This is a genomic window from Streptococcus sp. CF8_St5-11, assembly GCF_024295625.1.
Taxonomy (GTDB): domain Bacteria; phylum Bacillota; class Bacilli; order Lactobacillales; family Streptococcaceae; genus Streptococcus.
Map to the genome: position 1 here is coordinate 57,672 of NZ_JANCOJ010000001.1, position 57,671 is coordinate 115,342.

The window sequence follows — 57,671 nt, forward strand, 5'->3', positions numbered from 1 at the left end:
TTATTCTGAAATGCACCATCCTATCTCTGAACTTTCTGGTGGCCAGCAAGGCAAACTCTTTCTCCTTCAATTAGTGCTTACAAGTCCCCAGTTTCTGCTCTTGGACGAGCCTACTCGCAATTTTTCCCCCACTTCCCAACCAGAAATTCGTCGCCTATTCGCAGACTACCCAGGCGGGCTGGTTACAGTATCCCACGATCGGACCTTCCTCAAAGAAGTCTGCCAAAAAATCTATCGTCTGACTGAAAATGGCTTCGTAGAGATAGAGTCGCTCTAACGTAAAAAAAGATCGGCCAAGAAACCAATCTTAGAGAACGTTGATAAACTGTTCATTTATACAAATCTAACAAATCCAGAGTAATCCAATCCTCTACTGAAACATTCCGCCGTAAGAAAAGTGCCTGAAACTTAATGGTTTCAGGCACTCGGAATTATTGAGAGTAAAACAGTTTGGGAAACTGTTTTAGCCTGAGCCCAGAAATTAAAGAGCGAAGGGGCTCAATAATTAGTCATGGAACTTCGAAGAAGTTCGCTGACGTCCGTTCTCACCTAAGGAAAGTTTCTAAGAGGACTTTGTCTTCAATTTGAAAGATTTGCAAAAACCAATCTTTTTTCTAATTCTTCCCTGCCTCTTTTCCCATTTCTTGGGTGCGTTTATAGGCTACTTCTACTCCTGCAATAATGTCGCCCCGTAGGCCGACTTGTTCTAAGCGGTTGACTCCTGCGATGGTAGAGCCACCTGGACTACAAACCGCATCCTTCAAGCTTCCAGGATGTTGCCCCGTCTCTAAGACCATACTGGCGGCCCCTTTGAAAGTCTGAGCCGCCCCTGATGAGACCAAGATCAACTCATGCCCCGATTCGTGTAAGAGAGCCAACTGCTGGGTAATGACCTTGACCTTCTGTCTGGAGAGACTCCCATCGGGATTGGTCAAAGACGAGGTCCCTACTTTAAAGACGATTCGTTTTGCTTTCATCTCTATGTTTCTTTCTAATACTATTTATTTCGTATGTAATGAAAGTGACTGAATCTCCATTCAGCCATTCTTCATTATCCTTTTCGAAGGTCTTCCAGCGTTTTCTCAAAGATCGCTGGCACTTCTGCTGTAAATTCCAAAGTCTCTCCTGTGCGAGGGTGGGTGAAACCAAGTGTCCGCGCATGAAGAAACTGTCCTTGTCCTTTGAGTGTTTTCTTAGGTCCATAAGCAGGATCTCCAGCTACTGGATGGCCAATATAGGCCATGTGCACCCGAATTTGGTGGGTCCGACCAGTCTCCAGTTGCAACTCTACCAGCGTGTAATCCCCAAAGCGTTCCAAGACTTGAAAACGGGTCACTGCAGGTTTTCCTTTAGCCGTAACCGCTTGTTTTTTCCGGTCCTTTTCACTGCGACCAATTGGTGCTTCGATCATGCCCCGATCGTTAGGAAGATTGCCATGGACAATGGCCCAATACTTTCGGAGAGATTTTTTGTCTTTTAGTTCCTCTGCTAAGGCGACGTGGGCTTGGTCATTTTTTGCGACCATCAAGAGGCCTGACGTGTCTTTATCAATCCGGTGGACGATTCCTGGACGCAATTCTCCATTGATCCCTGAAAGGTCTTTGACATGGTATAAAAGGGCATTGACCAAGGTTCCACTGGTGTGGCCGGCACTCGGGTGAACAACCATGCCTTGGGGTTTATTGACGACGACGACATCCTGGTCCTCATAGACGATGTCTAAGGGCAGATCTTCTGCTTCATAGCTGACCTCTTCCACTTCTGGGACTTCATACTGGATGATGTCTCCTTCTTTGACCGTATACTTAGCTTTTTTCACAGTTCCATTGACCAGAACTTTTCCTTCTTTGATCTGCTCATTGGCTACAGCTCGTGACAAGGGAGTCAAATCCGCCAAAGCCTTATCCAGTCGCGCACCGGCTACTTCGATTTTAATTTCCATGCGTTTCCTCTTTCAACATCAGGATCAGGAGCAAGAAAACTCCAACTGTCAAATAACTATCTGCTACATTAAAAATGGCAAAATTCATAAAATCCAGGTGGAACATATCGACCACAAAGCCCTGACGCAGGCGATCGATAAAATTCCCCAAGCCACCTGCAATCACCAAGGTCAAGCCCATCACCATCCAAAGCGACCCCTTAAGGTGCTTATAAAGATAGTAAAAGGCCCCTACCATCACGACTAGAGTGATGAGGGTAAAGAACCATTGCTGATTTTCAAGAAGTGAAAAAGCTGCACCTGTGTTTTGAAGATAGGTCAGGCTGACCACATGGGGAATAAAAGACTTAACGACACCCAGTGGAATGTTCTTGACTACATACCATTTGACCAACTGATCCAGTAGGACCAATAGCACAATTGCTACTGGAACCATTATTTTTCTCTTCATTTCTTACCTCTTTTGATCAAAATACTCTACCATGACCTCGACAAACTTCTCTGCTACAGGGGAGAGATCCATCTCTTCGCGTTTGACATAGACCATTTTATTGTCCAAGTTGTCTTCTAAAGGAATCACGGTAATACCATTCACTGACTGGCTATCTAAAAAGCCTGATCCTGTCGCATAAGCATCTGTCCGCTCCAAGATCCCATTCAAGGTGGCCCGGTCGGTTACATTGAACATTTGGGAGCTCGAACTGGTATCGACAAAGTTCTCTGAATAATAGAGGTACTCATCTTTTTCTTGGGTAAAGCGAACAGTTGGCAATTGAGCTAGATCTTCCATGACTAGTTTTTTCTTCTTAGCCAGAGGGTGTCCCTTGCGAAGGTAAATATGAGTCTGAAAAGGAATCAAATCCACCACTTCAAGTCCTAATTTATCAACCCGTTGCATAATTCCCTTGGTATTTTGACGGTTGAGATAAATAATCCCCAACTCACTATGCCCTTGAGCCACTTCATCCAAAATTTGGACCGTCGTTGACTCAAAGATGCGGAAGTTTTTATTTTCCGGATAGCGGATCGAGAATTCCGTCATCAATGGTGGCAAGAAGTCATAGTGTTGACTAGAAATAGAGAATTCTTTCTTCTCTTCTTCAGGACTGGCATATTGATTTTGAAAAATATCAAACCCCTTAACCACGTCCTGCGCTTTTTCATAAAATTCCATTCCCCGACGGGTCAAAAATGTCCCCGAACTAGTTCGACGAAAAATTTTAAAGCCCAGTTCCTTTTCCAGATCGCGTACTGAAATAGACAAGCTCGGCTGACTCACATACATTTTTTCAGCAGCCTCACGAAAAGTACCACTATTGGCAATCGCCACTACATATCGTAATTGTTGTATATTCATTCTATTTTCCTTATTACAGTATCGATCTATTATACCATAAATTAGGGGCTGAAAGAAGAGATGCGTTTAAGAGACCTTCATCAAGTGAAAATAAAAAAACTGGAACTAAAACAGTTCCAGTTGATACTTATTCAATCACTTGAGTTTCAGCTACTTTCTTGTACCAATGAGCCGATTTCTTCGGATAGCGCTCTTGGGTTTCAAAGTCTACATAGAAGAGACCATAGCGTTTTTCGTAACCATTAGACCAAGAGAAGACGTCCATAAGAGACCAGATGAAGTATCCTTTGACGTTTGCACCATCAGCAATCGCATCCGACAAGACTTCCAAGTGTTGTTTCACATAATCAATCCGGCCATCGTCATAAACCGTATTGTCCACAAACTCATCTTTGTATCCAAGTCCGTTTTCAGTGATGTAGATCTTCTTGTAATTTGGATAATCTTTCTTGACACGCATGATTTGATCATACAAACCTTGAGGGTAGATGATCCAGTCCCAGTCAGTACGAGGTACATAGTCAGGAGCTACACGACGTCCAACACCTTTGATTTGGTATTTAGAGCTTCCTTTTTCCCCTTTACCATTATGAATGATTTCTGTTTCGCCATCAAAGGCTTCCATCCAATCACTCATGTAGTAGTTAATTCCAAGGAAGTCGTTCAAATCTTTAGCTGCTTCAAGTGCTGCAAAGTCTTCGTCCCGAAGATCCAGACTACCACCATTAACTGAAAGAATGTGGTTTACCCCTTCCATGGTTGCATCTGAATAGTGTCCGAGGTAAGTCGCATCCAAGATAAACTTGTTGTGGATGATATCTTCCAACTCAGCAGCACGTACGTCTGCAGGATTTTTAGGATCCAATGGATACTTAGTTGGAAGTGCGTGAACAACCCCGATTTCACCTTTATAACCTTTGTCTTTGTACAATTTCACAGCACGTGCATGAGAAACCATCATATTGTGGTGAGATTGGAAGACTTTGGCAAGGTCATATTGAATACCTGGTGGGAATTTACCAACCAAGTATTGACCATCACCGATTGGGCCAATTTCATTGAAGGTTGTCCAGTAGTTGACTTCTGGGAATTCTTCAAAACAGAAAGCAGCATAATCTACAAAGTGTTCGATATTTTCACGATTCAAGAAGTCTCCATTTGAGTGAAGAGCTTCAGGAGTATCAAAGTGGTGAAGAGTTACGAATGGTTCTACATGACGTTTATGGCATTCTGCAAATAACTTATGATAGAATTCTACCCCTTTTGGATTGACTTCACCATAGCCAGTTGGGAAAATACGTGACCAAGCAATAGAAATACGAATTCCGTTTACGCCATATTCTTCCGCCAACTGTAAGTCTACTGGATATTTATGGTAGAAATCACTCGCTGGTTCAGCAGTATACCAATAGTTGTCTGCTAAATATTTATCCCATGCAACAGGTCCTTTACCGTCTGTATGAGTCGCACCTTCTGCCTGATAAGCTGCAGTTGCGCCACCAAAAATAAAATCTTTAGGAAGTGTTTTTGTCATATTTTCACCTATTTCTTGATTGGATAAAATGAAAAGCGAGGGGAGAGGAGTTAGTGAGCCATCCATCTCCATCTCACTTTTTAGTTCTTATTCTTCAAATTGAGCTTGAACAAAGGCTAGAGCACCTTTTCCATCACGGGTTAACTTGATGTACTGAGCACCTTCTGTCTTCGCCAATTTGATGCCTAGTTTATCTGTTTCAGCCTTCATATCTTCGAAGTTGGAAGCAACCTGAGGCGCCAAGATAACAAGGTCAAATTCTGGCAACATTTCACGGTGGGCTCCATAGCCACCTGCTGCAGCTTTAACTGGAACTTTATACTCTTCTGCGGCTTTATTCAAAGCATTGGCAAGAAGACCACTTGTTCCTCCACCAGCACAAAGAACGAGGACGTTTGTTTCTTCAGTAATTGTATTTTGTGCTGAATCTACTCCAGCTTTTTCAAGAATAGCATCTGCTTTTGCAGTGTTAAAGTTTGCAGCTACCTTTTCTTTTAATTCATCATTAGTTTTACCTGAACGTTCTTCTTCAAGAATTTGTTCATCATAAACCTTGAGGAATGGATAGTAGATAACAATATCTACTACAATTAACAATGCTGCAAGAGCGAATGATAAGAACTGGAAGTTTGTACCAAGAACAATACCAAGAGGTCCTGGTGTAGTCCATGGAAGGTTGGCAGTAAATGAGTTCATGCCAAGTGTTTCAATAAAGAACTTAAAGATCCATACGTTTGCAATTGGTGCAAAGATGAATGGGATAAAGAAGATTGGGTTCAAAACAAGTGGTGCACCAAACAAGATTGGTTCGTTTACACCAAAGAATGTAGGAACTACTGAAGCGCGTCCAATAGCACGATTTCGTTTCGATTTACATAACCACATAAACATGAACGGAACAACAAGAGTTGCACCAGTACCACCCATAGTGACGATGAACATTTGTGTACCAGATGTAAGGATCTTATCAGCGTGCATACCTTGTTGAAGGAGGTTCAAGTTGACTTCGGCATTTGCATAAGTGATCGCTGCAATCGCAGGCTCAACGATAGATGGGCCGTGAATACCAATAAACCAGAAGAATGCAAAGGCACCGAAAATAATCGTAATACCAACATAACCGTCTGCTGCTGAGAATAGTGGAGCAAGAAGGGTACCGATTGATTCAGCAACCGTTACATGAAGGCTTGCTTTCACAACTAATTCAAGTGCATACAAGAGTACAACTGACAATGTAAATGGAATCAGGTCTTTAAATACTTGTGAAATATTTGGTGGAACCTCGTCTGGCATGCGAATCGTCACATTATTTTTCACACAGACCTTATAAACATTAACGGTAACAAAGGCTGCAATGAAGGCTGTCAACAGACCTTTTGTACCCATGAAGGCTGTTAAGAATCCACCTTCTTTAGCAGGTTCGGCAGCCATGAGCAAGAAGCCAACCATAGAAGCCAACATTGTAGAAATGAAGTTGATTTGGTTAGTTGCTGGAAGGTCGCGGTTCATTGAATCAGTCAAAGCCTTAGCCGTTGTACCACCAACGAAGAAGGCCAAGATGCCCATAGAATAGCTATATGGAGTCATCAAGAAAGTTTCAATATCTTTAGACCAATGGAATCCCCAAGCGTTTGGTACATACGCAATTAGGATGAAGATAGATGAGAAAAGGATAACAGGCATCCCTGCAATAAAGCCATCCCGAATCGCTCGCAAATATTTGTTTCGAGAAATCTTTTCAAAGAAAGGTTTCCCTTTTTCAATCAGTTCAATCAGTTTATTCATTATTTCGCTCCTCTTTTATATAGTTCAATCAGATGGTGAATCACGTCTTTTAATAGGATTGTTGTCATGAGATGGTCTTGACCATGCATCATGGTAATGCTATAGGGGATTTCTTCTCCTGCTGCTTCATGCGCTAGCATGGTCGTTTGAGATTTGTGAGCCTCAGCGATACAAGACCCCGCTTCTTCTACTAAGGATTCTGCTTTAGCAAAATCACCATTTTCAGCAGCTTTTAAGGCTTCCACTAATTTTGATCGAGCGTCACCGGCATAAGCGACAATTTCAAAGCCAAGTAATTGGACTTCTTCTTTATTCATGTTGGTTCCTCCTTATGATACCTTTTGAAAATTTTTATAATAGACGTTGAATATGAAGGGCTAAATAGACTTTTTCATTAGGAGATATCTTGGCTCCTGTCTGTTCAGCGATGGTTTGGTAGATTTGATGACTAATCTCATAAGCCTTTGGATAACTTAGCTGAATCAGTTGTTCCATCTCGCTCAAACCTTCTGGATCTTCTCTTCCCTTATCTAGCGAATCTAGGAAATAATTGAGATGGATCATAAAGCGATCATAGAAATGACTGTTTTCTTCTTTCCGTTTCAATCCATTTTGAGCTAGTTTTTCTTCTACAGCTTTCAAAATAACTTGTCGGTCCTGAACATCTGGATCTTGCTCATGAATCATTTCCCCTTGTGCATTAATGAAATGATAAGCGATGCGATTCACTTCATCGTCAGGAAATTGATCCAAGAGCCGCTTTCGAAAGATCTCAATCGCTTCTTTTGCGATTTTATAGGGAATCGGATGCATAGCAGACACATCAGGAAGGTCACTGTATTTATATCTTCCCTGTTGAACTGCCTGGTAAGAACAAAAGATGTGATCTGTTAATGTCACATAGATATATTCTTGAACAGGATAGGCATATTTCTTAGACAAGGTATCAATCACTTCATAAGTGGTTGTAATGAAATCAAGAGGAACATTCTTTAGAAGGGCCATAAAGTTTTCTCTTGACTCATCCGTGTTTAAACGAAATACTTTTTCGACCTTATCATCAGCTACTAGATCATTTTTCTTTTTCCCAAATGCAATCCCACTCCCAATAACAATCAACTCTTGTTGTAGTTCATTTTGAACCAAAGCAACATTATTGTTCATTGGATGGATAATACGATACATGAGGCTCTCCTTTGTAAAATTTGTTAAAAGCAAATAAAAATGACCACGAAGCAACTGAAAAAACTAGCATACACTAATTGTTCAGTCTACTTGTGGTCACGCCTAATCTAACTTAGTAACGCTCACTGCTATTCAACTTATAAACTTATTCTATCATAAACTTTTTGTTTTGTAAACCCTTACAGCGAAAATTTTTAAACATTTTTTTATAAAAAATAAACAAGACCTTGAAATAATGAAGAGGCTGGGATAAAAGTCCTAGCCTCTCAATCATCTTTGGATTGTCGAGCAAGACGCAGTGGTTGAGTGGGCTCTACTACGCTGATTTCATCAGCTTTTACAGCCCTACTCAACTGTGCGGAGGTGGGACGACGAAATCGAATTCTACCGAATGACCGATTACTGTCCCACTCTCTAACTGTTGCTTTAGGAGGCAATCATCATTGAATCTTATACGCGTTCTGTCCAAGGTGTTGCTACTTTATCCAAGACTGCGTTCAATTCTTCAATATTTTGACGCCCTTCTGTACGAAGCCATTCACGAGCAGCTGCTTCTCCATCTTTGATGTAAGCTTCTACTGAACCTGCCCATGTCGCACGTCCACAAAGAACGCCGTTGAAGTTTGCACCAGATGCATGAGCAAATTCCAAGGTTTCTTGGAAGAGTTTTGCAGATACACCTGCACTGAGGTAGATGTATGGAAGGTTGGTTGCTTCTTCTTGTTCTTTGAAGAAAGCAGCTGCTTCTTCACGACTATAGACAACTTCTCCTTCTCCAAATCCTTCCACGAAGTTCACATTAACTGGAACCTCCACTTTCAAGACATCGATATTGAAACGAGGATCTGAGAAGACTTTCATAGCCTCAATCACCTTACGAGGTTTCAATTTCGCATATTCAGCAGAGGTTGCATCTGCAATTCCTTCATCATAAGCCAAGATTTCAAGGAAGAATGGAATGTCTTCTGCCACACATTCTGAACCGATGCGTTCGATATAAGCTTGTTTTTCTTGGTTGAGTTCATCTGCACTGTCTACATCATAGTAGAGCAAGAACTTCACAGCATCTGCGCCTTGTTCTTTGATGCGTTTTGCTGACCAAAGGTTCAAGCAGTCTGGCAAGCGCTTGGTGCTTGATGTATCGTAACCTGTTTTTTCATAGGCAAGTAAGAGACCAGCATCTTTGTCCAAGGCTTTTGTAGCAGGTAGACCATATTCTGGGTCCAATAACATAGATGAAGCATATTTTGTCAATTCATCAGCTACAAGGACTTTTAATTCTTCCATTTGTGCTACTGTTGGTTCTGTGTCTTGATATTTGGCCATCAAGCGTTTCAAAGCTCCACGTTGGTCGAAGGCCAAAGCTGAAATGACACCGTCTTTTGTGCTGAGACGTTCCAAATAGTTGCGTTTTTGTTCTGTTAATACCATTTTATACCTCTTTTACGATTAATTGTTGATACAAGGCATCATAGTGCCCCATGTTGACATGTCCTGTTTGTGCTTCTTGTGCATTTAACATTCCAAGAACATTTGCTTTCTTGAGCAAGTCTGCGTCACTCTCATGATGATAGAGACCAGATGCAATCCCTGCAACAGTCGAATCACCAGATCCAACTGGATTGACGACATCAATCTTAGGAATATCTACCTTATAGAAGACATCCCCATGTTTAGCGAAAGCGCCATTTGCACCAAGGGAGACAATCACCCATTCGATGCCATCAAAGAGAGAATCCTGAAGAACTTCTTTTAAGTCTTCCACATTCTTACTCACTTCTTTTCCTAACAACTGTGATAATTCTTCATTGTTTGGTTTAATGACCGTAGGCTTGACAGCTGCTTGAATGGCAGCTTCTAAAGAAGCTCCCGAGCAATCAAGTACGACTGGTTTCCCAGCTTCCCTTGCAATCTTGACAAGGATAGCATAGTAGTCCACTGGTAAACCAGCAGGAAGACTTCCAGAGATGGCAACAACCTCTACTTGTTCAACCAAGTGACGATAATGGTCGAGAAAGTCTTGGCCTTCTTTCTCAGAAATGGTTGGACCTTTTTCTAAGATTTCTGTTTGCTTGCCTTCGTGAAGGATGGCGATACAATTACGTGTATCTCCAGCAATTTCAAAGAAACGTTCCTCTATCCCTTCTCCTAAATGATCGAGAATGAATTGCCCCGTCCGACCACCAAGTAGGCCAGTCGTTGCCACTGGATCCTTTATCTCAGAAAGTACACGAGTAACGTTAAGACCTTTCCCACCAGCTGTCTTACTCACCTCAGCTACACGATTGACTGTATCCAACTGGAGTACATCCAAAGGATAAGAAATATCAATCGAAGGGTTCATCGTGACCGTTAATATCATACGTCACCTCTTAGTCGTGGTATTCACCACGGTCCCATTTTTCAAGGAATTCTGTAAAGAAATCAGCATCCGCTTGATGAGCATTATGGGTTTCCACATGTTGGATCTTAGCGATCAATTTTTTATTTTCTTCAGTTGGTTTGTATTCAGCGTGGATGAATGCTTCAATGATATCGCACATGAGCAATTCACCAGTAATTTTACCACCAAACCCGATGACATTCGCGTTCAATTCTTCTTTTGCATAAAGAGCAGTTGTCATATCGCGTACTAAGGCAGAACGGATACCAGGTACTTTGTTAACAGCATTGTTGATCCCAACACCAGTACCACAGATACAAACACCAAGATCTGCTTGGCCACTTGCTACGGCTTCACCGACTTTCTTACCAAAGATTGGATAGTGGGTACGTGTATGGTCATAAGTCCCAAAGTCGAGCACTTCGTATCCTTTTGATTTCAAAAAATCAGAAACAGCCATTTTTTCATTTGTCACAATGTGATCACAACCAATTGCAATTCTCATTTGAATTCTCCTCTCATTAGCACATCTTATTCAACATATCAACACGGATTTGGTGACGGCCGCCGTCGTATTTACCATTGACGAAGCCTTTGGCAATGTTTTTCGCCAATTCATCCCCAACAATTTCAGCTCCCATGGTAATCATTCGAGAATTGTTGTGTCCACGTGTCATATAAGCAGAACGTTCATCTGAAACTTCTGCTGCCACCATTCCTTTGATTTTAGTCGCAACCATAAATGGACCAGCTCCATAAGCATCAATCACGATTCCAAGATTTTGATCGTTTTTGTTCACTTCGCTCGCAACTGCAAGTGTCACATCTACAAAATCTTGACCTTCAGCAGTTACATCTACAACATCGAAGTTTTCCTTTACAAGAAACTCTTTCACGAGATCTTTTAATCTTAATCCTGCAGCATCTGCACCAATTACAATAGACATGTCCTGTCCTCCTTTTGTTTGTTTCAGCAAATATTCCTGTTGTTAATTTTTCACAAAGAAACATTTTCTTACTTTTGATATTATATTACACCTATTTCGAACGAAAGTCAACATTAAATTGTTTATTTTCGAACATTTTTTAAAATAAAAACACCATATCTAGAAAAGATATGGTGTCAGTTTTCAAACTACATGTGATGATTATTTAGCATTTGCTACATATTCTTCATTACGTTTGATCATTTGTTTTCTGTACCAAGCGAAGATTCCGATATAGAATGCCAAGAAGGCAACTACACCAAAGATAAATTTGATATCACCTGTTGTTGCGTTACCGATTGTCCAACCGAGCAATTTTTCAACTGGCCCTTCAAGAGTTGAGTGAGTGATTAATTGAGTAGATGCTACTCCTTTAGGGAAGGCATCAACACTCTTAGCCAATTGAGTTGCAAATGGTGCAATCAATGTACCTGAAAGAAGGAAGAGTGGCAAGAGAAGGCTTCCGAAGATGATCATACGGATCAATTTACCGCGTGTAACAACCAACAAGGCTGGAGTTACACCCATTGCGATGATACCAGCAAGTGGCAAGATACCATTTCCGACTTTAGAAAGAAGCACTGCTTCGATCAACATGATTGGTGCAAGTACGTTGGCACAAGCCCAGATTTCAGCACGACCAGCGATAAATGGCCAGTCCAAACCGATGTTGAATTTACGTCCTTGAAGACGTTTCGTAGCAACGTTTGTAATACCTTGTGACAATGGTTCTACCGCTGCGATGAACCAAGAACCGATCAATGAGAACAATTCCAAGCAGACACCGGCAGTCAAACCAAGGCTCAACCAACCTTTAATAACCAATTCCCATTTGTCAGCATCAGCAACATTAGCAACTGGATGTGGAGTACCCATGATACCGATGACGATACCAAGAAGGAAACCGATAAAGAATTTAGATCCCCAGAAACCGATCTTCTTGTTCAATTTAGCAGCATCGAAGTCGTATTTATCAAGACCTGGGAAGAATTTGTCAAAGATTTTATCCAAGACCATGATGATTGGGTTCATCATGTAGTTCATGTGAGTAGATGTCATAGGTGATGAACTTGGTGCATTCAACAAATCATCAAATGTTGGTTTCATCAAGTCTGAATTGATGATTTTCATAACCCCTACAAGGACAACGGCAAGAGTTGCAACAAAGAGGGATACCCCTGCACTAACACCATTCTTATCAGCATACCATTTGATCAAAAGACCAGTGATTGACAAGTGCCAAATATCGAAGATGTCGACATCAAGTGTGTCAGTTTTCTTAATTAGCAACATCACGATGTTGACAATCAGCATCACCAACAAGAAGTAGAGCGTCCAGGCAGAACCCCATGTGATGGTTGCAAGTGGAGCCCAACCAACGTCAGTAATAGTCAATTGGATACCTGTATTCTCAACAAATTTTGCAAGAGAAGCTGAGAAGGCTCCATTCAACATACCGATGATTGCACCGATACCAGTAAGGGCGATGGCAAGTTTAATACCACCTTCAAGGGCTTTAGAGAATTTCACTCCAAACAAGAGGGCCAAAACCGTCAAAATGATTAACATGATGATCGGACCACCCATGTCTAGGATGGGTTTGAAAAATTTATTGGCAAAATCTATAATTCCATTCATAATAAATCCTCCCGATTTATGAATTTTTTGTAATTTACAGCTTAAAGTGTTCCCAATTTTATAATTGGATAACGCTTACAATCGTGTTTAAAAAAATATTAACTTAATCCATGTTCTTTAATAGCAGCTTCGATGTTATCAAAGACTGGCGCACTCATCGCTGGAATACGGAACAAGATTGGTCCTGCTTCTACCACTGGAATACCAGGATCGAATCCCAAATCAGTTGCAGCAATTGGAGTAAAGATGTCATAACCAGAAATCAAATCTTCATTGACGTCTTTGACCATGACAGCGTCACAACGCACATCATAACCACGGTTTGACAACTCTTCTTCCAACGCATTCTTAATTTGGTGGCTAGAGTTAACGCCTGCACCACAGGCAGCTAAAATTTTAATCATTTGGATGTCCTCCATTATAAATATTTACGAATGTTTTAGGAAATAGTTTCCGTAATGTATTGATAAAGCTTATCTTCACTATCTAATTTTGATAGAGCTTCGAGATTTCCATTGGATGTAAAGAAATCCATCAGCTGGGCCAAAATATTGGTTTGGCTTGAGCTCGTATTATTGATAATGAAGAATAAGAGTGAAACTTGAACTTCCTTATCTGGAGCAATCATATTATGGAAGGTTACAGGTTGATCCAAACGAACCACAACCACATTCTCAGTGAGATTATGGACAATGTCTGTGTGCGGGATCGCCACATTTGGTAAGTCCTTACCAAGAAATTCCATGTCTAATCCAGTCGGGAAAGACTTTTCACGCTCAATCAAAGCGGAACGATAGGTTGGTGTCACAATCTGTCGCTCTTCCAATAAGCTTGCTACCTGCTTAAAGAGATCTGTTTGATCCTTGGCATGTAGGCAAAACACAAGATCTTTGTTAAAGAGTTGATTTAACCCCATTGTTGCCACCTCCTTATCTAACTATTTATTTATAGCTTCAGTATATCACTATATTGATTGATTGTCAATCTTTTTTGTCTAAATTTGTTCATTTTTGTTTATATAACACTCTAAAGCGCTTTCTATCCGTCATTTTCCAACATCATTAAATCGGTAAAAAGAGAGTGGGACAGAAATCGGTCATTCGTTAGAATTCGATTTCGTCGTCCCACCTCCGCACAGCTTCAACAGTCTGGGAGACTGTTGAAGGTTGCAGATAAAGGAAACATAGTTTCCGTCAACATAGGGCATCTTTGAAGCTTTAAAAGCGAACAAAGACTTAGGATACTTGCTTCGCAAGTTCTATCCGCCACCTCAAAGCAGTGCTTTGAGCACTCAACCACTGCGTCTTGCTCGACAATCCAAAGACAATTGAGAGGCTAGGACTTTTGTCCCAGCCTCTGGTTTTATATGATTTTCGTATACAAGCCGTATTTGTCTTTGATCTTCTTTGGAATACTACCATCAGTAATAATGGCATTCAGGTCTTCCACTCGATAGAAACTATAGAAAGAATAGCTATCAAACTTACTGTTATCGGCAACCACATATTTCTCAATTGCATTGTTTAGAATAATAGCATTACCATTTCCTTCTTCTTCATTGGCTGTGGAAACATGATGCCCATCGATGCCATTGACCCCGATGAAAGCTTTAGAAACCTTTATTTCTTTCAAGAGTTTATTGGCAAATTGCCCGACAAAAGTTTGTGTCTTCACCCGGTAGCGACCACCAACTAAGATCAGGTCATAATTTGGAAAATCCTTTAGCTTTTCAAAAATGGGGAGGGAATTGGTGACAATACTGATTTCCTTTCCTTCTAAATAGTCGCCGATAAAATCTGTTGTCGTACCAGACCCAATAAAGACGGTATCCCCATTTTCGATCAACTCTGCACATTTTTTTGCAATGGTTCGTTTCTCATCAATATTGATGAGATTTTTCTCACTGTGAGAAGCCTCTAACAAGCTATCTTTTACCTTTTTGTGGGCTCCACCATGTACACGAACTAAAAGACCTTGTTTTTCAAGATCGATCAGATCGCGACGAATGGTCATGTCTGTCACCCCAAAGAGTTCCTTGAGTTCTTTGACTGATACCACACTTTTTCGATCTAGTTCCTGAAGAATTTCAACATGTCTGCTATCTTTCATGGTACTACTTCCATTCCTACTATATTTGTCTCTATTATACTACTTTTTTCAAAAAACACAAATTCAAACATTATATTAACAATGGTAAACATGATATTTTTAAATAAATAAAAGAAAAAAGCCTTCTGATAAATCAGAAAGCTTTAATTTTGCTATTTCTAGCTTCCTCACCTTTGGATCAGGCTCGGGACAAAAAGGTTTAAAAACCTTTTTATTTTGCGATTGGGTAAACAGAAACTTGTTTTTTATCGCGACCTTTACGTTCGAAGCGTACTACGCCTTCAACTTTTGCGAACAAAGTATCGTCTCCACCACGTCCAACGTTCACACCTGGGTAGATGTGTGTACCGCGTTGACGGTAAAGGATAGATCCACCTGTTACAGTTTGTCCATCAGCTGCTTTAGCTCCAAGACGTTTTGCTTGTGAATCACGTCCGTTTGATGTAGAACCTCCACCTTTTTTGTGGGCGAAAAGTTGCAAGTTAGCAAGATTCAATTTCAACATAATTGTTTTCCTCCATGTTAGTTTTCTGTGATAACTCTTGTTTGGACGAACTCTGAAGAGTTCTCCGATAAGTTTGCCATCCCTAAGAAAAATGATTCAAAGAATAGTTGGGTCATTTCTCTTTGATGTGGTGGAATATCTGTCGGGATAGTGACCCGAAGGAAGCCACCTTCTTCTTCGTTTAATTCTAGATCCGGTTCGTAGCCTGCAAATTTCTCAACAGAGTTGATAAAGTTAATGGCTAGAGTCGAAACCGATGCACACACGACATCAAAGCCGTATTCACCGCTTCCAGCGTGCCCAGTGATTTCTGCACTCCTCAGCTCGCCATCTTCGGCTCGTTCAAAGACTGCTTGTATCATGTGTTCTCCTAAAAATTAAGCGTTGATTGCGTTGATGACAACTTTAGTGTAAGGTTGACGGTGACCTTGTTTACGGTGGCTACCTTTTTTAGGTTTGTACTTGTAAGTAACAACTTTCTTTTGTTTTCCTTGTTTTTCAACAGTTCCAACAACAGTAGCTCCTGAAACAAGTGGAGTTCCGACAACAGTGTTTTCACCACCAACAAGAACAACTTCGTTAAATGTAACTTCTTGACCAGCTTCAACGTTCAATTTTTCAACGTAGACTGCTTGACCAACTTCAACTTTAACTTGTTTTCCGCCAGTTTTAATGATTGCGTATGTGCTCATTATGCACCTCCTATGTATTTTTGGGTTTCCCCGTATTTTTGTGAAGACTCGCCTAGCATCGTGGGACGAACCACTTACTCTCATGGAAATGAGCGACGATGTTCGAGCGGTTGCACAGGCATGTGCATAGTCAACTCTCTAAGTATATCACTTCTATCAGACAAAGACAAGTATTTTTGCGCTTTGAAAGCGAATTTTCTTTGAAAAATCTATTTTTTGTATCTTGTAGTTTAAGATCGCATTCAAAACCGGCTTTCATCTACTTATCCTTAAATTTAAAGTCATTAAAGCTCATTTTGGCTTTAGACGAATCGTTCATCCCCTTCATTTTTTCTTCTTGTTCCTTAGTAATTTTTATCGGAATTGCTGCAGCAGTATTTGGTTTTAACACACCCGATTCGCTCACTTCATAGTCAACTGTAACATCTTTAAAAAGTGGCTCTCCATCATATTCCAAATTCAGGACAAAGGATCCATCACGATCGATAGTTGTGGTGGTACGATTCACAATAAAGAATAAGGCGAAGCGATTTTCCTCATTTCCAAAGGTATATCCTGGGAAAAAGACAAATAATTTTCCAGGTTCTCCAAGCGTTGGATGTTCCTTGATAAATTTCTCAGACGCTTCCAAGACTTCGTTGTCCTGGTCTTTATACTGCTCGGCCCTGACAAATGTGAGGGGTTCTTTTTTTCTATTGCTTGATTGGCTAGTCTTCTCTTCTTTTTTCGGGCCAGTAAACGATACTTTGACACAGCCTGTCAACAGAAGCAAACTTGTCATTAATACGATAATTTTTTTCATCTTGTCTCCTTTAAGTTGGTTAGAAAAAGAGGCTGGATACGCCCAGTCTCTCCTATAGCAAATCCTCAATCAGGTCATCAACCTCGTCTTTTTCTACTTTTGGTGTGATCTCTGTTACGATGATGCCTGCTACAGCTCGCTCAACTAAGGCTTCCACATCCATACGTTGCTCATACTGCTCTGCATTTTTGAGTTTCGGATTAGTCTTTGGACGATCTGGTGCAAAGATGGTACAACAGTCTTCAAACGGTTGGATAGAGATTTCAAAGGTATCAATCTCTTGGGCAATATCGATGATTTCCAACTTGTCCATGGTCACCACCGGACGGATAACTGGTGTATTGGTTACTGCATTGATGGCTTGCATACTCTCTAAGGTTTGGCTAGCCACTTGTCCTAAGCTTTCACCGTTGATAATCACCAAACCACCGCGAACCTCGCGAATACGATCTGTGATGCGCATCATAAAGCGGCGGGTCAAGGTCATGAGATAAGCTTCCGGTGCTTTTGCCTTGATTTCCTCTTGGATCTCTGTGAAGGGCACTTCGATAAATTGGATATTGCCCCCAAACTTGGTCAACTTCCGTGTTAAGTCATGAGCTTTTTTCAAGGCACCTGGACTGGTATAAGGGGGGCTCGCAAAGTGGACCGCTTCGATATCTACTCCACGCTTCAAGGCTAAGTAGCCAGCTACTGGAGAGTCGATCCCACCAGAAAGCATGAGCATCCCTTTTCCAGAAGTCCCAACTGGAAGACCTCCTGCCCCCTTGATGGTTTCATAAGAGATGTAGGCTGCTTCTTCTCGAATTTCAACTTGCAAGTTGATATCTGGCTTTTTCATCTGAGCCTGAATCGTTGGGATGGCTTCAAAGACAGCACCACCTAGGGTTTGATTGAGTTCGCGACTATCGAGTTCAAAAGTGTGATCGCTGCGCTTACTTGAGATTTTAAAGGTCAAGCCGTCCTTGTATATCTCCTTCATAATCTCTTGCACCGCAGCTTTCAAGGCTGGTACTGATTTTTCAATCTTGTAAACAGGTGAAAAATTTTGGATTCCAAAAACCTGCTTGAGGGATTCTGCTACTGGCTCATAATCTGTCCCATGCAGATAGGCATGCGCCCGATCGCGGTCAGCTGTCACTTTGACAGCTGGATAGATAGATAAAACATCTTGGATATTATTGCGAAGTTTATTGATAAAACGCATACGGTTCTTTCCTTTAGTAGAAAGCTCTCCATAGCGAATCATAATTTCTGAATAGGTTAAGGTCATGTTGATTTCCTTCTAAAATTAACGTACTTTTCGTGTTTGCTCGTAAATCAGTTTGAACTTGGTTAAGAATTGCTCGACTTGGCTCATGTCATTTTCAATATCGAGACTGAGGCGAACAGCTGTCTGTGCGATACTCTTATCCACTCCCATAGCAATCAAGGTTCCAGCTGGCTTACCAGCTTTGGACGAGCAAGCACTGGTTGTCGAGATGTAAATATCAAACTCTTCAAAGGCATGGACCACTACTTCTCCACGAACTCCCTTGATCCCGAAAGTCAAGATGTGAGGCGCAAAGTGATCCTCACCAGAAAAGATGGTGACATCTGGATAGTTGGCCAATTCTTTGCGGATCACTTCTTTCATCTGCTGGGTCTTGCTGGCAAAAGCTTCTTGGTTTTCCATAGCTAAGCGTAGGGCTTTTGCGGTTGCTGCGATACCTGCCACATTCTCAGTTGTCGAGCGCATTTCTTTTTCTTGACCTCCACCCGTTAAGAGGGGTGTGATCTTTTTGCCTTCTTTGATGTAGACAAAGCCAACTCCACGAAGACCATGGAATTTATGACTAGAGAAGGTCGCAAAGTCCACGCGCTCTGGTAGATAAACTTCTGTTGCTACCTTGGCTAAAGCTTGAACCGCATCGACATGGAAACTAACCGTTGGCCGATCTTCTAGGAGAGTCGCGATGTCATGGATGGGCTGGATAGCGCCAATCTCATTGTTGACGGCCATGACAGAGACCAAGGTCGTATCCGGACGGAGAAGACTAGCCAAGGCATCCACCTTGACAAAGCCACGCGCATCCACTGGAGCATAGTCCACTTCGAATCCCTGCGTCTTTAACCAAGCAGCCGATTCCTTGATAGCGGGATGCTCGATGTCAGAGACAATGATATGCTTGCCATAAGGAGCTTTCTCAAAGGCGACACCCTTTAGGATCCAGTTGTCCCCTTCTGTTCCACCAGACGTGAAGTAAATTTCCTCAGCTTTCTTGCCAATTAGCTCCGCAATTTGTTTCCGAGAAGCTTCCAAAATACGAGTAGCTTGACTACCTAGATTGTGCAAACTAGAAGGGTTGCCCCAGATCCGAGTCGCTACTTCTGTATAAGTCGCAAGGGCTTCTGGATAGGGTTTAGTCGTTGCTGAATTGTCAAAATAGATCATGTCCTACGCATCCATCACTTTCTTTTTACGTAACTTCTATTTTATCATTTCTAACCGCTTGGGACAAGGATTTGATAAAGAGAGATGCGGCAAAATCACTCTATAAAATTCAGTTCTTTTTAGACATTTTTCAGAAAATGACTTATAATAGGAAAGTGTTAAAAAACAATTTTTGATAGAAAGAGAATGAACATGTCACAATATTCAAGAAGTAACAAAAACCAAAAACCTGAGGAAAAAGTAGACTCAAGACCATCTCGCGGTGAGAAAGTCAAACAAGGTTTGTCCGTATTTCAAACCGTTGTAGCTACGATTGCCAGTCTCTTAGGGATTATCGTCACTTCCTTTACCATTATGAGCCTGCTCAATAAAGACAATCAAAAGACAGAAGATAAACCATCTAGTAGCACCAGTGTCGTCGTAGTTCATGATAAGGGATCTGACTCCAGCGCTACCAATACAGATGCTAACACCAATACACAAACCAATTCAAGCAATACAGAAACAAGTTCACAAAAAGAAACCGATAGCTCATCTGCTACTGAATCTAGCTCGTCTGCCGCACAAGACCAAGGTTCCACAGCAACAGACAGTGGCGCAGATACAGCATCATCTAGAACCAACTAAAAAATCAGTAAGGACAACCTTACTGATTTTTTTTTGGCTTTCGATGCCAGCTTTTTCTGATTTATATAGAAAGCATCTATCTCATTGTCGTACTCCCACTTGAGCTTTGAACGCTCTTCCTAGATTTGATCCAATTACTCAAGTAATCTCCCCCCTATATCAATGTCGGATCCTATATACATCTCATCTAGATTCAATGTATTGTCCTCATTAATTGGGATATCTACTCCCCAACCCGATTCTTCAATATGATTTATACGTCCATAAACATTCATATAATATTCGGGAGTTGTAAGCCCACCATCACTCCATTGTGTCTGATCCCAATCAATCTGAACGGATTCAACTTTTGAATTTTGTGCTTTGACTAAATCAATAACCTTCTGTTCGTGTTCTTTTAGGTAGTCCAGTTGTTCTTTTTTTATGTCTCCTTCTGGTTTTTGTACGACTTTCTTTGAAGATGGGGTCGTTATCTTCTGTTCAGGTCTTTTGGTCAGGGTCATGATTTTTCCTCCAAGAAAAACCAGTCCTAGGATCGGTAACAAAATGATCAAAAATAGTTCCATTTGTCTCTTCATAAATCCTCCTTACAGACTTTGAATCTTCCAGTTCTTACTCAATATAATCACCCTTAATACTAATATTATGGCCCATACTAAATGTCATCTTTTGATCAGAATCAAATACGACATCCACCCTCCATCCTGAATCTTCAAGTTGATTGACGGTACCAAAAATTTCTATGACCTCATCTCCACCTTGTAGGGTCCCATTTCCACCATCAATCCATTGCGTTTCGTCCCAATAAATCTGAACAGAATCAACCTTTGAACTCTTCGATTTCACAAAATTGACGATTTCTTGCTCGTGCTCTTTGAGATAAACAAGTTGTTTTTGTTTGATCACTTCTATATCTTCTTTTGTGGAGGAAGAGGTTGCAGTTTGTACTTGTTTTGTATGAGCTTTTTGTTTTACACTACAACCTCCAATGCTTGTGAAAATAAACATTAAAGCTAATAACTTAAGTGTACATTTCATTTTAATTTTCTTGTTTCCTCATAACACTTTTACTTCTATTTACTTAAGAAAAAATTTTCCAGCCACCATTTTCCTCGATATAGATATCATTAAGCATGCCCATTTTTTTGATAGTTGGTATGCTATTTTGATCTTCTAGGTAAAAATCAACGGAGAATTTTGTGTTTTTTAATTGATTAATCTGACCAGAAATAGATAAATTGTATCCACCACCCTGAGGCGTTCCGTTTCCAGACTCTTCAATTTGCATACTGTTCCAATCAATCTGAACGGATTCGACTTTTGGATTTTGAGCTTTCACAAAATCAACAATTTCTTTTTCATGTTCTTTCAAATAGGCTAGCTGCTTTTGTTTAATGGCTTCTTTATCTTCTTTTGTGGTTGAAGAGGTGACAGTCTGCGCTTGTCTGCTCTTTTCACGTTCTTTCTTCACACATCCTACTAGACATCCAAGTGTTGAAATGAAAGCAAGTGCGATTATCAAATTGTTTATTTGTTTTCTCATAATTTTATTTCGTTTAAAAGTGATTCCTCTATTGCATCTCTCATTGTCTAACGGACGGATCATTTCTTTTCTACCCGATACAAATTGTCTGAACCAATTGAATCTATTTTAGGCATTTTATTTTCGTCTAACGTAAAATTCAGGCTAAAATTTGTTAGATCACTTCCATTGGCATAACCATAAACTAATAGTATTTCGTCACCTCCCTGAGGCGTTCCATTACCTCCTACAACTGTTTTAATACTGTCCCAGTCATAAGACACCTGCGTAATGTTAGCATTATGAGCTTTAACATAGGCTGTCATCTCTTGCTCGTGTTCTTTCAGATATGTGAGCTGTTTTTGTTTAATGGTTTTTTTGTCTTCCTTGGTTGTCGAAGGGGTTGCAATGGGTGCTTGTTTTGTTTGCTCTTTTGATTTTATGGTACATCCTCCTATACTTGCAAGGAGAGCTAATGTAGTGATTAATTTAAATATCGTTCGTTTTTCCATGGGGTAACTTTCTCTAACACAGTTCATTTTCAAAACGTATTGTACTTGATTAGGAAATTGGCTTTCCGCCAATCGTAGGTTCATGGAGCATAAACATTTCTCGCATGTTAATTGACTGATCATCATTAATTGGAATATCCACTCCCCATCCTGAGTTCTCGATATTATTAATTCGCCCAAAAACATTCATATAATATTCGGGAGTTGTAAGTCCACCATCACTCTTCTGAGTTTCATCCCAATTAATCTGAACTGACTCAATTTTTGGATTTTGAGACTTTACAAAATCGACGATTTCTTGCTCATGCTCTTTGAGATATGCTTCTTGTTCTTTTTTTATTTCTTCTTCTGATTTTTGTACGACTTTCTTTGAAGAAGTGGTTGTTATCTTCTGTTCTGGTCTTTTGGTCAGATTCATGATTTTTCCGCCAAGAAAAACCAGTCCTAGGATCGGTAACAGAATAATCAAAAATAGTTCCAGTCGTCTCTTCATCTCTTCTTCTCCAATCCTTCCTTTCATGACTGAATGGGACAGTCACTTTCCTTACTATTATAGCATCTTTCATTTGAATCTCAATCTAACTCACTAGTTAGAGACTATATGCAGCAATCATAAAAGAACTTTCGGGGTTCTTCTAGAATATAGGTAATCCTTTTTTACAAATAACAACCTAAGTGATGCTAAGAATTCAAATGTTGCATTTTTGTAGAGTATCTAAATATATAATGAAACTTTCCGCTGTGAGAAAAGTGCTAGAAACACCATTGTTTCTAGCACTCGGGAGTTTTGAAACTTTAGGTTCAAAACTAAGTCATGGAACTTCCTGGATTGCTGAAATCATCCACTGGATAATTTCACCTAACGTCCGTACTCACTTAAGGAAAGTTTCTAAGAGGAGTTTATCTTCAATCAAAAAGGAACCCGAAGGTTCCTTTTGTGTTATTTCCGATACATCTTGACCTGAAGGTAAAGATCGTTATAGACTCCAAGCAACTTCTTGCCTAATTGTTGATAGACTTCCAAATGGTCCAGTGTTTCATCGCTTGGATAGAAGGATTGGTCATCTTGGATTTCTTTTGGCAACATGGCTTTGGCTTTTTTATTTGGCGTTGAGTAGCCGACATAAAGAGCATTTTTCAAAGCATTTTTAGGACGAAGCATGAAGTTAATAAAGGCATATGCTGCTTCTTTATTTTTCACGGTTTTTGGAATGACAATGTTATCAAACCAAAGGTTGCTGGCTTCAGTTGGTACGACATAGCGAAGATCCTTATTGGCATCCAGCATTTGGCTGGCTTCTCCTGAGAAAGTAACCCCAATAGCTGCATTGTTTTGGATCATATAGCCTTTCATCTCATCGGCCACCAAAGCTTTGATGTTGGGTGTCAAGGTGTAGAGTTTATCTACTGCCTCTTGCAATTTCTTTGGATCCTTTTCATTGAGGCTATAGCCCAAGGTATTGAGACCAATTCCCATGACCTCACGCGCACCATCGTACATCATGATGTCATTTCTGTACTCTTCACGCCAGAGATCTGACCAATGTTCCGGAGCATTTTTGACCATCTTGGTATTGTAGATAATCCCCAAGGTACCCCAGAAATAAGGTACTGAATATTGGTTACCCGGATCAAACGATTGGTTCAAGAGTTTTGGATCGATATTTTCCATCCCTTTGATCTTGGATTGGTCCAACTTTTCAACCAGATGTTCATCCATCATCTTGGCAATCATGTATTCACTAGGTATCGCAATATCGTAGGTAGTTCCACCTTGCTTGATCTTAGTGTACATGGCTTCGTTGGAATCAAAGGTATCATATTGCACCTGAATCCCTGTTTCTTTGGTGAATTCCTTGAGCAAGTCTGGATCGATATAATCTCCCCAGTTGTAGATGACCAGCTTGTCACTATTTTTGGTATTCATGCTCGCTTCGATCTGGTGGCTAATTCCCCAGAGGACCAGAATGACAAGGACAATCCCAGTTAGGAATGAATAAAGTTTTTTCATGCTGCTTCCTCCTTTTCACGAGTAATAAAGTAGTAACCGATGACCAAGAGCACACTAAAGAGAAAGACAAGGGCAGACAAGGCATTGATACTGAGGGAAATTCCTTGACGGGCACGTGAGTAGATCTCTACAGACAAGGTTGTAAAGCCATTTCCAGTTACAAAGAAGGTCACGGCGAAGTCATCAAGCGAATAGGTAAAGGCCATAAAGTAGCCCGCAATGATGGCTGGTGTCAGATACGGCAACATGATCTCTTTGAGCATTTGCACTTGAGTAGCTCCCAAGTCATAGGCAGCATTAACCATATCCCGGTTCATTTCCTTGAGACGTGGCAAGACCATCAAGACCACAATGGGAATCGAGAAGGCCACGTGGCTAGCCAGAACAGATAGGAAACCTAGCTGGTACTTCACCGTCGTAAAGAGAATCAAGAAGCTGGCCCCAATCATAACGTCTGGTGCTACCATGAGAATGTTATTGATGGAGAGCAAAGGTCCTTCTAACTTTTTCTTGGATTGGTAGATATAAATGGCTCCAAAGGTTCCGATCACCGTCGCAATCAAGGCTGACAAGAAGGCCAAGAGGAAGGTCTCTGATAAGATCAGCATCAGGCGACTATCTGCGAACAATTCATTGAAATGCTCAAGCGTGAAGCCTGTGAAGGCATTCATATCTCCCCCTTTATTGAAAGCATAAAAGATCAAATAGAAGATTGGAAGATAGAGGATCAGAAAGACGAAGCCTAGATAGAAATGAGATACTTTTTTCATCGTTCTCTCCTTTCTCTCGTTGCCCACATGGTAAAGAGCATAGCAAGGATCAGAACAACTCCGATGGTAGAACCCATTCCCCAGTTTTGTGTTGTTAGGAAGTGCTGTTCAATCGCAGTCCCTAAGGTAATGACGCGATTTCCACCGATCATCCGTGTCAACATGAAGAGACTCAGACTAGGAATAAAGACAGACTGCACACCTGAGCGGACTCCATTCATGGACAAGGGGAAGACCACATGACGGAAGGTATCCCAACGATTGGCTCCCAAATCATAGCTGGCATTGATCAAGTTTGGATCCAAGTCATCTAAGACATTAAAGATCGGCAAAATCATAAACGGCAACTCGATGTAGCTGGCTACAAAGATAAAGGAGAAATCGGTAAAGAGGATCTGCTGGGGAGCGACTCCGAGAAAGCTCAAAAAGCTATTGATGGAGCCGTTTTGCCCAAAGATTCCGATAAAGGCATAGGCCTTGAGCAAGAGATTGACCCAGGTTGGCAAGACGATCAACATCAACCACAACTGCCGGTGTTTGAGCAGCGTCAAAAAGTAAGCAGTCGGATAGGAGATCAAGAGCGTCACCAGGGTGACAATTCCGGCATAAAGGACCGAATTAAAACTCATCTTTAAATAGGTCAGATTTTGCGAAGTAAAGAACTCTTTGTAGTTTTCAAGTGAAAACTGCCCTTCAACGTTGAAAAACGATTGAAAGATGATCATGACTACAGGAGCCAAGACAAAGAGAAAAATCCACAAGAAATAGGGGAGGATAAATAGATTAGAGGTTGTTTTCTTCATCTCTTTCCTCCTCAATGGCATTAATCAAACCAGCTTCTTGCTCTTCCACTTCAACGTACTCTTCGATCCGCGCATCGAATTCTTCCTCGGTTTCATTGAGACGCATAACGTGGATATCTTCTGGTTCAAAGTCTAGCCCGATGACTTCTCCCACAATGGCCTTACGAGTGGAGTGAATCATCCACTCATTACCCAAATCATCATAGGCGATGATCTCGTAATGCACACCACGGAAGAGCTGGGTGTCCACCTTCACTTGGAGCTTGCCTTCTTCAGGAAGGGTGATTTGCAAGTCTTCTGGACGAATGACGACTTCAACTGGTTCATTTGGACGCATCCCTCCATCGACGGCTTCAAAGCGTTTGCCATTGAACTCAACCAAGTAGTCCTCGATCATGCGACCATCTAGGATGTTGGACTCCCCGATAAAAGTCGCTACAAAGTGGTTGATCGGTTCATCATAGATATCAACCGGTGTACCAGATTGGACGATCTCTCCTTCATTCATGACAAAGATCCAGTCACTCATGGCAAGGGCTTCTTCTTGGTCGTGGGTAACAAAGACAAAGGTAATGCCCAAGCGTTGTTGCAATTCCCGCAACTCATACTGCATGTCTGTCCGAAGTTTCAAGTCAAGTGCAGACAAAGGCTCATCTAAAAGGACTACTCGTGGTTCATTGATAATAGCCCGTGCAATAGCTACCCGCTGGCGTTGACCACCCGATAATTTTTGGATCGAGCGTTTTTCAAATCCTGCTAACTGGACCATTTTCAATACTTCTGAAACCCGACGTTCGATCTCAGCCTTGTCCAGCTTTTTCAAACGAAGGGGAAAAGCCACATTTTCAAAGACCGTCATATGCGGAAACAGGGCATAGGACTGAAAGACGGTGTGGACATCCCGCTTGTTGGTAGGGACATCATTGATCCGTTCCCCATCAAGGTAGACATCTCCAGAGCTAGCATCTAAAAGACCGGCAATGATATTAAGGATGGTCGATTTTCCTGATCCAGATGCACCGAGCAGGGTATAGAACTTCCCTTCTTCCAATTCAAAATTGATATCCTTTAGGACAACGGTTCCGCTATCTTCAAAGACCTTTGTAACATTTTTAAACTCAATAATTGGTTTTTTCAATTCACATAAATTCCTTCTTTACTACGATTACCAAACTGCTTTTCAAACGAAAACGCAGCGGCTGACAGGAAGACCTGTCAGACCACCAATACCTCTCGGGGACTTACTAGACTGCCCCACCTATTTACGGTATCGATAGGCACTCACCCCCTTTCCGACTGATGCTATCGATGTTTACACTATCAATTGTTCTTCAATACTAACGTTCTTAGGCTTGGCCGATAATGCGAACTTCTGGTTCTAAACGGACGCCTGAGTGAGCTTCTACTGCCTCAATGACATGGGCGATCAGGTCTTCGTAGTCCTTGGCTGTTCCATTGTCCACATTGACCATAAAGCCAGCATGCTTTTCAGAAACTTCCACACCACCAATTCGATAGCCTTTCAGACCTGCTTCGCTGATCAATTGACCTGCAAAATGACCGACAGGACGCTTAAAGACTGAGCCACAAGAAGGGTATTCAAGGGGTTGTTTCAACTGACGAAGATGGGTCAAACGCTCCATCTCCTGTTTGATTTGCTCGTGATTGCCTGGAGACAAAGCAAATTTGGCAGAGATGACGACAGCACCTGTCTCTTGAATCTTAGAATGACGGTAACCGAAAGCTAGTTCACCCGCTGACAGAGTTTCAATTTCCCCTTCCTTGGTCAAGACCTTACAGGATACAAGGACATGAGCAATCTCTCCTCCGTAGGCTCCCGCATTCATAAAGACAGCACCACCAACACTGCCTGGAATGCCACTAGCAAACTCGAAGCCTTTCAAACTATGGTGCAAGGCCACATGGGTGGTGTCGATGAGTTTAGCCCCTGCTTCTGCTTCGACCACATAACCATCCACACTGATATCTCGCAAGCGATCAAACATAATGACAAATCCCGGTATGCCCCCATCTCGGACAATAATATTAGAAGAATTCCCCAGGACCATCCATGGAATATTCTCCTGGTTCGCAAAGCGTACAATGCGTTTTAATTCGTATTGGTTGCGAGGAAAGGCTAGAAATTCAGCATTTCCCCCAACCTTTGTATAGGTATAATGTTTTAATGGTTCTTGAAAACGGATATCAATCCCTTCAAGAATTTGATTCATTTCTTCAATCATCTTTCTATCTGTTCTCTCTCTATATAAAATACAAACTATTATACCAAATTTTTGACTATTTTTCGACCCTAAAAAACAAAAGAAGGCCCATAGTATTCAGGCCTTCCTTTTACCATTTATTATGCAATTTTACGTGCGATGGTACGATTCTTTTGTCCATCCAGAGCTGATTTGACTGAAATCCAAGCACCACCAAGAGTAAAGACAGCTAGCAAGCCTAGATTCAAGTAAAAGTTTTCTGGGACGTCCCCTTGGAATGTCGCTTCATTGAGAAGCGTCCAGGTCATACCAAATGGCAAATCCAGTTCACTCATAAGCGCCAAAGTATAATCTAATTGGTTGACCAAAAAGACGGTCAAGACCATCAAAATTGCTGAAACTACCACACCTTTTTTAGTCAATTTTTTACCAAGAATCTCATAACCCTTGATGGTACAAAAACCGAGGGCTGCACCTGCCAAAACAGACACATAGCCGAGACGCGCTACTAAGAGGGCAACGGCTCCACCGATGATCACACCGATCACGGCCCCTACAATTCCTAAGAGGAAGTTTTCTTCCCGCGCTTCATAAGCCTCCACCGTGTCTTGCACTTCTGCTTGGTAGGCTCTAAAGGTTGCATCATCGATTAAAAAGATGGCATCACCGATTTGATAGAGGCCGATCGGTTCTTCCTCACCCGTCTCCGCATTCACTTGCACAAATTGGTGGTTGAGTAAGAAATCAACAATATCTTGGATAGCTGTCCATAAGGTTTCGACAGCCTTCCCTTTGGTCATCCCACCTTTGACGACGATCGAGGTCAAGTAACCATCAAAAGAGATGGCATTAATGGCTTTTGATTGTTCTTTTAATTCATTCCAAAGAATCTCACCGTCTTCGATTAAGTCGCCCTCTGATCCTTGCTTAGCACTAAATGAAATGTTAAAAACATTTTTGGTTTCCGTTCCTTCAATGACTAACAGGAAGCCTTCACGCTCCCCGTACATCACACGAGCTTCGCCATCAAATTGCAGACCAAGATCGGTAGCAATACTATATAAATATTCTGGTTTCATGTTTCCCCCTAGATTTTCGGGAAAGCTTGAGCTTTTCCCCATACAGTTTCCATTCTACCATAGGAGAAGCAAAAAGGACATATACAAAAGTATACATCCTTTTTTCAATTGTGTTACATTCAGTCTTATTTCTCGACACGAACGCCAAATATGTCGATTTTAAGTTGGAAAATCTGACCATCTAGCCCAAGTGCAGCGAGAGCTGCTACAAAGGCTGCTGTATGCTCTGGTGCCAAAAGGTTCATGATCGTTGGACCTGCTCCTGACAGATAGGTGGCGTATGCCCCATGCGCATGCGCTACTTCTTTGACCTGAGGGAACTCTTTGACAAGAGATTGACGGTAGCGTTCGTGGAAATGATCTGACTCGATGGAGCGACCAGCCGTCAGCAAATCTCCCTTGAGGAGAGCTGCGATAGCGACATTGGCTACACTACTAGCTGCAACAGCTTCCTTATAAGACCATTCTTTCGGTAGGACATTGCGACTATCACTGGTCTTCAATTGGTAGCTCGGTACAAAGGCCACAAGGTCACAGCTTGGGAAGTCAGCCGTGACATATTGGACATCTTCACCGATGTAGCTCGCAATGACCATATTTCCAAAGATAGCTGGAGCTACATTATCCGGATGACCTTCGATCTCGGTCGCGATGCGTAATTTCTCAGCGTCTGATAGCTTGAGGTTGGCTAATTGGTTGGCTAATTCAATCCCTGCGACAATGACCGAGCTAGAAGATCCAAGACCACGCGCCAAAGGCACTTGACTGGTCATCTTGATTCGATGGGGCTGCATATCAGTTGAGATAGAAAGAGCTGTTGAGAGCAAGAGGTTTTTCTCATCTGTCGGAATCCCTGCTCCTAGATCATGCTCAATCAACCAAGCATCTGCTGGTTCAAGGACTTCAATGGTCAAATAGCGAGTCACGGCAATCCCAACAGAATCAAATCCTGGCCCTACATTGGCACTGGTTGCTGGAACAATAATTCTCATGCTTATTCTCCCAAGACTTTAAAGGTATTCAAAAGTTCGAAATTCGCCTCTGAATCCAATTTTTCAACCAAGTTCTTGAATTGTGTTTGGTTGACTTGGTGGGTAATGATGACGACACTTGCAAATTGACCATCTGAGTCTTCTTGGAGGATTTGCTTGAAGGAAGCTCCTTCTGCATTAAAGATTTCCGCAAGACGCAAGATTTGACCAGTCGCATCTGGTGCCTTGATTGAGAAATAATAGTTATTTTTCACATCTTCAGGCTTAGCCAATTGAAGAGGACGGCTGTATTCATTGAAGGCTTTGCCGATCGTTCCTTCTTTTAGACGACGGACAATGCGAACGAGGTCGGCTACAACACTGGTCGCAGTTGGTTTTTGACCAGCACCTGGTCCGTAGTACATAGACTCACCAATCCCGATGGATTCCACATAGACCGCATTCATGACATCGTTCACACCAGCGAGTGGGTGTTGTTTTGGAAGGAAGGTTGGTGTCACTTCTGCTGCGATCCCTGACTCTGTTTCAACGATAGATCCGACCAGCTTAATGACATATCCAAGGCTTTGAGCAACCGATACATCTTGAGGAGTGATCTGGCTAATTCCTTTGTGACCTACTTGGTCAAATTGGATATTCATCCCAAAAGCGAACTGGCTCAAGATCACCATCTTGTATGCAGCATCGATTCCTTCAACGTCGTTGGTTGGATCACTTTCAGCGTAACCAAGACGTTGCGCTTCTGCTAAAGCATCCTCATAAGTCCAGCCTTCTTCGACCATTTTGGTCATCATGAAGTTAGAGGTTCCATTGACCACCCCGAGCACTTTGGTCACCTTGTCGGAAGCAAGGGAATTCACCAAGGTCCGAAGGATTGGGATCCCACCAGCTACGGCAGCTTCATAATAAAGAGCCACTTGGTGTTTTTTAGCAATCTCTAGCAACTCGCTTCCATGAACGGCAAGAAGGTCTTTGTTAGCAGAAACCACGTGCTTCCCTGCTTCAAGAGCACGGGTGATAAAGGTCTTAGCTGGCTCAATCCGGCCCATCAATTCAACCACGATGGCAATGTCCTTGTCTTCAATGATCTCATCGACATTGGTCACAAAGTTGTAGTCATGACCAGCAGCTTGTAATTTTTCCTTCTCAGCATCATCTCGAACCAAGACCTTGGCGATCTCGATTTCATCTTGAGCTGCCTGGGTGATTTTTTCATGGTTTTCTTTTAATAAAAATGGTACGCCACTTGCAACAGTACCAAATCCTAGTAAGGCAATCTTAACAGACATCCTATTGACTCCTTGAATTTTCTATAGTAGCTCCATTATAACAAAAACTTGAGCGTTTGACAGCCAATTGCCTTAAAAATTCTGAATTTTCATGACAGGATCTGCCTGTAGCAAGTTCTGGAAAAGAACCTAGAATTTGTGGTACAATAAAGAAAATAATGAAAACGGTGACACTATGAGTAAACGAAGAGTACCTAAAAAAATCAAAGCCCTACTTGGAATCAATGCCCTCCTACTGGTCTGTATCTTTATTTGTAGCTTTCTTCTGATCAAGCGGATCACTCAGCCGAATGAGGGGAATACCAGTGGCACTGCCATGACGCGTTCTCTCGAAGAAGGTAGCTCCTCTATCGAGTGGACTCGGGTGAAAAAGCCGGTCAAACTGCCCATCCTCATGTACCACTCCGTGCACAATATGGCCGAGTCTGAAGCTGCCAATGCTAATTTGATCGTTGATCCAGAAACCTTTGAAAGCCAACTAAAGGCCCTAAAAAAAGCGGGTTACTACACCCTGACACCTGGGGAAGCCTATCGCATCCTCGTCAAGAACGAAGTACCCAAAGGAAAGAAATTTGTCTGGCTGACCTTTGATGATGGCGTCGAAGATTTCTATACTATCGTCTATCCGCTTCTTAAGAAGTACAAGATGACCGCCACCAATAATATCATCACGGACTTTACCCAAAAGGAAAAAGAAAATGTCCTGACCTTTGACCAAATCAAAGAGATGAAACATGCTGGCTTGACCTTTGAAAGCCATACGGTCAATCATCCAGACCTAGCCAATTCCAGTCTTGAGACCCAAAAGAATGAGCTAGTTGCTTCTAAACGCCTGCTAGATAAGGTGCTGGATCAAAATACCAGCGTTATCGTCTACCCATCCGGTCGCTACAGCCAGGTCACGATCGACCAAGCCAAGAAAGCTGACTACAAACTAGGCCTCACCACTAAAAATGGACTAGCCAGCTCCGCTGATGGACTCTATTCCCTCAAACGAGTCCGGATCCTTCCAACCACTACAGGAGAGGATCTCCTAGCCATGATCCAAGAATAAAGAAAGAGAGTGGGACAGAAATCGGTAATTCGTTAGAATTCGATTTCGTCGTCCCACCTCCGCACAGTTGAGTAGGGCTGTAAAAGCTGATGAAATCAGCGTAGTAGAGCCCACTCAACCACTGCGTCTTGCTCGACAATCCAAAAATAATTGAGAGGCTAGGACTTTTGTCCCAGCCTCTTTTGTTAGAGTTACTTATAAAAAATTTTTTATCGTTGATTCATAAACTGTAATAGGATTCAAAAATTTTTAAAAGAGCTTCAACATTGATTTGCTATAGTCTTTGACTTTCTTTTATAAATGCTCAAAACAATTGCAAATGACAACAACTGCCAAAGAATAATTCTTACTATCTGCAAGCTATCTGATTCAGAATTTGAGACAACATGGACCAGATTTGAAGCAAGATTGTTGAAAAGATGATCTCCTAGTCCTAGCCACAAGGAACCTGTCATTTTGTAAAGTAAGGACCATTTGATGCTCATCATTCCCGCTAGGATAACATAGCCAATCCCCATGGTAATAAGATTTAAGAGTGACGATTCTCCTTGAAGATAATCTCTGAACGGCATTGCCAAGTGCCATATTCCAAATAGGAAGGCTATAAAGAATAGACTCTTACGGTAAGAAATCCCTTCAAGAATTTTGGTGAAAAGGCCACGAAAAACTCCTTCTTCCATCCACACGTTTATCAGGTTAAATAAGATACTTAACATGATAAACAAGATACCTGCTTGTGATCCTTTTTCGTTTGTTAAGGAAAAACCACTGGCATAAAACGATAAGTGAACATTGCCATGAAGAAACAAGAGAACAATACACTCAACTGTATATGCAAAGATGGAGCACACTAAACCAAAGAGCAGGCCATTTCCTATACCTCTTATAATTCCATTAGGTGTAAAACCAATATCTATCCATCTTAATTTGCTAATTGAAAGAATTCCCCACAATAAAAGTATTCCAAAAAGTTTGTGTAGAAAATTCTCCGATAAAAAAGTATCATCTGTCCTCATATACAAGTATTCGAATAGCCTTGCTACTGAGCAGATAACAAATATAATTGAACAACTTAAAATAGGTTTCTTTATTAGTTGATTTAGCATATCTTTCTTTCAAATAAGTCTTTTATAAAAGTTAATTTCAATATTTCACTCAGTCCAATTCCTTCTCTAGTTCTTTTAGAAAGGTGATTAAAAATTGATGGCGACTTTCTGCCATTTGTTTGGCAGTCTCCGTGTTCATTTCATCTTTTAAGAGGAGCAACTTGTCGTGGAAATGTTGGACGGTATCAGTAAGGGGTCTCCCTTTGTGGCCACCATAGGAAAAAGTTCGCGCAATTCCTACAGCTCCTATCGCATCGAGCCGGTCTGCATCCTGGACAATCTTGCCTTCTAAGGTTTCTGGATGTTTACCGCGATTTTTGCTGAAAGAAACAGCATTGATTACCCGACAAATCTGCTCGATTTGGTTTTTAGGAGTACCGATCTCTTCTAGAAACTTACGAGCATTCGCATGATTCTCTGTTTGAAACAATTTATCATCATCAGCATCGTGAAGAAGAGCTGACAAGCCCACTATCTCCAGATCACATGGCCCTTCTGCTTGTGCGATTCTCATAGCATTAGTATAGACGCGGAGGGTATGCTCTACATCATGGCCATCCGCTCGATCAGCAAATAAGGTTTTCACATACTGCTTAGCAGCAAGAATTCGTTCTTCCATCATCGTTCTTGTCCTTTGAATAATCTATGTATAGTTCTATCTATTCATTTGGGCTAGTTATGGAGAGGGGCAGTTTACTTTAAAACCACCTATCGGTGGTTCTTACTTCTTCTTTTGTGGGAAGAGAGGAAGGCCTAGGGTCGCGATTTTCTCAGCGGGAATCTTCATGCCATCCTTGATCCATTTGGAGATGACAGAGACAATGGCTGAGCTCCAGAAGGAATTGAGGTAGCTGCCAGCGCCATTTGATGAGCTGCCATTTCGTTTTTCTAAAAAGTCATAGACTGCCTTGGTCAAGAGCCGTTCAAAATTGTAATCAATGGCCAGGCTGATAATCTTAGCTTCTTTCTTAACTTCCTTAAAAAGATAGACCCAGACTTGGTAGAGATCTGTCTTGAGGTTGTAGCCATCTAAAGACTTGGTAATTTTTGCGATACTAGATTGAAAGATAGACTCAAGAATCTCTTCTTTTGATCCATAATTGCGGTAAAAGGCCGCGCGAGAGACCCCAGCACGCTGAACCAGCTCAGAGATGGTGATCTTTTTCAGATCTTTTTTCTCCAATAGTTGCAGGAGAGAGATTTCGATGGATTCTCGTGTAATCGCATTGTTTTCTTGGTTAAATCGTTTGAGATTTTCCAAGGATTTCTCGGATATTTTTCTTTCTGCCATAACATTTACTTTCTATCTGTCTCACCTGATGTTATCTGCTTGGATAGCATGGTACTTCATGATATAATTGTAAAAGAAGACAAACTACTTGTCAATGTACATTTTTATACAATTATGAGGTATGAACTGATGAAATGGAAAATTATTGCGGATTCAGGCTGTGACTACCGCTCTTTGGACAACCTGGCACCAGATACGGAGTTTGTCAGTGTCCCACTGACCATCCAAGTGGGAGAAACTATCTACACAGATGATGTCCAACTCAATATCGATCAGATGATGGAAGAGATGTATGCGACTACGACTGCTTCTAAGTCTGCCTGTCCGAGTCCCGATGATTATATGAAGTCCTTTGAAGGAGCTGAAAATATCGTCGTTGTGACCATCACTGGAACCCTTTCAGGTAGCTACAATAGTGCTGAGGTGGCCAAGAAGATTTATCTAGAAGAGCATCCGAATACCAATATCCACGTCATTAATAGCTTGTCAGCTGGGGGTGAGGTGGACCTGATCGTTCGCAAGCTCAATCAGTTGGTCGCTGAAGGCCTCGATTTTGATCAAGTAGTCGATGTGATCACGACCTACCAGTCTAAGACGAAGTTGCTCTTTGTTTTGGCCAAGGTTGATAATCTGGTCAAAAATGGGCGTCTCAGCAAATTGATCGGGACTGTTGTCGGACTCCTCAATATCCGTATGGTCGGGGAAGCTAGTAAGACGGGTACCCTTGAGCTGCTTCAAAAAGCACGGGGCCAAAAGAAAGCGATCAAAGCTGCTTTTGATGAATTGATCAAGGCGGGTTATGCTGGCGGTCATATCACCATCGCCCACCGCAACAATGAAATATTTATTGAGCAATTCTCTGCATTGGTTCGTGAAAAATTTGCCCATGCAATGATCGAAGTCCTTCCTACTTCTGGACTTTGTAGTTTCTACGCCGAAGAAGGCGGCCTCCTCATGGGGTATGAAATTTAAGTTACCACTAAAAAGAGGCTAGGACAAAAGTCCTAGCCTCTCATTTGTTTTTGGATTGTCGAGCAAGACGCAGTGGTTGAGTGGGCTCTACTACACTGATTTCATCAGCTTTACAGCCCTACTCAACTGTGCGGAGGTGGGACGACGAAATTGAATTCTAACGAATGACCGATTTCTGTCCCACTCTCTTTTTTTATTCTCCGATCTCTTGGTAGAGGGTACGGATTTTTTTGCGGTAAATGGTATAGCTGATCCCAGCTCCGATTAGCAGGATGACACTATAAAGGATCACAGCCAGCAGGGTGCTGACGGAATGATAGGTCCAAATGAAGCTGACAATGATCAGGAGAAACATCACAAAGAGAAAGACAATCAAGAGGATAGACTGAAGAACTGCATTCCCACGATGACGGGTCATCAACTCTGTGATATTGGTCCAATTGGTGCTAAAGTTCTGAAAATCTTTGACATAGTCTCGGATGCAGATCGGAATGGTCGTTACAACCCAGATCAGTAACATGGCAAGGATAGCCAAGGGATGGACGCCAAAATAGAGACAAACGCCAACTAGAAGAATGACAGGAAGGATGGATTGCACCAGATAGAGCAACCAAAACTTCATAAAGAGATAGCGTTTGAAATCAACAGGGAGGGATCTCAAGTATTCAAAGTTTTCGCGCTCTAGCGAAATACCGATACTGGTCAAGCCTCCAAAACTATTGAAAACACCGATCAAGATGGCAACAAGGGTCAGTGGTACCAGATACTGGGGTGTCAAGTAAGGACTGAGGCCTCCTATATTTTTTGATGCTCCTGCTGCTCCACTGAGGAGGAAAATATATGGCAGAATACTCATCATCAATAGGACTTGCACCATAAGGGTTCCATCGCTCAAGAGTCTGCGATGATACTGAATGACAAACTGTCTAAAGGAGTCTTTCTGGCCCACATGGATGGCTTTCACGCGCTCTTTGACGGTTTGGTTGGTCGCAACCGCAAGGGCTGCATCATAGAATTGTGGGATCACGATTTTGCGAACCAGGCCGATCAAGACCAAAAGCACCGCTATCCAGCCCAGAAGGCCAAGGATCGCTCCACCATCAAAAGGATGGAGGATAAACTGATGAAAGGCTGTAAAAGGTGGAAATAGAATGGGAATATCCGCTCCACCCGACACCTCTACCCGATGGGTTTGGACTAGATTCAGATAGAGATAAGCTCCTAGGCTCAGAAGAGAACCAATTCCGACCATGATGTTGGAGACCAGGGTCGTGTGTTTTTTGAAAAAAAGGGTCTTAGTGATCAAATGAGCTAGTAAAATCGTCGCTAAAAAGAGAACGCCTAAGAGAATCACGGCACAAAAGAGGCCTAGCAGGATCCCTAACGGATTGAAGCCGCCTGCTTGGACAGGCAGGATCAAAAAATAGCTGATCAATGGAAGGATAGCCATGAGAAGGGTCAGGATGACCGAGATACTTTTTCCAGCAATGACTTCCGCATCTGAGAAAGCATAGGGCCGGTAAAACTGGAGGTCCTTGCTTTCATAAAAGACATTGTAAAAACTCATAAAGCCTTGGGAAATGGTCATCAAGGAAAAGAGGGCCACCATATTGACAAAGAAGGCTGGCTGATGGACAAAATCATAGATACTAAAGAGCAAGCCAAATATGAGGAAATAGACCAATCCTAAAAAGAGGTAGTTGAGCACCGATCTGCGGGCAACATTGAGTTTGACGTCCGGTTTTTTAGCCTGTTTGGCGCGTAATTTTGCGATCTGGGCCGGCTGACTAGCATAGATGATATTGACATTGACCAGCTGTTGGATGATCTTAAGACGCATGATCGCCACCTTCTTCCTTCCGCCCCGCTAGGCTGAGATAGATACTTTCCAGACTTTGTTCGGGATGTTGGCCCTTCAATTCCTCGATCGTCCCATAGAAGATGAGATTACCTTTTTTGAGAATGGCGATCTTATCACAGAGTTGTTCGGCCACTTCTAATACGTGGGTAGAGAAAATAACCGTCTTGCCGCGATCCGCATGTTGGCGCATCATTTGTTTTAAATCGTAAGAAGCCTGTGGATCCAAACCGGTCATGGGTTCGTCCAAGACCCAGATATCTGGATCCGACAAGAGGGCTGCAATGACAAAGACCTTCTGGCGCATCCCATGTGAAAAGGATTCAATCACTTCATAGCGGTGGCTCTGAAAATCAAAGATCGTAAGAAGCTCTTCCAAGCGTTGATCACAGTCTTTCTGACTCATATCATAAGAGGTCGCAACCAACTCCCAGAATTCATTGGCTGTGAGGCGCAAGAAAAGATCTGGTGAATCCGCTACATAACCGATCTTCTTTTTGATCGCCAGCCGATGGCTATAGAGGTCCTGACCATCCACTTCAATTGATCCAGTAGTTGGGGTGATGACACTGACCAGGCTCTTAATCGTCGTTGACTTTCCAGCTCCGTTGTGGCCAATCAAGCCGACAATTTGTCCATCTTCGATGGTCAGATCCAAGTGGTTGAGGGCAATGTGCCCATCGTAATCTTTGGTAACTCCGTGAAATGTAATCATGTTAACTCCCTAATGGATCCTCATTGGGACCGTTTTTTCTTATTCTGTTGATAAGCGATCATCGAAATGGTAGAGCAATTCTAGCAGATAGTTTGGAATGGTCTCTAAGAAGTCTTCTTTGTAGACCCGCTCTCCTCGCTTATGCAATTCTTTGCCCCAAGGGCCTAGATTGACCGCTGGAACCTGAATTTGGGCAATTTTTTCCAGATCCAGATCATAGACCTGGGCTGGTGTGGCTAGGCTATCCAAGACGACTTGATAAGAGGCCACATCCTTTTCCAAGGCACAATAACTGGTGTCGTTAATCCCCATAAAGTATTCTTCGACTTTTAAGAGGTAACCTCTTGTGTCCAGATACTCGCGGTAATCAGTGATGAGGGACACGATATTGAGATCGGTATTGTCCAAAAAGCGGCAGTTCATGGAAGGATAATAGGGGGGCGCAAAACCAATAACCACCATGGGATCCTTATCTCCGAGAAACTCTAGGAGTCGCTGGATTTGCTGAATCGCAAGGCTCTGGTAGCTGGTCCCATTACGAAAATCGTGCTCCGCTTTTTTATTAGAAGCTTCTCTAAAGTCTTGGTAACCCTCTAAGTCTTGGCAACGTTCCTCTAGTTGTTGATAGGTGATGACTCTTGGCCTTGCAATAATATGTTCTTGGCCAGCCTGATCCTGCAAGTGCTCATACTTCTTGTAAAAGGCGTCCAAGGCCTCTTGACTAAGCTCATAGATTCGTTGCAAGAGCTCTTGCGGTGTTTTCTTCAAATGTAACACACTGAAATAACCAGCCGCATAGAGCACGGTCGATACATCGTACTGCTCCTTCAAATCTCTGAGATAGGACCAAGAAGGAAGGGGAGACGTTTCTCCCAACGCCTGATCTGCCAGATCGGGATGAAGATCTAGCTGGCTTGCAATGGCTACTAGGAGGGACAAGGCATTGATCCCTTTAAGGGGCTCCTTCATATGGGACAAGACACCTTGTGCCACAACGACCGGCATGAGTTTGCCGACTGTGCCAATGTGAAGGACCTTTTCTTTTCCTACCTCTGATTCAAAGGGTTCTGAATCCACTGCTAATACATAATTCAGATCAAACTTCTCCTGCAAATCTGTGAGGAGGCCCAAAGCTCCACGCATCCCACGTGAATAGGATTCCTCATCTCCAACAGAGAGATAGAGCAGATTGACCTGACCTTCCACGGGATCTGCCGCATAGGCTTCCAGAACCCCCAATTGAAGGGCCAATGCTGCTTTCATATCGCAAGACCCTCTGCCAAATTTCCATTCCCCAGAAGCTAAATCTTCCTGCATATCAGGTCGACTGTCCAGTCTTTTCAAAGCTTCTGCTACTTTATCAGAATCGAGCGCGATCTCTGCCAAATTTCCATAGTCTTCTAGATCAACTGTATCATGGTGGTGGAAAAGGATAACTGTTTTTTTCTTTCCCTTATCAACCAGGGCCCAATTGACCGACCGATGCAAGTGATCCTGTGGCACCTGATAGCGCCCAAAATGGTCCGGGTGTTCCTTGAAATAGGGGATTTGTCCAATCCGTTGATCCAGGTAGGCTTCGATTCCTTGCTCGGTCTCAGTATTGGTGAAGCTTGGAATCGCCAAGGCTTCGGAAAAAATCGTTTCGATGCTCTCTCTATTGGTGGTTTTCACTTTCTCTCCATCCTTCTTTTCTACTATTCATCTTTGTGAGCTTTGCCAAGTGACAAAAGGCTGGTGAGCATGAGTCCTAGGAAGCCAAAGAGAGTCCAAGAGCTTGTTGCTTGACCTGTTTTTGGAAGGCTTGGTTGGCTTGTCACTTCTATCTTATCTTTATCAGCTCTTTGAGCCAATTCTTGTGCAGTTTCTTCTTTTTGTTCCTTACGGAAGTCCATCGGATCTCGACCGTGGCTTGGTTTTTGAGGAATTTCAGAAGTAGCTGGATTGGTTGGCGTCATTGGATTACTTGGAACAATTGGTTTTTCCGCTTGATCTACTGGACTTGGGTCTTGTTCAGGATCTACTTTTGGTTGAATGGTTGCAATTGGCAAGATCCGATCTGCCAATGACGCATAGTCTGTATCTTTTTCACTTGGTTGATAACGGAACAAGAGAGATCGACTGTCTTCTACGATTGGAATCGTTGCAGAAATAGAATCTGTCTTGAAGGTCACTTCATAAGGATCTGCAAAATAGATGTAATCTGGATCATAGGTGTGCAAACTCAAAACCAGTCGATGGCCTTTTTTCACTGTATAGAGATTTGGTTGCAGATACATGGTGTAATCATGATATTCGTTTTCTTTCAGATCAATAGAATGACTAGAACTTGCTGAGTCATAGCGAGATGCTGGATTGGCCAGATTCATCCAACCACGCGCAATCACCACACTCTTAACCTTGTGGGTCTTGTAACGTTTGAGAGGCAAGGTTTCAAGGTTGCTACCATTCCAGTAGCCTGTCTCATCGATGGTTTCTTTTTCCAATGTGCGCGTGCTATAACCGTCTTTGTCATAGGTGATTTCTTCTTTGACCACATCAAAGTCTTCGTCTGAAACATCCATCAGGGTCGCACTGACATGAGCATGGTTTTTGTCTCCCTTGACAAAAGCAGCGCTAAAATGCACAGGAATATGGCCTTTGATGGTGACATCTTGGTCGACGGTGGCTGCATAGGAAGCTGCCACTTCGGAAGAATGGAAGGCTGCATCTTGGTTACGTGTAGTCCAGTTATTTCCTGTACCATAGTAATCGCCAGTTACTGTCACATCCTCCCGTTTAGAGTAGATTCGAGCGGAGATGGCATTGTTGGTATCCCATTTATCAAAACGACGCCATTTACTTGGATCTAGATTGTCCTGAGCTGTTACTTGTGGAAGGTTTTCAATCCCATTTTCAATACCGTAGAGGTAATGGCTATACCAGAGATTCATCAGGTCATTAAAGGCTTGGCCTGCGACTTCTGTCCCTGACCAACGAGTAGATGGATAGATGTGATTGCCCTGGTGGAGCAAGACCTTGGCATCGATCCCCGCCTTTTTATAGGCTTCTAACATGAGTTCAAAATGTTTGGGTTTGACATTGTCATCATTGAGCCCTTGGATAATGAGAGGGGCCGCTTTCAGATTGGCTGCATTGAGCGTGTAGTCGCGTTTAGCATATTCTTCGTTGTAATTATGACCATCCTTGTGTTGGAGCTCATTGAGCTTGGTGATATAGGCTGCATAGTAATCCTTGACCTTGTCCCAATCTTCCTTGTCAAGGATACGACCAGAGGTATAGACAGATAACCAGGAAAGGTCATTGGAAGCTCCTGTATCAAGGGGAGAGCCTTGGCTGTTGAAATGGTCATACCAACTAGCAATCCCTGCGGCTGGCACAATGGTCTTGAGCCCTTCAACCCCAGTGGACGCTACACCAAATGTCGTCGTACCTGCCCAAGACAAGCCTGTCATAGCGACATTGCCGTTGGACCAGTCTGCCTTAACTTCCTGGTTGCTAGTCTTATCAGAGTAGGCTTTGCGTTTGCCGTTGAGCCACTCCACGATATTCTTGTATGCGGCCACTTCAAGATCAGAGCCGGTCGTATTGATCCCGTCTGATCCTTTTGAGCCCAAACCACTACTGGTCACCACTGCATAACCACGAACTAAGAAATAATTGTACCAGTTGAGATTTTCGTAATCATAATGCGTATAATCTTCAGAGCTTTCACGTGGATTGACGTAGTACCAATCCTTTGGATCAGTTGCTTTGGCTACTTCTTCTGTCGTAACAGACTTGGTTGCTTGGCGTTTGGCAGGTTTTTCATAGAGCTTGGCCATATCGAATTTTCCACCTTCTTTGAGGCCAATTGCCTCTAAGGTACGCTCTTCTGTTGTTCCTGTTACATAAGGACTAGCTTCAAAAATGGTCGCAGCTTTATAGTCCCCATTGACAGCAGCTTTTGGCACCTGCACGAAGGTCTTGACCAAGTCAGGCTTGCCATCTCCATCCGTATCATAATCAGTTTCCACATAGACAATATAGCGGACGATGTCACTCTTGTCATAGGAGTAATGCTCCGGATCGTCCCCTGGCGTAAATGGGAAAATAGGTTGTGCTTTGCCATTCAAAAAGAGAGGTGTCTTCTTGTCAGCTCGGTAAGCGGCACGGAGCTGTTTGGCTACATCAACCATCGAAGTGAGATTAGTGACTGGAGCAGAGCCCTCCACTCCTTCCTTGACCATCCCTAGGCTCTTGGCAAAAGCTAATCGGTCTTTATCAGTAGATCCGACTTGATTTTCCTTGGTAGAAGCCCAGTTCAATAGTTGATTGACTGCCTCCGTCACAGTGACTTCTTTTTCACGATCCTGATCGGTTACAGTTGCACCAGTAATTTCAGCCAAGTCTCCTTGGGTTACTTTTGGAGCTGTGCTCACCTCTTGACTGCCAACGGTAGGCGTCGCAGGCGCAGGGCTTGGCTGATTGGCTAGAGTGGACTCAACAGTTGGGGCGCTCACTACCGCTGGACTTGACGCAGGTTCTTCATGTAGCTCAGTCGTCGGAGTAGTTGTCGGAGCGGTTGGCGAAGTGGTTGGTCTGTTAGTTTCTGAAACCTCTTCCACTTTTTCAGGATGTACGGTTTCTTTAGTGTCTCCTTGTGTTGAGGTCACTGTTTCAGTAACTTCAGGACTTGCCGTAGAAGGAGTAACCGTCTCCTCAGTAGTTGTGCTGCTTACTTGGTCTGCTTGCACATGCTGGGCGAGTACAGCAGGACTAATCAGTAAACCTGCAACGAGTAGAGAAACAAGAGTTGTTTTTTTCATAAAATGGTCTCCTTTCACCATTTTCAAAGTCAGTCCTAGCGGAGCCTGACTCTATTATGTTATATTCTCACTTCATTTCTTTCATGTATGCGATTTCTTTTCTATAAAAGGCTTGCTTCCAGCGCAAACGTTTGTCGCATCCAACTATTTTTGGTAAAATAGGGACATTCACATGAAAGAAGAAATAACGATGGAAAATCAAACCTTAATGCAATATTTTGAGTGGTATTTGCCCGCTGATGGGAACCACTGGACGCGTCTTGCTGAAGATGCGCAACACTTAGCAGACTTGGGTATTCGCAAGGTCTGGATGCCACCTGCCTTTAAAGCTACTTCTAACAATGACGTTGGGTACGGAGTCTATGACCTCTTTGATTTGGGCGAGTTCGATCAAAAAGGAACGGTTCGTACCAAATACGGTTTCAAAGACGATTATCTTCAAGCCATCCAAGCCCTCAAAGATGCAGGGATTCAACCAATGGCCGATGTCGTTCTCAACCATAAAGCTGCTGCCGATGGCTTAGAAGAATTCGAGGTCGTTGAGGTCGATCCGATGGATCGAAACAAGATCCTTACCGAACCTTTCACCATTCAAGGATGGACCAAATTCACCTTTGATGGCCGAAATGGCGCCTATAATGACTTCCACTGGCATTGGTACCATTTCACCGGTACGGACTACGATGCTTCACGTAATAAAAGTGGGATCTACCAAATCCAAGGGGACAACAAAGGTTGGGCCCATGGAGATCTGGTTGACAAGGAAAACGGAAACTACGATTACCTCATGTACGCCGATATCGATTTCAAACATCCCGAGGTTGTAGAAAATCTCGACCAATGGGCTGAATGGTTTATCGAAACAACAGGGGTTGAGGGATTCCGTCTGGATGCAGTCAAACACATTGACTCCTTCTTTATGAAGAATTTCATCCACAATATCACCAAAAAATATGGTGAAGATTTCTACGTCTTTGGTGAATTTTGGAATGGGGACACAGAAACCAACGATGAGTACTTGGAAAGCATTGACTACTTATACGACTTGATCGATGTGGCCCTCCACCAAAATCTCTTCCGAGCTAGTCAAGAAGGTGAAAATTTCGACCTTCGAACTATTTTTGACGGAACACTAGCACTCAATCATCCTGAACAGGCCGTAACCTTTGTGGACAACCATGATACCCAACGAGGGCAAGCCTTGGAATCTACCATCCAAGAATGGTTTAAGCCTGCAGCCTATGCCTTGATCTTACTTCGTGAAGCTGGTTTGCCTTGTGTCTTCTATGGAGACTACTACGGTATCGAGGGCCAATTTGCGCAAGAAAGTTTCCAAGGGGTCCTCGATCGACTCTTATGGGTTCGTAAAGATCTGGCCTATGGGGAAGAAACGGACTACTTCGATGATCCTAATTGCATCGGTTGGACACGTTCAGGTTCAGAAGAATCAGCACCAATCGCCTGCTTGATTTCCAATAACCAAGCTGCTACAAAAGTCATGGAGATCGGCTCATCCTACGCAGGCCTCACCTACTATGATGTACTAGAAAATTGTAGCGAAACCGTCCAAGTCCAAGAAGACGGTACTGCTGAATTCCCAGTGGCAGAACGTTCCGTCAGTGTCTGGGTAGCCCAAGATACAGAGGGGCAATAACCTTTATATGTAATTTTCTCCTAGGATCTACACCTTCCTAGGATAATTTTTTCCTGTAAAAATTTTATAGGAAATACAGCTTCATTTTAGCACTATAAGAAAGCGCTGTCAATGGGTATCGCGTCTATTTGAAAGAAATAAAGAGCATCAAAAAAACTCGTTTTCCGGTTTGGAAAACGAGTCTTCTTTTTAGCTCAATTCTGCAATGATTTCTTTCAATTGGGCTTTCGTATGAACTCCAGCCACTTGTTTGACAACTTGTCCATCTTTTTTAAAGAGAAGAGTTGGAATCGACATGATACCGAATTGACGCGCTGTATTTGGATTTTCATCGACATCCATCTTACAGATTTTCAAATCATCTTCATGTACTTCTTCTGCCAACTGATCCAAGATTGGAGCTTGCATGCGGCATGGACCGCACCAAGTTGCCCAAAAGTCAATCAAGACAAGGCCTTGGCTGGTTTCTTGTTCAAAAGTTGCATCTGTGATTATGTGTGCCATATTTCCTCCTTTTTCAGTAGTGACTACTGATTCTGCATTTCTACTTTTATTTTACACTAAAAGATGCCATTTTAGAAATATTTGCTACGGGGAGTCCTTAGGCATCTTCTCTCTTTTTGCGCCAAAAGATGAGGCTAGAAGCTGTTAGGCTAATCACCCCTAAGAGACCCAGAGAATGGTCTTTGCTCCCTGTTTGAGGAAGCGTATGATCTGCTTTCTCTCCTCCCACTACAAGAGTTGCAGCTTGAGGATCTTCTGCCAATCCTTGTGAAACAAATTGAGGTCCATAAGATACAGCTAGTGTATGAAGAGAGTGCTCTTGTCTTGCTGATCCTATTTGCATCTGCTCTGCTTTTTCAGGAAGAGTTTGGCTTGGTTGGACAAAGGATTCTGGGCTTGGAAGCCTATATTCTTCCTTGTAGTGCACTTCTGGAGCGACTAGAGCAGCACCTTCAACTTCTGGTAAATTCGCATAGTCTGTATCTGTTGCACTTGGTACATAAGCTGCCTTTTGGGCGCGGGTCTTTTCAACAATTGGAATCGCCGCCTGGATAGAATCTGTCTTAAAGGTCACTTCATATGGATGCTCCACCGTTAAATCAGATGGGTCATAGGTGTTGAAAACAAGTGCTAACTTGTGACCTTTCTTAACCGTATAGAGATTTGGTTGGAGATAGACCGTATAATCGTGGTATTCTCCCACTTTTGGCTCGATGCTAGCTCGTGAGCTTGCTGAATCGTAGCCAGACTCAGGGTTCGCAAGGTTGATCCAGCCTTTCGCAATCACCTTGTACTTGGTCTTGATGGTTTCGTATTCGGCAACAGATAGGTTGCTTAAATTGCTTCCCATCCAGAAAGCGTCTGCTGTTTTATCTTGCTTGACGCTTCCATTTCCTACCACGTCAAAGTCCTCATCTGCCACATCTACCAAGAGGGCGTTGATTTGGAAATTCTTTCCTTGACCCTTGGCAAGAGCTGCCTTGAAATGAACGGGGATGTGGCCCTTGATCGTAGTGTCCTCAGTAATATCAGAAACAAAGGTCAGATTGGCCTTAGAGGAGGCTTTGCTGACTGTTTCATTACGGTTAGCGATCTCGACACCTGCAGCCGCATAGTCACTAGAAATGGTTTCTTCTAGACGTTTCGAGCTTGCATTCAAGAAGAGACGTTGACTGCTCTTCCAGTTATCATAGCTGGTCCACTTGCTTGGATCATAGTTGTTTTGAGCTAGGACCGCTGGCAAACTTGCGACGTGATTGTCCACTCCATAGAGGTAATGGGTCAGCCAGGTATTGAGCAGGTCATAAAAGTCCTGACCATTGGCGGTGATGCCGTATCCCCGTGACATAGCCGCTGGATAGACGTGATCTCCTTGGTGGAGATAGAGCTTAACATCTTGTCCTGCTTTCTTGAGGGCATCGTACATGAGTTCAAAGTGTTTGGTCTTGACATTGTCATCATTCAAGCCATGGACGATCAGGGCGCTGGTCTTGAGATTTTCTGGATGAAGGGTATAATCCCGCTCCTTCCAGACATCACTGTAGTTGCGATCATGAGCGTACTGGTCCTTGTTCAATTGGTTGATGTAGTTGGAATAGTTTTGCCAAATACCTGCCCAGTCGTCTTGGTCCAGCATCCGTGTGCTAACGTAGAGGGAGAGCCATGAAAGGTCACTATAAGGTGCATTGCCAAACTGGGTTCCTTGGCTATTGAAATAATCATACCAAGAGGCAATCCCTGCTGCTGGAACGATGGTCTTTAGGCCTTCTACGCCTGTTGCCGCCACACCAAAGGTCGTGGTTCCAGCCCAGGAGAGACCAGTCATTGCGACATTACCCGTTGCCCAGTCTGCCTTGATTTCGACATTGCTGGTCTTATCGGTGTAGGCCTTGCGTTTGCCATTGACCCATTCGATGATATTCTTGAAGGCATTGATTTCGAGATCGGATCCCGTCGTGTTAAATCCTTCTGATCCCTTGGTACCAAGTCCAGCACTGGAGATAAAGGCATAGCCTCTGACCAAGAAATAGTCGTACCAGTTGAGATCTTCGTAGTCATAGATATACTCGTAGGGACTGTAGTAATACCAATCCGATGCCTTGGCTTTTTTGGCTGCTTCTACTGTTGTTTCACTGCTTACTGGCTGTCTCTTTGCAGGTTGGCTGTGCAGTTTCTTCATGTCGTAGCTACCGTCCGTCGGAAGGCCCAGACTTTCAAGAGTGACGTAGTTTTCATCGAGGGTCCCCGCTACGTAAGGGCGCGCTTCCAGAATGGTTGCTGCCTTAAAATCGCCTTGTGCTACGGCTTTTGGTAATTGAACAATGGCTTTGACTAAGTCAGGCTTGCCATCTGCATCGGTATCGTAGTCTGTTTCGACATAGACTGGGAAGCGTACAATTTGGCTATCTTCATATTTGTAGTCTTGGTCTTCTTTTTCTCCCGTCGTATAAGGGAAAATCGGCTGGGCACGACCATTTAAAAAGAGCGGGCTTTTCTTTTCAGACCTGTAGGCATCGTAGAGTTTCTTAGCTGTTTCGTACATCTTGGCCAATTCTGGCTGACTAACCTTACGAGTCAGATCATCAGATTTTTCAATCAAGCCTAAACTCTTGGCAAAGCGTTCGCGATCTGCTTGGCTTTGGCCCAATTGGCTAGGATCTGTTGCTGCCCATTGAAGCAAGCCATTAACAGCATCCTGGACCGTCAACTCTTTAGAGGCCTGATCCTCTGCAAGGGTGCTACCTGTGACCTTTGCCAAATCCTGGGCTGTTACCGGAGCTTCTGAACTAGGAGCAGATTGAGGTGCAGCTTCCCTGTTTGTTGCTACTGGACTTGCTACTGGGACCGAAGGCTCACTTTGTCTTGTGTGTTCTTCTGTAGCAGGGGCTACTTGATTGGCACCTGCCGTCCGATCAAGCGATGCCTCACTCAAGCTCGCTCCTTCTTCACTAGTGACAGCACTTGCGTCACTTGTTTTCGGTCTTGCTTCAGTAGCTGGAGCATGGACCACTTCTGTCGATGGGGCTAGCTCTTCAGTCTGCTCATCTGCTGCTGCTACTTGATGCAAGACCATCGGTGCGATCAATAAACTTGATGCGACAATGGAAACTATTGTTTTCTTTTTCATGTCAATCTCCTCACTTTTTGTAATCAACACTCCTATTATACTATGTAAGCGTTTTTAGATCAAATAGATATTCAAATGATCCCACAAAAAACCGAGGCATCAGCCTCGGTTATCGATCCTTATTTGACGTGTTTCTTAAGATCTTCTTGTGCTTTTTTGTTTGACTCTGCTTGTTCTTTTTGCCATTTTTCAAGGGCTTTGTTGTAGTCAGCAGTTGTCACAGCTTTATCTTGGAGTTTCATTCCTTTGTAGATCACGTGGTCTTTTCCTTTACCACCAGTCCATGCAAATGGAGCTGAGAATGGTTCGATACGTGTCAAGAATGGACGTCCTGTTGATGAAGAAGTTGGCATCACAAGGGCACTATCAGTCAACCAAGCTTGTGCAGCCGCATATTTTTCATAGCGTTTGTTGACGTCTTGTGTTTCTGCACCAGCATCTTTGATCATCTTTTCAAAGTCGTACAGACCAACTTTTTTAGCTGCTTCATTGTTTTCACTTGGGTCAAATCCAAGGAAAGTCTTAGTATTTTCACCAGATGAAGCTTTCAAGATATCCATGTAAGTTGATGGGTCTTGGTAGTCAGGGCTCCATCCAACATTATCAGAGAGATCCCAGTCTTCGCCGGCCGCATTTGGCGCAAAGAGGGTCACATTTTGAAGATCTTCTTTCGAAAGCATTTGGATATCGATGACGATATTTTCTTTACCAAGTGCTTCTTCAACTGATTGTTTGAATGATTGTACCCGTTGAACTCTTGATGGTGTGGTTTGGTCTACAGGCATATCGATGTGAATTGGGAATTTCACACCTTCTGCTTCCAAGGCAGTCTTCGCTTTTGCAAACTCTTCCTTCGCTTTCTTAGCATCGAAGAGACCATTTTGACCATCGTCTAGTTTAGTAGATTTCCACTCATCTCCGTAGGTATCCAATTGAGTTTTCACCATTTCACCAAAGGTCTTGCCATCAGCTTGGACAAATGTTGGTGGAATGTAGAGGTTACGGATGATCTTGCTTGCTCCGTCTTTTCCGTTTAATTGAGCAGCATACGCTTCACGGTTGAAGGCAAAGCTGATCGCTTGACGGAAGTCCTTGTTCAAGAGAGCTTTCTTAGTAGATTGTTTTTCTTCATCGGTCTTTTTAGCTGTGTGTTTGTAAGATTGACGGTCGATGTTGGTACCAATGACATAAGAAGCAGCATCTTGAGGAGTGTAGGTGATTTCGTCTTTAAATTCTTTGGCTTGCTCTGAGTAACCAGATCCAGTTGGGAAGAGTTTTGCCAAGCTAAGAGCATTTTCTCCGAATGATTTCGCCAATTTACTTTGGTCTTGTCCATCGTAGAATTCCAATTTTACATCTGAGACGTAGACCTTGTCTTTATCCCAGTAGTTTTCATTCTTAGTCATTTCGATAGAAGATTTTGAAGTAAAGCTCTTCAAGATGTAAGGACCATTGTAAAGAAGGGAGCTAGTATCACTTGCTTGAGCGAATTTATCCCCTTTTGATTTTACGAATTTTTCGTTGACAGGGAAAGTGATCCCAAGTGTCAATTTAGAGTTCCAGTAAGATTCTGGTTGGTTCAAAGTGATTTGAAGGGTATGATCATCAACTGCTTTTACTCCTACAGCTGAGAAATCTTTATTTTTACCGCTGACGTAGTCATTCAAGCCTTTGATAGAATCTTGGATGATGTAGAGCATTTCTGATTTGTTATCAGCCGCATATTTGATCCCTGTGACGAAATCTTTAGCTGTTACATCCGCATACTCTTCGCCTTCTGAATCATACCATTTAGCATCATCACGAAGTTTATAAGTATAAGTCAAGCCATCTTGCGAAACTGTCCAATCTTTTGCAAGAGATGGAATCAAGTTCCCGTATTTATCATTTTCAAACAAACCATCAATCAAGTTTCCAGTGATATCGTGGGTTGCTGCTTTACCAGATGTGATATAGTTTAGGTTTTCTGGCTCAGTCTCATAGACATATGAGAATTTTTGACCGTTGCTTGAGCTAGATGATTTAGAACCACCCGAACAAGCTGCTAGGATACCTGCTGAAAGGAGGGCAACTCCCGCAAGTGCAATGACATTTCTTTTTTTCATGTAAAACTCCTTAAGAAATTTTAAGTTTATTTTAAGATTATACCACAAAGATTTTCAGAAGAAAAGGAATTTTCAGAAAATTTTAGTTCTTAAAAAAAACTACTCCGGAGAGTAGTCATTAATTTAAGTTTAAAACTTATTTGAGACTTTCCTTAGGTGACTACGGACGTTAGGTGAAATTATCCAGTGGATGATTTCAGCAATCCAGGAAGTTCCATGACTTAGTTTTGAACCTAAAGTTTCAAAACTCCCGAGTGCTTGAAATGATTCTATTTCAAGCACTTTTCTCACGGCGGAAAGTCTCAGTTTTGATTTGAAAAACTATAAGGACTGGATATTTTATAAAAAGAATCTTATGTTATTTTCTAAGAAAAAACATTTTTTTCTTTCTAAAACTAGTTCACAAAAGTAGTTCCAATTTTTAATCTACCAAGTTGCTCTTGAGGTAGGCATCGACCATGCGCTCTGTTGCGACTACAGAATCCAAGTGGGTCCGCTCATATGAGTGGCTAGACTCGATCCCTGCCCCGAGAAGAGCGTGTTTCACTTCTGCTCCTGCGCTCATGGCTGCAGAGGCATCTGATCCGTAGAAAGGATAGATATCCAATTGATAAGGGATTTCTTGGGCTTTTGCCAAGGCTACCAAATGCTGACGGAATTCGTAGTGATACGGTCCTGAAGCATCTTTGACACAGATGGATACCGTGTATTCATCCGTCGCTTGGTCATCTCCCATAGCCCCCATATCCACTGCCAAGTACTCTACCACTTCAGACGGGATACTAGAATTGGCCCCATGCCCCACTTCTTCAAAGACTGAAAAGGCAAAGGTGGTCGTTACTGGCAATTGGATCTGTTCTTCCTTGTAGACGCGCAGAAGATTCAAGAGAATCGCTGCACTCACCTTGTCATCCAAGTGACGAGATTTGATAAAGCCGGTATCTGTCACAATGGTCCGTGGATCAAAGCTGACAAAATCCCCCACTTCAATGCCAAGTGCACGGGTTTCTTTCTCATTGGTCACTTTTTCATCCAGACGGACTTCCATATTGTCCTGAGTCCGCTCGACAGTTCCCGCATCCTTGTAGACGTGGCAAGAAGTCTGATGGACCAAAATTGTCCCCGAATGGGTCTTTCCTGTATTGGCTACATGGACTGTACAATTTTCCCCTTCTATCATATTCCAAGGGAAACCACCGATACGGTCTAGCTTGAGGCGACCATCTGCTTTCACAGCGCGGACAATAGCCCCTAAGGTATCCACATGGGCTGTGACATAGCGTTGCTTGTCTGTGATCACACCAGGCACGGTCACATTTACCCCACCCTTAGCAGTCCGAGTTACTTCGTACCCAAAGCCTTCAATGGTGTTGACCAAGTAGTCTGCGATCTCACGTGTAAAACCGGTCGGTGAAGGAATGGCTGTCAATTCCTGCAAATAAGTCACTGTCTGATTCATAATGCCTCCAAATGTGTTTTTCTTTATTCTAGCATGAAATAGGTGGAATAGCTAGAGGAGAGAGCTTACAGATTGGAGTTTTTCAACTCTTCCCGTACTTTCATTAAGAGAAGACCGGGGTTCTATTTATATTTTCAACACATTTTGGTAGAGATTCATTTAGTGCACCTAAAATAAAAAAAACTTGTCCACAACTAACGGTGTCTAAACAAATTCCACGCAGGCTATTTCAATGGTGATACATAATTATCAGGATAAAAAATGATGTAATTTTTGACAATATCTGTTAGACTATCTTCAGTTATGTTTCTCCACTTATGAAGATAGAAGGTTTCAGACTTGAGAACAGAGTGAAACCATTCGATACAGCCATTATCTGCTATTTCGCCTCTTTTCTGAGAATTCTTACACTCCTGTTTCCAGCGATAAAGGTGGAGCGTTTGACGCCGAAACATTCTAAAATAATCGATACAGGGCACGTTTTCTTATACTCTTCTACTAGCTTGATAAGACTTACTTTGTCGATTCTCTTATCAAGTTCTGATACTTTTTTAGTAATTCTACCTGCAAACGTAACTGTTCTACTTCAGATAATTGTTTCATCCCTTTACCATAAGTATATTGTTTCCCCACAGGTTGGTGGAAACGGTACAATTCATCATTCTGATACCATTGCCACCAAGTCTTGGCCTGACTAGCATTTTTGATGCTGAGGGTATCCATGATAACTTTATTTGATTTGCCTGCCTTCTTCATTTCGATACAGGCTGCTTAGTTTCTACTGAATATGCTTTTTGACCATAACAAAACACCCCTGTTTCTAGTTTACCAGAATTCAACAGGAGTGTTTTCTTGTGTCTCATTTTATGGGTGCAGTGCCGACCCTAGGGATTCTTTCGTTCTCATATATACGTCATTAGTATAGGCTAATTTGATTTAAATTCCAAGAGAAATAACATTTTACATAAAAATCAGTGGGTATTTTACAATTTTTGCATATAATAGAGCTAAAAAACAACTGGTTTTAAGAATTCTTATCTGAAACATTCGGAAATTCCCCTTAACCGTAGCGGAAAGTTGTTTTCTTCTCCTATTTATAATAGACTATCACTAACATTAGATGAAAAGGTGACCCTATGACTATAAATCAACTGCTTCAAAAGCTGGAGCCTACTAGCCCTATCCTTCAAGCTAACTTTGGAATTGAACGCGAAAGTCTTCGTGTCGATAGACAGGGAAAATTAGCACATACGCCTCACCCTTCATGTCTAGGAGCTCGAAGTTTCCACCCTTATATTCAAACAGATTTTTGTGAGTTTCAGATGGAACTCATCACACCAGTTGCTAAATCTACCACTGAGGCTCGTCGATTTCTTGGAGCCATTACCGATGTAGCTGGACGTTCCATCAGTAAAGATGAACTTCTCTGGCCCTTGTCCATGCCTCCTCGTATCAACGCCCAAGAAATCCAAGTTGCCCAACTGGAAAATGAATTTGAACGCCATTATCGTAACTACCTGGCCGAAAAATATGGAACTAAACTACAAGCTATCTCAGGTATCCACTATAATATGGAACTAGGGAAAGATTTGGTTGAAGCCCTATTCCAAGAAAGTGACCAGATTGATATAATTGCTTTCAAAAACGCCCTCTATCTTAAGCTGGCTCAAAACTACTTGCGCTACCGTTGGGTGATTACCTATCTTTTTGGGGCTGCACCTATTGCTGAGCAAGGCTTCTTCGACCAAGAAGTTCCAGAACCTGTGCGTTCCTTCCGTAACAGTGACCACGGCTATGTCAATAAGGAAGAAATACAAGTATCTTTTGCAAGCCTAGAAGACTATGTCTCTGCCATTGAAAACTATATCGAACAAGGTGATTTGATTGCGGAAAAGGAATTTTACTCGGCTGTTCGTTTCCGTGGACAAAAGGTTAATCGCTCCTTCCTTGACAAGGGAATCACCTACCTGGAATTCCGTAACTTCGACCTCAACCCCTTTGAGCGTATCGGTATTAGCCAAACTACCATGGATACCGTACACCTACTCCTTCTAGCCTTCCTCTGGCTGGATGCCCCTGAAAATGTTGATCAGGCTCTGGCTCAAGGTCACGCGCTGAATGAAAAAATTGCCCTCTCTCATCCTTTAGAACCTCTACCTTCTGAAGCTGAAACTCAGAACATTACGACAGCTCTAGACCAACTGGTGCAACATTTTGGGCTTGGTGACTATCATCAAGGGCTGGTCAAACAAGTTAAAGATGCCTTTGCAGATTCCAGTCAGACACTAGCTGCTCAACTTCTTCCTCATATCAAAGACAAGTCCCTTTCTGACTTTGCCCTTGACAAGGCGCTTGCCTATCATGATTACGACTGGACTGCCCACTATGCCCTTAAGGGTTATGAGGAGATGGAACTTTCTACCCAGATGCTGCTCTTTGATGCCATTCAAAAAGGGCTTCATTTTGAAATCCTAGATGAGCAGGATCAATTCCTTAAACTCTGGCATAAAGATCATGTTGAGTACGTCAAAAATGGTAACATGACCTCAAAAGACAACTATGTAGTTCCTCTTGCCATGGCTAATAAAACCGTGACCAAAAAAATCCTGGCTGATGCTGGCTTCCCTGTCCCTGCCGGCGACGAATTTACCAGTCTAGAACAAGGTCTAGCCTACTATCCTCTTATCAAGGGCAAGCAAATTGTGGTTAAACCAAAATCAACCAACTTCGGGCTGGGCATTTCCATTTTCCAAGAGCCTGCCAGCCTTGATAACTATAAGAAAGCTCTCGAGATTGCCTTTGCAGAAGATACAGCTGTTCTTGTTGAAGAATTTATCCCAGGAACCGAATACCGTTTCTTCATTCTGGACGGGCGTTGTGAGTCTGTCCTCCTTCGTGTTGCTGCTAATGTTGTCGGTGATGGCAAACACACCATTCGTGAATTAGTCGCTCAGAAAAATGCCAATCCATTGCGAGGCCGTGACCACCGCTCACCTCTGGAAATCATTAAGCTAGGAGACATCGAACAATTGATGTTGACTCAGCAAGGTTATGCACCTGATGATATTCTCCCAGAAGGGAAAAAGGTCAATCTCCGCCGTAACTCCAACATCTCTACGGGTGGTGACTCTATTGATATCACTGAGACAATAGATTCCTCTTACCAAGAATTGGCAGCAGCTATGGCAACTAGCATGGGGGCCTGGGCTTGCGGGGTTGACCTCATCATTCCAGATAAAACTCAGCCTGCTAGCAAGGAAAAACCTCATTTCACTTGTATCGAGCTCAACTTCAATCCCGCTATGTATATTCACACCTATTGTGCTGAAGGTCCTGGACAAGCTATCACTCCAAAAATCCTAGACAAGCTTTTTCCAGAAGTTGCCACAAGTCAAACCTAAAACCTAATTCTTAGGAACAAACAAATCACCTTTATCTCGATGATATGATACCTCTTAAGTAGACAAGGTAAATACCTAAAATCTACAGCTCTTTGTCAACTTTAGTGGGTTGAAGAAAAGCTAAGCTCGAGAAAGGACAAATTTCGTCCTTTCTTTTTTGATATTCAGAGCGATGAAAATTCGCTTCTTGAAGTTTTCAAAGTTCCGAAAACCAAAGGCATTGCGTTTGATGAGATTATTAGTCGCTTCCAATTTTGCGTTGGAATAGGATAACTGAAGGTCATTGATGATTTTCCCTTTGTCCTTTAGAAATGTTTTAAAGACAGTCTGAAAAAGAGAATGAACCTTCTTTATATTGTCTTCAATGAGTCCAAAAAATTTCTCTAGTTCCTTATTCTGAAGGTGAAAAAGCAAGAGCTGATAGAGATTATAGTGGTATTTCAAGTCTTCTGAATAGCTCAAAAGCTTGTCTAGGATTTCTTTATTGCCTAAATTGTCAAATTAAGTTAGACTTTTCAAGTAACTCAGAAAAACTTGGTAGGGTGATTGAAATAGTTCTAATGGTAATTCATAGACTACCCTCTGTTCAGCTATTCCCCCTTCATCTGTAACAAAAAAATATTTCTCATGATGTCGCCAAATATGTTGTCCATAACCTTTTATTTCCTCAAACTTACTAACTTCTTCCCAGCCTAGTTTACTATATTTCATGAACATTATCCGCTCTTTGTATTAATATTTGGTGATCATCAATACTGATAGGGCACAAAAATTTTGTCTGTAATAATTCTTTAAATAATTGTATCTCTATACTTTTATCATAACATATTCTTAGGTTCATTATCTAATCAATTAATCTATTGTCCATCAATTTTCTTTTTTTAACTCTTTCTCTAATTGTTTTAAGACTACTAAAATTTCGCTTTTATAATCCATAGTTTCATCTATAAATCTTCTTGCTAAACTAAAAAAATTAATGTCACCGATATTTTCTCCTCTTCTTATACACTTAGTTAAGTTATATATATCCTGTATAATTCCCGGGTATAACTTTTGACTTGGATATTCTAAGTCAATTAAATCTTGTAATTTGTCTGTATATTTCATATATTTATTTTTCATAATTCAAAACATCAACTTGGTACAATTCCTATATTCACTATCCAGTCTAATGGCCATTGATTTGGTAATAATGGAATTCTGTCAATATTTTGGACACATTTTCGGAGCGATTCATTTAGTCCACTTAAAGTAAAAACAGGAACTTGCTTACAACTAATAGTGTATAAACAAATTCCTTACAAGCTATTTCAATGGTGATACATAATCATCTGGAAGTTTACCTCTCCAGTCAATCCACATTTGCTCAGCAATCGGAATTAATCTTTTTAGCTCTTCCTGAGTAAATAATTCTCTAGTTTCAGGTATATCAATTAATGATGTGGGACTCTCTTCTATGAAACGTTTCTCACTAGCCCTCTTTTCTTCTTCCGTCGGTGGCCAAGAATCATGCTTAATCTTCCAAGATATTTCGAGTAGTGATCTCTCTCCACTATCTAATAGAGAGAATAATTCTTGGGGTAAATCATAGACTGCTAACCAAGAAGCCACAGTTCCCTCTTCTAAAACTAAATAATATTTGTCCTCATTTTTCCAGATTGACTTCCCGTATCCTTCTACTTCTTCAAACTGGATAACATCTTCCCATTCTAATTTACTATGTTCCATGTATGCTCTCCGCTCTTTGTACTAATATCTTTCATTACACATTCAGGAATATCTCCTGTTGATCATTGTAACTATCTAGTTGACTGTTATACCAAACCCAGACTGTTAAATGGAATAGCTAGAGGAGAGATCTTACAGGATAGAGTTTTTCAACTCTTCCCGTACTTGCATTAAGAGAAGGCCTAGCTTGTTCTTCCCAGAGCCATCTCCTCCATCAGCCCAGTAGTCGTCATTTCGTGTATGTTCGATGAGGATGCCATCTCCTGTCGCGAGCAATTCTTTCGCGATTTCTGGATTTTGGCTAAATTTCATTCGAAGGGCCTGGAGCATCACTTTATCTTTGACCTCTTCCCAATCTGGTCTCAAGGGATTTTGACGATTACGTCCCTCTAAAGCAGCATCCATCGGAGATGCTATCTGACGAATTTTCTCTTGAATTTGGGGCACTAAAAACTTTTGCGCTTGAAAATAATGCTCTGATGTTGGCCAGATTTTGCTACCATCTGAAAAAGGGTAGGGAGCGAAATCAGACATAAAACCATAATCATCATTTACTTTATAAAATTTAATTTCTTTCACCTTTAACCTCGATTCCAAAATCTTCTAATGATTTTTGCTTTTCTTTTAATAACTGTGTCACATAATCAGGGTCTACCTTGAGGAATAGCTTCAATGTATCATGAATTCGCCAATAATTATCTTCCGATTTGTCC

Annotated in this window: 57 protein-coding genes, 2 pseudogenes and 1 other annotated feature (2 of these 60 cut by a window edge); of the genes and pseudogenes, 6 read left to right on the forward strand and 53 right to left on the reverse strand. The window is 42.2% G+C overall.

The genetic code is table 11. The features are described 5' to 3' along the window. On the forward strand, nt 1-277 hold the 3' end of the coding sequence (locus NMM13_RS00295) for an ATP-binding cassette domain-containing protein (RefSeq protein ID WP_254726819.1). The gene continues 1,247 nt to the left of window position 1, outside the view; only the last 277 of its 1,524 coding nucleotides appear in the window; its start codon lies off the left edge, out of view; its stop codon occupies nt 275-277. Nucleotides 278-614: 337 nt separating this feature from the next. On the opposite strand, the gene NMM13_RS10075 is transcribed toward NMM13_RS00295, so the two are convergent. The 22 genes from NMM13_RS10075 to NMM13_RS00410 form a co-directional block, all read right to left on the reverse strand. Continuing rightward, nucleotides 615-977: a pyrroline-5-carboxylate reductase dimerization domain-containing protein gene (locus tag NMM13_RS10075; RefSeq protein ID WP_150906269.1), complete on the reverse strand. Its 363-nt coding sequence runs from the start codon at nt 975-977 to the stop codon at nt 615-617. Between the two features lie 74 nt (nt 978-1,051). Beyond that, nucleotides 1,052-1,942, reverse strand: a complete 891-nt coding sequence (locus NMM13_RS00310) for an RluA family pseudouridine synthase (protein ID WP_023918361.1) — start codon at nt 1,940-1,942, stop codon at nt 1,052-1,054. Next, nucleotides 1,932-2,393, reverse strand: coding sequence for a signal peptidase II (gene lspA / locus NMM13_RS00315; RefSeq protein ID WP_023918362.1), 462 nt, complete (start codon nt 2,391-2,393; stop codon nt 1,932-1,934). Before lspA ends, NMM13_RS00310 begins: the two co-directional genes overlap by 11 nt. Before the next feature lie 3 nt (nt 2,394-2,396). Further along, nucleotides 2,397-3,299 (reverse strand): LysR family transcriptional regulator, encoded by a 903-nt coding sequence (locus NMM13_RS00320; RefSeq protein WP_003001728.1) that lies wholly within the window; start codon nt 3,297-3,299, stop codon nt 2,397-2,399. Nucleotides 3,300-3,426: 127 nt separating this feature from the next. Then, on the reverse strand, nt 3,427-4,833 hold the full coding sequence (lacG, locus tag NMM13_RS00325; protein WP_049474595.1) for a 6-phospho-beta-galactosidase: 1,407 nt from the start codon (nt 4,831-4,833) through the stop codon (nt 3,427-3,429). A gap of 87 nt (nt 4,834-4,920) precedes the next feature. After that, a complete protein-coding gene (locus NMM13_RS00330; protein ID WP_023918364.1) occupies nt 4,921-6,618 on the reverse strand; it encodes a lactose-specific PTS transporter subunit EIIC in 1,698 nt (565 codons plus the stop codon). Further along, nucleotides 6,618-6,935 (reverse strand): PTS lactose/cellobiose transporter subunit IIA, encoded by a 318-nt coding sequence (locus NMM13_RS00335; protein WP_003007713.1) that lies wholly within the window; start codon nt 6,933-6,935, stop codon nt 6,618-6,620. The genes NMM13_RS00330 and NMM13_RS00335 overlap by 1 nt, the downstream gene beginning before the upstream one ends. 34 nt (nt 6,936-6,969) lie before the next feature. Further along, nucleotides 6,970-7,803: a PRD domain-containing protein gene (locus tag NMM13_RS00340; RefSeq protein WP_023918365.1), complete on the reverse strand. Its 834-nt coding sequence runs from the start codon at nt 7,801-7,803 to the stop codon at nt 6,970-6,972. A gap of 450 nt (nt 7,804-8,253) precedes the next feature. Beyond that, the gene (gene lacD / locus NMM13_RS00345) at nt 8,254-9,234 is read right to left on the reverse strand and encodes a tagatose-bisphosphate aldolase (RefSeq protein ID WP_023918366.1); all 981 of its coding nucleotides are present in this window, start codon (nt 9,232-9,234) and stop codon (nt 8,254-8,256) included. Nucleotide 9,235: 1 nt separating this feature from the next. After that, the gene (locus tag NMM13_RS00350; protein WP_023918367.1) at nt 9,236-10,165 is read right to left on the reverse strand and encodes a tagatose-6-phosphate kinase; all 930 of its coding nucleotides are present in this window, start codon (nt 10,163-10,165) and stop codon (nt 9,236-9,238) included. Nucleotides 10,166-10,175: 10 nt separating this feature from the next. Further along, the gene (gene lacB / locus NMM13_RS00355; RefSeq protein WP_003002763.1) at nt 10,176-10,691 is read right to left on the reverse strand and encodes a galactose-6-phosphate isomerase subunit LacB; all 516 of its coding nucleotides are present in this window, start codon (nt 10,689-10,691) and stop codon (nt 10,176-10,178) included. Between the two features lie 16 nt (nt 10,692-10,707). After that, nucleotides 10,708-11,133 carry a galactose-6-phosphate isomerase subunit LacA gene (lacA, locus tag NMM13_RS00360; protein ID WP_003007724.1) on the reverse strand — a complete coding sequence of 142 codons (426 nt, stop codon included), beginning with the start codon at nt 11,131-11,133 and terminating at the stop codon, nt 10,708-10,710. A gap of 201 nt (nt 11,134-11,334) precedes the next feature. Further along, entirely contained in the window at nt 11,335-12,810 is a 1,476-nt protein-coding gene (locus NMM13_RS00365) for a PTS galactitol transporter subunit IIC (protein ID WP_254726821.1), read from the reverse strand. Between the two features lie 98 nt (nt 12,811-12,908). Further along, a complete protein-coding gene (locus NMM13_RS00370; RefSeq protein WP_003002828.1) occupies nt 12,909-13,214 on the reverse strand; it encodes a PTS sugar transporter subunit IIB in 306 nt (101 codons plus the stop codon). A 35-nt stretch (nt 13,215-13,249) separates the two neighbouring features. Beyond that, nucleotides 13,250-13,726: a PTS sugar transporter subunit IIA gene (locus tag NMM13_RS00375; RefSeq protein ID WP_254726823.1), complete on the reverse strand. Its 477-nt coding sequence runs from the start codon at nt 13,724-13,726 to the stop codon at nt 13,250-13,252. Nucleotides 13,727-14,172: 446 nt separating this feature from the next. Further along, nucleotides 14,173-14,919: a DeoR/GlpR family DNA-binding transcription regulator gene (locus NMM13_RS00380; protein WP_254726825.1), complete on the reverse strand. Its 747-nt coding sequence runs from the start codon at nt 14,917-14,919 to the stop codon at nt 14,173-14,175. Nucleotides 14,920-15,130: 211 nt separating this feature from the next. Then, nucleotides 15,131-15,424 carry a 50S ribosomal protein L27 gene (gene rpmA / locus NMM13_RS00385; protein WP_003002805.1) on the reverse strand — a complete coding sequence of 98 codons (294 nt, stop codon included), beginning with the start codon at nt 15,422-15,424 and terminating at the stop codon, nt 15,131-15,133. A gap of 17 nt (nt 15,425-15,441) precedes the next feature. Further along, the gene (locus tag NMM13_RS00390; protein ID WP_031573608.1) at nt 15,442-15,786 is read right to left on the reverse strand and encodes a ribosomal-processing cysteine protease Prp; all 345 of its coding nucleotides are present in this window, start codon (nt 15,784-15,786) and stop codon (nt 15,442-15,444) included. Nucleotides 15,787-15,801: 15 nt separating this feature from the next. Next, nucleotides 15,802-16,116, reverse strand: coding sequence for a 50S ribosomal protein L21 (rplU, locus tag NMM13_RS00395; protein WP_003007734.1), 315 nt, complete (start codon nt 16,114-16,116; stop codon nt 15,802-15,804). Nucleotides 16,117-16,150: 34 nt separating this feature from the next. Further along, nucleotides 16,151-16,238: a sequence feature (ribosomal protein L21 leader region), on the reverse strand. A gap of 137 nt (nt 16,239-16,375) precedes the next feature. Beyond that, nucleotides 16,376-16,918: a hypothetical protein gene (locus NMM13_RS00400; RefSeq protein WP_254726827.1), complete on the reverse strand. Its 543-nt coding sequence runs from the start codon at nt 16,916-16,918 to the stop codon at nt 16,376-16,378. 52 nt (nt 16,919-16,970) lie between these two features. Further along, nucleotides 16,971-18,191 carry a tRNA uracil 4-sulfurtransferase ThiI gene (gene thiI / locus NMM13_RS00405; protein ID WP_254726829.1) on the reverse strand — a complete coding sequence of 407 codons (1,221 nt, stop codon included), beginning with the start codon at nt 18,189-18,191 and terminating at the stop codon, nt 16,971-16,973. An 18-nt stretch (nt 18,192-18,209) separates the two neighbouring features. Continuing rightward, a complete protein-coding gene (locus NMM13_RS00410; RefSeq protein WP_254726831.1) occupies nt 18,210-19,352 on the reverse strand; it encodes a cysteine desulfurase family protein in 1,143 nt (380 codons plus the stop codon). A 192-nt stretch (nt 19,353-19,544) separates the two neighbouring features. Between NMM13_RS00410 and NMM13_RS00415 the strand changes: the two genes are divergently transcribed. Continuing rightward, nucleotides 19,545-19,979, forward strand: coding sequence for a DUF6556 family protein (locus NMM13_RS00415; protein WP_254726833.1), 435 nt, complete (start codon nt 19,545-19,547; stop codon nt 19,977-19,979). A gap of 134 nt (nt 19,980-20,113) precedes the next feature. Here the strand turns inward: NMM13_RS00415 and NMM13_RS00420 are convergent, their stop codons facing one another. The 13 genes from NMM13_RS00420 to NMM13_RS00480 form a co-directional block, all read right to left on the reverse strand. After that, complete coding sequence (locus NMM13_RS00420) at nt 20,114-20,557, reverse strand: hypothetical protein (protein WP_049492014.1); 444 nt, start codon at nt 20,555-20,557, stop codon at nt 20,114-20,116. Nucleotides 20,558-20,591: 34 nt separating this feature from the next. Further along, nucleotides 20,592-21,017: a lipoprotein BUG3 gene (locus NMM13_RS00425; RefSeq protein WP_254726835.1), complete on the reverse strand. Its 426-nt coding sequence runs from the start codon at nt 21,015-21,017 to the stop codon at nt 20,592-20,594. A 43-nt stretch (nt 21,018-21,060) separates the two neighbouring features. Continuing rightward, complete coding sequence (locus tag NMM13_RS00430; protein ID WP_049492059.1) at nt 21,061-21,522, reverse strand: hypothetical protein; 462 nt, start codon at nt 21,520-21,522, stop codon at nt 21,061-21,063. A gap of 59 nt (nt 21,523-21,581) precedes the next feature. Next, the gene (locus NMM13_RS00435; protein WP_049492021.1) at nt 21,582-22,013 is read right to left on the reverse strand and encodes a hypothetical protein; all 432 of its coding nucleotides are present in this window, start codon (nt 22,011-22,013) and stop codon (nt 21,582-21,584) included. Between the two features lie 49 nt (nt 22,014-22,062). Continuing rightward, on the reverse strand, nt 22,063-22,506 hold the full coding sequence (locus tag NMM13_RS00440; protein WP_193389742.1) for a hypothetical protein: 444 nt from the start codon (nt 22,504-22,506) through the stop codon (nt 22,063-22,065). A gap of 447 nt (nt 22,507-22,953) precedes the next feature. After that, complete coding sequence (locus NMM13_RS00445) at nt 22,954-24,024, reverse strand: PotD/PotF family extracellular solute-binding protein (RefSeq protein ID WP_049484027.1); 1,071 nt, start codon at nt 24,022-24,024, stop codon at nt 22,954-22,956. Beyond that, a complete protein-coding gene (locus NMM13_RS00450; protein ID WP_003002847.1) occupies nt 24,021-24,794 on the reverse strand; it encodes an ABC transporter permease in 774 nt (257 codons plus the stop codon). The genes NMM13_RS00445 and NMM13_RS00450 overlap by 4 nt, the downstream gene beginning before the upstream one ends. Then, nucleotides 24,791-25,597 (reverse strand): ABC transporter permease, encoded by an 807-nt coding sequence (locus tag NMM13_RS00455; protein WP_003011144.1) that lies wholly within the window; start codon nt 25,595-25,597, stop codon nt 24,791-24,793. The genes NMM13_RS00450 and NMM13_RS00455 overlap by 4 nt, the downstream gene beginning before the upstream one ends. After that, on the reverse strand, nt 25,578-26,735 hold the full coding sequence (locus NMM13_RS00460; protein ID WP_045759571.1) for an ABC transporter ATP-binding protein: 1,158 nt from the start codon (nt 26,733-26,735) through the stop codon (nt 25,578-25,580). The genes NMM13_RS00455 and NMM13_RS00460 overlap by 20 nt, the downstream gene beginning before the upstream one ends. A gap of 208 nt (nt 26,736-26,943) precedes the next feature. Next, the gene (gene murB, locus NMM13_RS00465) at nt 26,944-27,840 is read right to left on the reverse strand and encodes a UDP-N-acetylmuramate dehydrogenase (protein WP_254726837.1); all 897 of its coding nucleotides are present in this window, start codon (nt 27,838-27,840) and stop codon (nt 26,944-26,946) included. Nucleotides 27,841-27,959: 119 nt separating this feature from the next. Then, nucleotides 27,960-28,940, reverse strand: coding sequence for a hypothetical protein (locus NMM13_RS00470; RefSeq protein WP_368077067.1), 981 nt, complete (start codon nt 28,938-28,940; stop codon nt 27,960-27,962). Between the two features lie 83 nt (nt 28,941-29,023). Beyond that, a complete protein-coding gene (gene thrB / locus NMM13_RS00475; protein WP_254726840.1) occupies nt 29,024-29,890 on the reverse strand; it encodes a homoserine kinase in 867 nt (288 codons plus the stop codon). A 2-nt stretch (nt 29,891-29,892) separates the two neighbouring features. Continuing rightward, a complete protein-coding gene (locus tag NMM13_RS00480; RefSeq protein WP_254726841.1) occupies nt 29,893-31,179 on the reverse strand; it encodes a homoserine dehydrogenase in 1,287 nt (428 codons plus the stop codon). 175 nt (nt 31,180-31,354) lie between these two features. Here NMM13_RS00480 and NMM13_RS00485 point away from each other — a divergent pair, with 175 nt between their 5' ends. Then, nucleotides 31,355-32,233, forward strand: coding sequence for a polysaccharide deacetylase family protein (locus tag NMM13_RS00485; protein WP_254726843.1), 879 nt, complete (start codon nt 31,355-31,357; stop codon nt 32,231-32,233). 260 nt (nt 32,234-32,493) lie between these two features. Here NMM13_RS00485 and NMM13_RS00490 read toward each other — a convergent pair whose 3' ends face one another. From NMM13_RS00490 to NMM13_RS00500, 3 genes are all read right to left on the reverse strand, one after another. Then, nucleotides 32,494-33,339, reverse strand: coding sequence for a CPBP family intramembrane glutamic endopeptidase (locus NMM13_RS00490; RefSeq protein WP_049492035.1), 846 nt, complete (start codon nt 33,337-33,339; stop codon nt 32,494-32,496). A gap of 49 nt (nt 33,340-33,388) precedes the next feature. After that, on the reverse strand, nt 33,389-33,961 hold the full coding sequence (locus NMM13_RS00495; RefSeq protein WP_023918398.1) for an HD domain-containing protein: 573 nt from the start codon (nt 33,959-33,961) through the stop codon (nt 33,389-33,391). A gap of 99 nt (nt 33,962-34,060) precedes the next feature. Next, nucleotides 34,061-34,630 carry a TetR/AcrR family transcriptional regulator gene (locus NMM13_RS00500; protein ID WP_037599347.1) on the reverse strand — a complete coding sequence of 190 codons (570 nt, stop codon included), beginning with the start codon at nt 34,628-34,630 and terminating at the stop codon, nt 34,061-34,063. A gap of 129 nt (nt 34,631-34,759) precedes the next feature. Here NMM13_RS00500 and NMM13_RS00505 point away from each other — a divergent pair, with 129 nt between their 5' ends. Next, nucleotides 34,760-35,602, forward strand: coding sequence for a DegV family protein (locus tag NMM13_RS00505; RefSeq protein WP_254726844.1), 843 nt, complete (start codon nt 34,760-34,762; stop codon nt 35,600-35,602). 193 nt (nt 35,603-35,795) lie between these two features. Here NMM13_RS00505 and NMM13_RS00510 read toward each other — a convergent pair whose 3' ends face one another. From NMM13_RS00510 to NMM13_RS00525, 4 genes are read right to left on the reverse strand one after another with little or no spacing between them, the layout of a single operon-like run. Beyond that, nucleotides 35,796-37,442: a hypothetical protein gene (locus tag NMM13_RS00510; protein ID WP_023918402.1), complete on the reverse strand. Its 1,647-nt coding sequence runs from the start codon at nt 37,440-37,442 to the stop codon at nt 35,796-35,798. Further along, complete coding sequence (locus tag NMM13_RS00515; protein WP_014713507.1) at nt 37,432-38,175, reverse strand: ABC transporter ATP-binding protein; 744 nt, start codon at nt 38,173-38,175, stop codon at nt 37,432-37,434. Before NMM13_RS00515 ends, NMM13_RS00510 begins: the two co-directional genes overlap by 11 nt. A gap of 39 nt (nt 38,176-38,214) precedes the next feature. Then, on the reverse strand, nt 38,215-39,846 hold the full coding sequence (locus tag NMM13_RS00520) for a M20/M25/M40 family metallo-hydrolase (protein WP_254726846.1): 1,632 nt from the start codon (nt 39,844-39,846) through the stop codon (nt 38,215-38,217). Nucleotides 39,847-39,869: 23 nt separating this feature from the next. Next, nucleotides 39,870-42,980, reverse strand: coding sequence for a CocE/NonD family hydrolase (locus NMM13_RS00525; RefSeq protein WP_254726848.1), 3,111 nt, complete (start codon nt 42,978-42,980; stop codon nt 39,870-39,872). Between the two features lie 172 nt (nt 42,981-43,152). On the opposite strand from NMM13_RS00525, the gene NMM13_RS00530 reads away from it, so the two are divergent. Next, nucleotides 43,153-44,634: an alpha-amylase gene (locus tag NMM13_RS00530; RefSeq protein ID WP_070449101.1), complete on the forward strand. Its 1,482-nt coding sequence runs from the start codon at nt 43,153-43,155 to the stop codon at nt 44,632-44,634. A gap of 189 nt (nt 44,635-44,823) precedes the next feature. On the opposite strand, the gene trxA is transcribed toward NMM13_RS00530, so the two are convergent. From trxA to NMM13_RS00555, 5 genes and pseudogenes are all read right to left on the reverse strand, one after another. Beyond that, nucleotides 44,824-45,138: a thioredoxin gene (trxA, locus tag NMM13_RS00535; RefSeq protein ID WP_049483759.1), complete on the reverse strand. Its 315-nt coding sequence runs from the start codon at nt 45,136-45,138 to the stop codon at nt 44,824-44,826. 97 nt (nt 45,139-45,235) lie between these two features. After that, entirely contained in the window at nt 45,236-48,265 is a 3,030-nt protein-coding gene (locus NMM13_RS00540; RefSeq protein ID WP_254726850.1) for a CocE/NonD family hydrolase, read from the reverse strand. A 119-nt stretch (nt 48,266-48,384) separates the two neighbouring features. Continuing rightward, entirely contained in the window at nt 48,385-50,370 is a 1,986-nt protein-coding gene (locus NMM13_RS00545; protein ID WP_134974570.1) for a peptide ABC transporter substrate-binding protein, read from the reverse strand. A gap of 421 nt (nt 50,371-50,791) precedes the next feature. Further along, a complete protein-coding gene (locus tag NMM13_RS00550; protein WP_254726852.1) occupies nt 50,792-51,829 on the reverse strand; it encodes a M42 family metallopeptidase in 1,038 nt (345 codons plus the stop codon). A gap of 549 nt (nt 51,830-52,378) precedes the next feature. After that, nucleotides 52,379-52,641 (reverse strand): annotated as a pseudogene (locus NMM13_RS00555) (IS3 family transposase); the annotation flags it as partial. 324 nt (nt 52,642-52,965) lie between these two features. Between NMM13_RS00555 and gshAB the strand changes: the two are divergent. After that, on the forward strand, nt 52,966-55,230 hold the full coding sequence (gene gshAB, locus NMM13_RS00560) for a bifunctional glutamate--cysteine ligase GshA/glutathione synthetase GshB (RefSeq protein WP_254726854.1): 2,265 nt from the start codon (nt 52,966-52,968) through the stop codon (nt 55,228-55,230). 120 nt (nt 55,231-55,350) lie between these two features. On the opposite strand, the pseudogene NMM13_RS00565 reads toward gshAB, so the two are convergent. From NMM13_RS00565 to NMM13_RS00590, 6 genes and pseudogenes are all read right to left on the reverse strand, one after another. Continuing rightward, nucleotides 55,351-55,725 (reverse strand): annotated as a pseudogene (locus tag NMM13_RS00565) (transposase); the annotation flags it as partial. Between the two features lie 6 nt (nt 55,726-55,731). Continuing rightward, the gene (locus tag NMM13_RS00570) at nt 55,732-55,941 is read right to left on the reverse strand and encodes a hypothetical protein (protein WP_031573799.1); all 210 of its coding nucleotides are present in this window, start codon (nt 55,939-55,941) and stop codon (nt 55,732-55,734) included. Nucleotides 55,942-56,097: 156 nt separating this feature from the next. Then, complete coding sequence (locus NMM13_RS00575; RefSeq protein ID WP_141754482.1) at nt 56,098-56,337, reverse strand: hypothetical protein; 240 nt, start codon at nt 56,335-56,337, stop codon at nt 56,098-56,100. A gap of 198 nt (nt 56,338-56,535) precedes the next feature. After that, the gene (locus tag NMM13_RS00580; RefSeq protein WP_049506594.1) at nt 56,536-56,958 is read right to left on the reverse strand and encodes a hypothetical protein; all 423 of its coding nucleotides are present in this window, start codon (nt 56,956-56,958) and stop codon (nt 56,536-56,538) included. A gap of 132 nt (nt 56,959-57,090) precedes the next feature. Beyond that, nucleotides 57,091-57,537, reverse strand: coding sequence for an NADAR family protein (locus tag NMM13_RS00585; protein WP_368077068.1), 447 nt, complete (start codon nt 57,535-57,537; stop codon nt 57,091-57,093). Continuing rightward, nucleotides 57,524-57,671 carry the 3' end of a hypothetical protein gene (locus NMM13_RS00590; protein ID WP_254726856.1) on the reverse strand. 497 nt of this gene lie beyond the right edge of the window, so only the last 148 of its 645 coding nucleotides appear in the window; its start codon lies beyond the right edge, outside the window — the gene reads right to left on this strand; its stop codon occupies nt 57,524-57,526. The genes NMM13_RS00585 and NMM13_RS00590 overlap by 14 nt, the downstream gene beginning before the upstream one ends.

What these genes read in the sequence shown, in the direction of transcription:
- NMM13_RS10075 (WP_150906269.1), bottom strand. Translation starts at nt 977, where the DNA reads ATGAAAGCAAAACGAATCGTCTTTAAAGTAGGGACCTCGTCTTTGACC.
- NMM13_RS00310 (WP_023918361.1), bottom strand. Translation starts at nt 1,942, where the DNA reads ATGGAAATTAAAATCGAAGTAGCCGGTGCGCGACTGGATAAGGCTTTG.
- lspA (WP_023918362.1), bottom strand. Translation starts at nt 2,393, where the DNA reads ATGAAGAGAAAAATAATGGTTCCAGTAGCAATTGTGCTATTGGTCCTA.
- NMM13_RS00320 (WP_003001728.1), bottom strand. Translation starts at nt 3,299, where the DNA reads ATGAATATACAACAATTACGATATGTAGTGGCGATTGCCAATAGTGGT.
- lacG (WP_049474595.1), bottom strand. Translation starts at nt 4,833, where the DNA reads ATGACAAAAACACTTCCTAAAGATTTTATTTTTGGTGGCGCAACTGCA.
- NMM13_RS00330 (WP_023918364.1), bottom strand. Translation starts at nt 6,618, where the DNA reads ATGAATAAACTGATTGAACTGATTGAAAAAGGGAAACCTTTCTTTGAA.
- NMM13_RS00335 (WP_003007713.1), bottom strand. Translation starts at nt 6,935, where the DNA reads ATGAATAAAGAAGAAGTCCAATTACTTGGCTTTGAAATTGTCGCTTAT.
- NMM13_RS00340 (WP_023918365.1), bottom strand. Translation starts at nt 7,803, where the DNA reads ATGTATCGTATTATCCATCCAATGAACAATAATGTTGCTTTGGTTCAA.
- lacD (WP_023918366.1), bottom strand. Translation starts at nt 9,234, where the DNA reads ATGGTATTAACAGAACAAAAACGCAACTATTTGGAACGTCTCAGCACA.
- NMM13_RS00350 (WP_023918367.1), bottom strand. Translation starts at nt 10,165, where the DNA reads ATGATATTAACGGTCACGATGAACCCTTCGATTGATATTTCTTATCCT.
- lacB (WP_003002763.1), bottom strand. Translation starts at nt 10,691, where the DNA reads ATGAGAATTGCAATTGGTTGTGATCACATTGTGACAAATGAAAAAATG.
- lacA (WP_003007724.1), bottom strand. Translation starts at nt 11,133, where the DNA reads ATGTCTATTGTAATTGGTGCAGATGCTGCAGGATTAAGATTAAAAGAT.
- NMM13_RS00365 (WP_254726821.1), bottom strand. Translation starts at nt 12,810, where the DNA reads ATGAATGGAATTATAGATTTTGCCAATAAATTTTTCAAACCCATCCTA.
- NMM13_RS00370 (WP_003002828.1), bottom strand. Translation starts at nt 13,214, where the DNA reads ATGATTAAAATTTTAGCTGCCTGTGGTGCAGGCGTTAACTCTAGCCAC.
- NMM13_RS00375 (WP_254726823.1), bottom strand. Translation starts at nt 13,726, where the DNA reads ATGGGGTTAAATCAACTCTTTAACAAAGATCTTGTGTTTTGCCTACAT.
- NMM13_RS00380 (WP_254726825.1), bottom strand. Translation starts at nt 14,919, where the DNA reads ATGAAAGATAGCAGACATGTTGAAATTCTTCAGGAACTAGATCGAAAA.
- rpmA (WP_003002805.1), bottom strand. Translation starts at nt 15,424, where the DNA reads ATGTTGAAATTGAATCTTGCTAACTTGCAACTTTTCGCCCACAAAAAA.
- NMM13_RS00390 (WP_031573608.1), bottom strand. Translation starts at nt 15,786, where the DNA reads ATGATACAAGCAGTCTTTGAACGAGCCGAAGATGGCGAGCTGAGGAGT.
- rplU (WP_003007734.1), bottom strand. Translation starts at nt 16,116, where the DNA reads ATGAGCACATACGCAATCATTAAAACTGGCGGAAAACAAGTTAAAGTT.
- NMM13_RS00400 (WP_254726827.1), bottom strand. Translation starts at nt 16,918, where the DNA reads ATGAAAAAAATTATCGTATTAATGACAAGTTTGCTTCTGTTGACAGGC.
- thiI (WP_254726829.1), bottom strand. Translation starts at nt 18,191, where the DNA reads ATGACCTTAACCTATTCAGAAATTATGATTCGCTATGGAGAGCTTTCT.
- NMM13_RS00410 (WP_254726831.1), bottom strand. Translation starts at nt 19,352, where the DNA reads ATGATCTATTTTGACAATTCAGCAACGACTAAACCCTATCCAGAAGCC.
- NMM13_RS00415 (WP_254726833.1), top strand. Translation starts at nt 19,545, where the DNA reads ATGTCACAATATTCAAGAAGTAACAAAAACCAAAAACCTGAGGAAAAA.
- NMM13_RS00420 (WP_049492014.1), bottom strand. Translation starts at nt 20,557, where the DNA reads ATGAAGAGACAAATGGAACTATTTTTGATCATTTTGTTACCGATCCTA.
- NMM13_RS00425 (WP_254726835.1), bottom strand. Translation starts at nt 21,017, where the DNA reads ATGAAATGTACACTTAAGTTATTAGCTTTAATGTTTATTTTCACAAGC.
- NMM13_RS00430 (WP_049492059.1), bottom strand. Translation starts at nt 21,522, where the DNA reads ATGAGAAAACAAATAAACAATTTGATAATCGCACTTGCTTTCATTTCA.
- NMM13_RS00435 (WP_049492021.1), bottom strand. Translation starts at nt 22,013, where the DNA reads ATGGAAAAACGAACGATATTTAAATTAATCACTACATTAGCTCTCCTT.
- NMM13_RS00440 (WP_193389742.1), bottom strand. Translation starts at nt 22,506, where the DNA reads ATGAAGAGACGACTGGAACTATTTTTGATTATTCTGTTACCGATCCTA.
- NMM13_RS00445 (WP_049484027.1), bottom strand. Translation starts at nt 24,024, where the DNA reads ATGAAAAAACTTTATTCATTCCTAACTGGGATTGTCCTTGTCATTCTG.
- NMM13_RS00450 (WP_003002847.1), bottom strand. Translation starts at nt 24,794, where the DNA reads ATGAAAAAAGTATCTCATTTCTATCTAGGCTTCGTCTTTCTGATCCTC.
- NMM13_RS00455 (WP_003011144.1), bottom strand. Translation starts at nt 25,597, where the DNA reads ATGAAGAAAACAACCTCTAATCTATTTATCCTCCCCTATTTCTTGTGG.
- murB (WP_254726837.1), bottom strand. Translation starts at nt 27,840, where the DNA reads ATGATTGAAGAAATGAATCAAATTCTTGAAGGGATTGATATCCGTTTT.
- NMM13_RS00470 (WP_368077067.1), bottom strand. Translation starts at nt 28,940, where the DNA reads ATGGGGAAAAGCTCAAGCTTTCCCGAAAATCTAGGGGGAAACATGAAA.
- thrB (WP_254726840.1), bottom strand. Translation starts at nt 29,890, where the DNA reads ATGAGAATTATTGTTCCAGCAACCAGTGCCAATGTAGGGCCAGGATTT.
- NMM13_RS00480 (WP_254726841.1), bottom strand. Translation starts at nt 31,179, where the DNA reads ATGTCTGTTAAGATTGCCTTACTAGGATTTGGTACTGTTGCAAGTGGC.
- NMM13_RS00485 (WP_254726843.1), top strand. Translation starts at nt 31,355, where the DNA reads ATGAGTAAACGAAGAGTACCTAAAAAAATCAAAGCCCTACTTGGAATC.
- NMM13_RS00490 (WP_049492035.1), bottom strand. Translation starts at nt 33,339, where the DNA reads ATGCTAAATCAACTAATAAAGAAACCTATTTTAAGTTGTTCAATTATA.
- NMM13_RS00495 (WP_023918398.1), bottom strand. Translation starts at nt 33,961, where the DNA reads ATGATGGAAGAACGAATTCTTGCTGCTAAGCAGTATGTGAAAACCTTA.
- NMM13_RS00500 (WP_037599347.1), bottom strand. Translation starts at nt 34,630, where the DNA reads ATGGCAGAAAGAAAAATATCCGAGAAATCCTTGGAAAATCTCAAACGA.
- NMM13_RS00505 (WP_254726844.1), top strand. Translation starts at nt 34,760, where the DNA reads ATGAAATGGAAAATTATTGCGGATTCAGGCTGTGACTACCGCTCTTTG.
- NMM13_RS00510 (WP_023918402.1), bottom strand. Translation starts at nt 37,442, where the DNA reads ATGCGTCTTAAGATCATCCAACAGCTGGTCAATGTCAATATCATCTAT.
- NMM13_RS00515 (WP_014713507.1), bottom strand. Translation starts at nt 38,175, where the DNA reads ATGATTACATTTCACGGAGTTACCAAAGATTACGATGGGCACATTGCC.
- NMM13_RS00525 (WP_254726848.1), bottom strand. Translation starts at nt 42,980, where the DNA reads ATGAAAAAAACAACTCTTGTTTCTCTACTCGTTGCAGGTTTACTGATT.
- NMM13_RS00530 (WP_070449101.1), top strand. Translation starts at nt 43,153, where the DNA reads ATGAAAGAAGAAATAACGATGGAAAATCAAACCTTAATGCAATATTTT.
- trxA (WP_049483759.1), bottom strand. Translation starts at nt 45,138, where the DNA reads ATGGCACACATAATCACAGATGCAACTTTTGAACAAGAAACCAGCCAA.
- NMM13_RS00540 (WP_254726850.1), bottom strand. Translation starts at nt 48,265, where the DNA reads ATGAAAAAGAAAACAATAGTTTCCATTGTCGCATCAAGTTTATTGATC.
- NMM13_RS00545 (WP_134974570.1), bottom strand. Translation starts at nt 50,370, where the DNA reads ATGAAAAAAAGAAATGTCATTGCACTTGCGGGAGTTGCCCTCCTTTCA.
- NMM13_RS00550 (WP_254726852.1), bottom strand. Translation starts at nt 51,829, where the DNA reads ATGAATCAGACAGTGACTTATTTGCAGGAATTGACAGCCATTCCTTCA.
- gshAB (WP_254726854.1), top strand. Translation starts at nt 52,966, where the DNA reads ATGACTATAAATCAACTGCTTCAAAAGCTGGAGCCTACTAGCCCTATC.
- NMM13_RS00570 (WP_031573799.1), bottom strand. Translation starts at nt 55,941, where the DNA reads ATGAAATATAGTAAACTAGGCTGGGAAGAAGTTAGTAAGTTTGAGGAA.
- NMM13_RS00575 (WP_141754482.1), bottom strand. Translation starts at nt 56,337, where the DNA reads ATGAAATATACAGACAAATTACAAGATTTAATTGACTTAGAATATCCA.
- NMM13_RS00580 (WP_049506594.1), bottom strand. Translation starts at nt 56,958, where the DNA reads ATGGAACATAGTAAATTAGAATGGGAAGATGTTATCCAGTTTGAAGAA.